Source organism: Enterococcus malodoratus ATCC 43197, from assembly GCF_000407185.1.
GTDB lineage: Bacteria > Bacillota > Bacilli > Lactobacillales > Enterococcaceae > Enterococcus_A > Enterococcus_A malodoratus.
The window spans coordinates 1,393,479-1,451,149 of record NZ_KE136481.1 but is presented as its reverse complement, the minus strand read 5'-3'; the positions used below and the strand labels follow the sequence as shown (position 1 = coordinate 1,451,149).

Annotated in this window: 53 protein-coding genes (1 of these 53 only partly in view); 38 read left to right on the top strand and 15 right to left on the bottom strand. The window is 40.9% G+C overall.

All coding sequences use genetic code 11. From position 1 onward, the window contains the following. Positions 1 to 133: 133 nt before the first annotated feature. Entirely contained in the window at positions 134 to 577 is a 444-nt protein-coding gene (locus I585_RS07220) for a MerR family transcriptional regulator (protein WP_010743044.1), read from the top strand. Positions 578 to 1,016: 439 nt separating this feature from the next. Beyond that, positions 1,017 to 2,165, top strand: coding sequence for a hypothetical protein (locus I585_RS07215; protein ID WP_010743045.1), 1,149 nt, complete (start codon positions 1,017 to 1,019; stop codon positions 2,163 to 2,165). A gap of 93 nt (positions 2,166 to 2,258) precedes the next feature. On the opposite strand, the gene I585_RS07210 is transcribed toward I585_RS07215, so the two are convergent. Then, complete coding sequence (locus I585_RS07210; RefSeq protein WP_010743046.1) at positions 2,259 to 3,608, bottom strand: PTS sugar transporter subunit IIC; 1,350 nt, start codon at positions 3,606 to 3,608, stop codon at positions 2,259 to 2,261. A 150-nt stretch (positions 3,609 to 3,758) separates the two neighbouring features. After that, the gene (locus I585_RS07205; RefSeq protein WP_010743047.1) at positions 3,759 to 4,472 is read right to left on the bottom strand and encodes a GntR family transcriptional regulator; all 714 of its coding nucleotides are present in this window, start codon (positions 4,470 to 4,472) and stop codon (positions 3,759 to 3,761) included. Positions 4,473 to 4,769: 297 nt separating this feature from the next. Between I585_RS07205 and I585_RS07200 the strand changes: the two genes are divergently transcribed. After that, positions 4,770 to 6,188, top strand: coding sequence for a glycoside hydrolase family 1 protein (locus I585_RS07200; protein ID WP_010743048.1), 1,419 nt, complete (start codon positions 4,770 to 4,772; stop codon positions 6,186 to 6,188). Between the two features lie 42 nt (positions 6,189 to 6,230). Here the strand turns inward: I585_RS07200 and I585_RS07195 are convergent, their stop codons facing one another. Then, positions 6,231 to 6,947, bottom strand: a complete 717-nt coding sequence (locus I585_RS07195; protein ID WP_010743049.1) for a GntR family transcriptional regulator — start codon at positions 6,945 to 6,947, stop codon at positions 6,231 to 6,233. 157 nt (positions 6,948 to 7,104) lie between these two features. On the opposite strand from I585_RS07195, the gene I585_RS07190 reads away from it, so the two are divergent. The 4 genes from I585_RS07190 (at position 7,105) to I585_RS07175 (ending at position 13,455) form a co-directional block, all read left to right on the top strand. Next, complete coding sequence (locus I585_RS07190) at positions 7,105 to 8,484, top strand: PTS sugar transporter subunit IIC (protein ID WP_010743050.1); 1,380 nt, start codon at positions 7,105 to 7,107, stop codon at positions 8,482 to 8,484. A gap of 36 nt (positions 8,485 to 8,520) precedes the next feature. Next, positions 8,521 to 11,169: a glycoside hydrolase family 38 N-terminal domain-containing protein gene (locus tag I585_RS07185; RefSeq protein ID WP_010743051.1), complete on the top strand. Its 2,649-nt coding sequence runs from the start codon at positions 8,521 to 8,523 to the stop codon at positions 11,167 to 11,169. Further along, on the top strand, positions 11,123 to 12,436 hold the full coding sequence (locus I585_RS07180; protein WP_010743052.1) for a glycoside hydrolase family 125 protein: 1,314 nt from the start codon (positions 11,123 to 11,125) through the stop codon (positions 12,434 to 12,436). The genes I585_RS07185 and I585_RS07180 overlap by 47 nt, the downstream gene beginning before the upstream one ends. 143 nt (positions 12,437 to 12,579) lie before the next feature. After that, positions 12,580 to 13,455: an ROK family protein gene (locus tag I585_RS07175; RefSeq protein WP_010743053.1), complete on the top strand. Its 876-nt coding sequence runs from the start codon at positions 12,580 to 12,582 to the stop codon at positions 13,453 to 13,455. A 51-nt stretch (positions 13,456 to 13,506) separates the two neighbouring features. On the opposite strand, the gene I585_RS07170 is transcribed toward I585_RS07175, so the two are convergent. Beyond that, positions 13,507 to 13,839, bottom strand: a complete 333-nt coding sequence (locus I585_RS07170) for a hypothetical protein (protein WP_010743054.1) — start codon at positions 13,837 to 13,839, stop codon at positions 13,507 to 13,509. A gap of 129 nt (positions 13,840 to 13,968) precedes the next feature. Between I585_RS07170 and I585_RS07165 the strand changes: the two genes are divergently transcribed. Further along, positions 13,969 to 14,622: an isochorismatase family protein gene (locus I585_RS07165; RefSeq protein WP_010743055.1), complete on the top strand. Its 654-nt coding sequence runs from the start codon at positions 13,969 to 13,971 to the stop codon at positions 14,620 to 14,622. Between the two features lie 40 nt (positions 14,623 to 14,662). Here I585_RS07165 and I585_RS07160 read toward each other — a convergent pair whose 3' ends face one another. Continuing rightward, positions 14,663 to 15,421, bottom strand: coding sequence for a DeoR/GlpR family DNA-binding transcription regulator (locus tag I585_RS07160; RefSeq protein WP_010743056.1), 759 nt, complete (start codon positions 15,419 to 15,421; stop codon positions 14,663 to 14,665). 144 nt (positions 15,422 to 15,565) lie between these two features. Here I585_RS07160 and I585_RS07155 point away from each other — a divergent pair, with 144 nt between their 5' ends. Genes I585_RS07155 through hxlA form a run of 3 tightly spaced genes read left to right on the top strand, consistent with a single transcriptional unit; the run spans position 15,566 to position 17,726 of the window. Beyond that, entirely contained in the window at positions 15,566 to 16,513 is a 948-nt protein-coding gene (locus I585_RS07155) for a class I mannose-6-phosphate isomerase (protein WP_010743057.1), read from the top strand. Between the two features lies 1 nt (position 16,514). Beyond that, a complete protein-coding gene (hxlB, locus tag I585_RS07150; protein WP_010743058.1) occupies positions 16,515 to 17,078 on the top strand; it encodes a 6-phospho-3-hexuloisomerase in 564 nt (187 codons plus the stop codon). Positions 17,079 to 17,099: 21 nt separating this feature from the next. Further along, positions 17,100 to 17,726 carry a 3-hexulose-6-phosphate synthase gene (gene hxlA, locus I585_RS07145; protein ID WP_010743059.1) on the top strand — a complete coding sequence of 209 codons (627 nt, stop codon included), beginning with the start codon at positions 17,100 to 17,102 and terminating at the stop codon, positions 17,724 to 17,726. A gap of 35 nt (positions 17,727 to 17,761) precedes the next feature. On the opposite strand, the gene I585_RS07140 is transcribed toward hxlA, so the two are convergent. After that, positions 17,762 to 19,696 carry a BglG family transcription antiterminator gene (locus I585_RS07140; RefSeq protein WP_010743060.1) on the bottom strand — a complete coding sequence of 645 codons (1,935 nt, stop codon included), beginning with the start codon at positions 19,694 to 19,696 and terminating at the stop codon, positions 17,762 to 17,764. A gap of 413 nt (positions 19,697 to 20,109) precedes the next feature. Here I585_RS07140 and I585_RS07135 point away from each other — a divergent pair, with 413 nt between their 5' ends. The 5 genes from I585_RS07135 to scrK all read left to right on the top strand — a co-directional run bounded on the left by I585_RS07135 (position 20,110) and on the right by scrK (position 25,681). Then, a complete protein-coding gene (locus I585_RS07135) occupies positions 20,110 to 20,571 on the top strand; it encodes a PTS sugar transporter subunit IIA (protein ID WP_010743061.1) in 462 nt (153 codons plus the stop codon). After that, positions 20,568 to 20,891 (top strand): PTS fructose transporter subunit IIB, encoded by a 324-nt coding sequence (locus I585_RS07130; protein WP_010743062.1) that lies wholly within the window; start codon positions 20,568 to 20,570, stop codon positions 20,889 to 20,891. Before I585_RS07135 ends, I585_RS07130 begins: the two co-directional genes overlap by 4 nt. 18 nt (positions 20,892 to 20,909) lie before the next feature. Next, positions 20,910 to 22,010 carry a PTS fructose transporter subunit IIC gene (locus I585_RS07125; RefSeq protein ID WP_010743063.1) on the top strand — a complete coding sequence of 367 codons (1,101 nt, stop codon included), beginning with the start codon at positions 20,910 to 20,912 and terminating at the stop codon, positions 22,008 to 22,010. Positions 22,011 to 22,100: 90 nt separating this feature from the next. Further along, the gene (gene mngB, locus I585_RS07120) at positions 22,101 to 24,782 is read left to right on the top strand and encodes a mannosylglycerate hydrolase (protein ID WP_010743064.1); all 2,682 of its coding nucleotides are present in this window, start codon (positions 22,101 to 22,103) and stop codon (positions 24,780 to 24,782) included. Between the two features lie 20 nt (positions 24,783 to 24,802). Then, positions 24,803 to 25,681, top strand: coding sequence for a fructokinase ScrK (gene scrK, locus I585_RS07115; protein ID WP_010743065.1), 879 nt, complete (start codon positions 24,803 to 24,805; stop codon positions 25,679 to 25,681). 162 nt (positions 25,682 to 25,843) lie between these two features. Here scrK and I585_RS07110 read toward each other — a convergent pair whose 3' ends face one another. Continuing rightward, entirely contained in the window at positions 25,844 to 27,616 is a 1,773-nt protein-coding gene (locus tag I585_RS07110) for a sensor histidine kinase (RefSeq protein ID WP_010743066.1), read from the bottom strand. Between the two features lie 51 nt (positions 27,617 to 27,667). Here I585_RS07110 and I585_RS07105 point away from each other — a divergent pair, with 51 nt between their 5' ends. Then, a complete protein-coding gene (locus I585_RS07105) occupies positions 27,668 to 28,378 on the top strand; it encodes a response regulator transcription factor (RefSeq protein WP_010743067.1) in 711 nt (236 codons plus the stop codon). Here the strand turns inward: I585_RS07105 and citG are convergent. The 3 genes from citG to I585_RS07090 all read right to left on the bottom strand — a co-directional run bounded on the left by citG (position 28,324) and on the right by I585_RS07090 (position 31,370). Then, positions 28,324 to 29,238, bottom strand: a complete 915-nt coding sequence (citG, locus tag I585_RS07100; RefSeq protein ID WP_010743068.1) for a triphosphoribosyl-dephospho-CoA synthase CitG — start codon at positions 29,236 to 29,238, stop codon at positions 28,324 to 28,326. The two genes, I585_RS07105 and citG, sit on opposite strands and share 55 nt — an antisense overlap. Continuing rightward, positions 29,231 to 29,926, bottom strand: a complete 696-nt coding sequence (locus I585_RS07095) for a GntR family transcriptional regulator (RefSeq protein ID WP_010743069.1) — start codon at positions 29,924 to 29,926, stop codon at positions 29,231 to 29,233. The genes citG and I585_RS07095 overlap by 8 nt, the downstream gene beginning before the upstream one ends. A 97-nt stretch (positions 29,927 to 30,023) precedes the next feature. Next, positions 30,024 to 31,370 (bottom strand): CitMHS family transporter, encoded by a 1,347-nt coding sequence (locus tag I585_RS07090; RefSeq protein WP_010743070.1) that lies wholly within the window; start codon positions 31,368 to 31,370, stop codon positions 30,024 to 30,026. Positions 31,371 to 31,809: 439 nt separating this feature from the next. Here I585_RS07090 and I585_RS07085 point away from each other — a divergent pair, with 439 nt between their 5' ends. From I585_RS07085 to I585_RS07040, 11 genes are all read left to right on the top strand, one after another. Beyond that, on the top strand, positions 31,810 to 32,091 hold the full coding sequence (locus tag I585_RS07085; RefSeq protein ID WP_111945121.1) for a hypothetical protein: 282 nt from the start codon (positions 31,810 to 31,812) through the stop codon (positions 32,089 to 32,091). Between the two features lie 14 nt (positions 32,092 to 32,105). Next, entirely contained in the window at positions 32,106 to 32,483 is a 378-nt protein-coding gene (locus I585_RS07080; RefSeq protein ID WP_010743072.1) for an acetyl-CoA carboxylase biotin carboxyl carrier protein subunit, read from the top strand. Positions 32,484 to 32,513: 30 nt separating this feature from the next. After that, complete coding sequence (locus tag I585_RS07075; protein ID WP_010743073.1) at positions 32,514 to 33,629, top strand: sodium ion-translocating decarboxylase subunit beta; 1,116 nt, start codon at positions 32,514 to 32,516, stop codon at positions 33,627 to 33,629. Between the two features lie 61 nt (positions 33,630 to 33,690). After that, positions 33,691 to 33,816 (top strand): OadG-related small transporter subunit, encoded by a 126-nt coding sequence (locus I585_RS23820; RefSeq protein WP_010743074.1) that lies wholly within the window; start codon positions 33,691 to 33,693, stop codon positions 33,814 to 33,816. Between the two features lie 16 nt (positions 33,817 to 33,832). Then, positions 33,833 to 34,876: a [citrate (pro-3S)-lyase] ligase gene (gene citC / locus I585_RS07070; protein WP_010743075.1), complete on the top strand. Its 1,044-nt coding sequence runs from the start codon at positions 33,833 to 33,835 to the stop codon at positions 34,874 to 34,876. Next, positions 34,840 to 35,148, top strand: a complete 309-nt coding sequence (citD, locus tag I585_RS07065; protein WP_010743076.1) for a citrate lyase acyl carrier protein — start codon at positions 34,840 to 34,842, stop codon at positions 35,146 to 35,148. Before citC ends, citD begins: the two co-directional genes overlap by 37 nt. Continuing rightward, a complete protein-coding gene (gene citE, locus I585_RS07060; protein WP_010743077.1) occupies positions 35,136 to 36,023 on the top strand; it encodes a citrate (pro-3S)-lyase subunit beta in 888 nt (295 codons plus the stop codon). The genes citD and citE overlap by 13 nt, the downstream gene beginning before the upstream one ends. A gap of 2 nt (positions 36,024 to 36,025) precedes the next feature. Then, positions 36,026 to 37,558: a citrate lyase subunit alpha gene (gene citF / locus I585_RS07055; protein ID WP_010743078.1), complete on the top strand. Its 1,533-nt coding sequence runs from the start codon at positions 36,026 to 36,028 to the stop codon at positions 37,556 to 37,558. After that, positions 37,551 to 38,102, top strand: a complete 552-nt coding sequence (citX, locus tag I585_RS07050; RefSeq protein WP_010743079.1) for a citrate lyase holo-[acyl-carrier protein] synthase — start codon at positions 37,551 to 37,553, stop codon at positions 38,100 to 38,102. Before citF ends, citX begins: the two co-directional genes overlap by 8 nt. Next, positions 38,095 to 39,489: an oxaloacetate decarboxylase subunit alpha gene (locus I585_RS07045; protein ID WP_010743080.1), complete on the top strand. Its 1,395-nt coding sequence runs from the start codon at positions 38,095 to 38,097 to the stop codon at positions 39,487 to 39,489. Before citX ends, I585_RS07045 begins: the two co-directional genes overlap by 8 nt. A 157-nt stretch (positions 39,490 to 39,646) precedes the next feature. After that, on the top strand, positions 39,647 to 40,060 hold the full coding sequence (locus tag I585_RS07040) for a phosphate-starvation-inducible PsiE family protein (protein WP_010743081.1): 414 nt from the start codon (positions 39,647 to 39,649) through the stop codon (positions 40,058 to 40,060). Positions 40,061 to 40,105: 45 nt separating this feature from the next. Here the strand turns inward: I585_RS07040 and I585_RS07035 are convergent, their stop codons facing one another. Both I585_RS07035 and I585_RS07030 read right to left on the bottom strand, forming a co-directional pair. Next, entirely contained in the window at positions 40,106 to 41,044 is a 939-nt protein-coding gene (locus I585_RS07035) for a sulfite exporter TauE/SafE family protein (protein ID WP_071879459.1), read from the bottom strand. Positions 41,045 to 41,102: 58 nt separating this feature from the next. Beyond that, positions 41,103 to 41,969: a LysR family transcriptional regulator gene (locus tag I585_RS07030; protein ID WP_010743083.1), complete on the bottom strand. Its 867-nt coding sequence runs from the start codon at positions 41,967 to 41,969 to the stop codon at positions 41,103 to 41,105. A gap of 152 nt (positions 41,970 to 42,121) precedes the next feature. On the opposite strand from I585_RS07030, the gene I585_RS07025 reads away from it, so the two are divergent. Further along, on the top strand, positions 42,122 to 42,661 hold the full coding sequence (locus tag I585_RS07025) for a prolyl-tRNA synthetase associated domain-containing protein (RefSeq protein WP_010743084.1): 540 nt from the start codon (positions 42,122 to 42,124) through the stop codon (positions 42,659 to 42,661). Between the two features lie 380 nt (positions 42,662 to 43,041). Next, complete coding sequence (locus I585_RS07020; protein ID WP_010743085.1) at positions 43,042 to 44,364, top strand: DUF1958 domain-containing protein; 1,323 nt, start codon at positions 43,042 to 43,044, stop codon at positions 44,362 to 44,364. A gap of 100 nt (positions 44,365 to 44,464) precedes the next feature. On the opposite strand, the gene I585_RS07015 is transcribed toward I585_RS07020, so the two are convergent. The 3 genes from I585_RS07015 to I585_RS07005 all read right to left on the bottom strand — a co-directional run bounded on the left by I585_RS07015 (position 44,465) and on the right by I585_RS07005 (position 47,301). Then, positions 44,465 to 46,027, bottom strand: coding sequence for an L-serine ammonia-lyase, iron-sulfur-dependent, subunit alpha (locus I585_RS07015; RefSeq protein ID WP_010743086.1), 1,563 nt, complete (start codon positions 46,025 to 46,027; stop codon positions 44,465 to 44,467). Positions 46,028 to 46,039: 12 nt separating this feature from the next. Further along, entirely contained in the window at positions 46,040 to 46,252 is a 213-nt protein-coding gene (locus tag I585_RS07010; RefSeq protein WP_010743087.1) for a tautomerase family protein, read from the bottom strand. 62 nt (positions 46,253 to 46,314) lie between these two features. Next, positions 46,315 to 47,301, bottom strand: a complete 987-nt coding sequence (locus tag I585_RS07005; RefSeq protein ID WP_010743088.1) for an ornithine cyclodeaminase family protein — start codon at positions 47,299 to 47,301, stop codon at positions 46,315 to 46,317. Between the two features lie 146 nt (positions 47,302 to 47,447). On the opposite strand from I585_RS07005, the gene I585_RS07000 reads away from it, so the two are divergent. From I585_RS07000 to I585_RS06965, 8 genes are all read left to right on the top strand, one after another. Next, positions 47,448 to 48,374 carry an FAD:protein FMN transferase gene (locus I585_RS07000; protein WP_010743089.1) on the top strand — a complete coding sequence of 309 codons (927 nt, stop codon included), beginning with the start codon at positions 47,448 to 47,450 and terminating at the stop codon, positions 48,372 to 48,374. 388 nt (positions 48,375 to 48,762) lie between these two features. After that, positions 48,763 to 49,242 carry a rhodanese-like domain-containing protein gene (locus I585_RS06995; protein WP_010743090.1) on the top strand — a complete coding sequence of 160 codons (480 nt, stop codon included), beginning with the start codon at positions 48,763 to 48,765 and terminating at the stop codon, positions 49,240 to 49,242. Positions 49,243 to 49,440: 198 nt separating this feature from the next. After that, the gene (locus tag I585_RS06990) at positions 49,441 to 51,273 is read left to right on the top strand and encodes a DUF4365 domain-containing protein (RefSeq protein ID WP_010743091.1); all 1,833 of its coding nucleotides are present in this window, start codon (positions 49,441 to 49,443) and stop codon (positions 51,271 to 51,273) included. Positions 51,274 to 51,492: 219 nt separating this feature from the next. After that, positions 51,493 to 54,480 carry a bifunctional metallophosphatase/5'-nucleotidase gene (locus tag I585_RS06985; RefSeq protein WP_010743092.1) on the top strand — a complete coding sequence of 996 codons (2,988 nt, stop codon included), beginning with the start codon at positions 51,493 to 51,495 and terminating at the stop codon, positions 54,478 to 54,480. A 351-nt stretch (positions 54,481 to 54,831) separates the two neighbouring features. After that, complete coding sequence (locus tag I585_RS06980) at positions 54,832 to 55,644, top strand: MetQ/NlpA family ABC transporter substrate-binding protein (protein ID WP_010743093.1); 813 nt, start codon at positions 54,832 to 54,834, stop codon at positions 55,642 to 55,644. Then, a complete protein-coding gene (locus I585_RS06975; protein ID WP_010743094.1) occupies positions 55,637 to 56,437 on the top strand; it encodes a DUF169 domain-containing protein in 801 nt (266 codons plus the stop codon). The genes I585_RS06980 and I585_RS06975 overlap by 8 nt, the downstream gene beginning before the upstream one ends. A gap of 11 nt (positions 56,438 to 56,448) precedes the next feature. Next, on the top strand, positions 56,449 to 57,423 hold the full coding sequence (locus I585_RS06970) for a methionine ABC transporter ATP-binding protein (protein ID WP_010743095.1): 975 nt from the start codon (positions 56,449 to 56,451) through the stop codon (positions 57,421 to 57,423). After that, positions 57,416 to 57,671: the 5' portion of a methionine ABC transporter permease gene (locus I585_RS06965; RefSeq protein ID WP_010743096.1), read on the top strand. 401 nt of this gene lie beyond the right edge of the window; the window shows 256 of its 657 coding nt (coding positions 1–256); it begins with the start codon at positions 57,416 to 57,418; the stop codon falls past the right edge of the window. The genes I585_RS06970 and I585_RS06965 overlap by 8 nt, the downstream gene beginning before the upstream one ends.

Genomic DNA, 57,671 nt, shown 5'->3' with positions numbered 1-57,671 from the left:
CTCCGTTTGACTATTTCTTCTTTCTGATTTACTGTAAGCATAAACCCTAAACCATGGTTTAGGCCAAAGGGCTTGTTTAGCGGTTTTTCATGTTTGCAAATCAACTTAGCTATCTGAATTAGGAGGTATAAAAATGGCTGAAACATATACAATTAAAGAAGTAGCTGAAAAATTCGATTTGACGATTTCCACGATTCGTTTTTATGATAAAAAGGGGCTATTACCATTTGTTGCAAAAAATGATTCAGGTTATCGTGAGTTCACCGAATCTGATTTAAATTTGATCCACACCGTTTGCTGCTTGAAAAATACAGGTATGCCGATCCACGATATCAAGCAATACATTGAATACTGTATGGACGGGTCTAAAACGATTCCGCAAAGAAAGGCACTGCTGCAAACCCACAAGGAAGAAGTTTTGCGGCAGCAAGCACAATTGATGGAAAATCTTAAGGAGATCGATATCAAAATCGATCGCTACAACTCTCCTAAGGCAAAAGAATTAATCGATGCCCAAGTAGCTTTCGTAAAAAAAGAAAAAGCCGAGCTGCAATTGGCTAATGGATTTCGAGTTTAGAGATTGAAACAACTCTAACAGTCCTCTTGAATGTGTCAGCTCCCACAAACTAATGTAAATGGATCACTATAGAATACAATCGTCCAGCTATTAATGACAAATAGCTGGACATTTTTGACTAGAACGAATGCCTGATAATGTGTATAATCATTATTAATAGAATTATTATTTTAAATATTATTTATTCAGCGGTAAGAATTAAATGCTCTATAAATATTTGACATCATGGATTAATAAAACATTCTTTTTATAAAATGTAGCTTCATGTCTGTAAAATAGATGATTATAGAATTTTATTTTTAAAGCGCTAACAAAAAAACGAGTACTTTTTTAGAGGAGAAATTCTCGAAAAATAAATAGCATGAAAGGAGAACGTAAAAGCCGTTATTCAAGCAATTAGTTGGTAGGAACTATTAAATATTTATAGGAGGAAATGGAGATGAAAAAGTTTTTAGCTAGTGTTTTTGTTGCAGCAGCTTTATTGATCGGCGGAACATTATTTGTTCAGGCGGAGGATGCTGATGCTGCGATGTTACTGAGGGTCTACAATCCGAATTCAGGCGAGCACCATTATACGGCAAATACGAATGAACGTAATCACTTGGTTAAAGTAGGTTGGCGCAATGAAGGAAACGCTTGGGAAACGCCGGCAAGTGGAACGGCTGTCTATCGTTTATATAATCCAAACAACGGCGGCGACCATCACTACACAATTAATGCAAATGAAAAAAATCATTTAGTCAAAGTAGGCTGGCGTTATGAAGGTGTCTCGTGGCAATCAGGCGGATCTGTTCCTGTCTATCGTTTGTATAACCCAAATGCAAAGACCGGCACGCATCATTACACATTGCACGCGTCTGAAAAAGATCACTTAGTAAAGGTAGGCTGGCGCTATGAGGGTATCGGTTTCTATTCCACTAAGGCGGCATCAAACAATAATCCAAATCCGGGAGTAACACCAAAGAAAGTTGATGTTAACATAACTGGTGTTGGCGGTGTTGAACAGGGCGTTTCAGGATCGTATCGTTTATTGTATTCAAATAAACCTTTTGATCAAGCAAATTTAAGCGGGAACGCGAGAATTGATTTTTCGGCAAATGGTACTATGACAGGAAATAAAAGTGACTATGAGATGCAATTTGTTATCGCAGGAAATGGAAAAGCATGTGGTCAAGTTGGGGTAGGTCTGCATTACCAAGCGGGATCAGACGCCAACTTCGCACAAGGGAGAATCAATACAACCAATATTAATTTTCCAGCAAATTCAGGTGTTACTGGGCAACAATACTATTCTGTTAACACAAATGCACCGCGAATCGCTAATGGCCAAACCGTTCACCTGCGCGTGAAGTATTTTGCATCGGGATATGTACAAAATTTTGTGAATAATACACTCGTTGGACAATATAAAACGAATTTGACTGCTGAAGGCGGTGCCTACATTTTACATGATACTACGAACACACCACTCAAAATCCGTAATTTGAAAGTCTTGAGAGATGGTAAAGATGTAACAAATAGTGGCAGACCTTCATTTGCTAACACGAACTATGATCACTCAAACGGCTCAGTTGCTGGAGCTTACTAAAATAAGGCATAAAGTCAAAATAATATAAAAACAAGGCAAGCAAACCTGATGATTCAACAGTTTTGCTTGCCTTTCTATTTATGGCTGGAAATTTTAGTTTAATACATTCGTATCCGCTTCAGCTTGTGCCATTTTAGCGGTGACATGTTCATCGATACGCAGGAATGGCAAGTAAATAAAGACACTTACGGCAATGATGACAATTTGCAATACAGCGGCACGCCAGTCACCGCCAGTTGCTAAGAATCCTGAGATGACGGGTGGTGTGGTCCAAGGAATCTGAACAACGACATGGTTGATTAATCCAGCGGCTGTCGCAAAATAAGCAGTGACCAATGAGAAGATTGGAGCCAAGACGAAAGGAATAATCAAACTAAGATTAAACACGATTGGCAAACCGAAGATGATCGGCTCACTGATATTGAACAGGGCAGGTGTAACAGATAACTTCGCGAAGTCTTTATAATCTTTACGGCGACTAAAAATGAAGATCGCGATCAATAAAGCAATCGTATTTCCAGAACCACCCATTACGGCGAACGTATCTTTGAAGGCCATGTTAATGATATGTGGAATTTGTTCATGATTGGCATAGGCCGCCATGTTTTCTTGCATGTTCTGTAGTAAAAAGGGATCGAGCAAAGAACCTGAAATCACGGCTTGATGAATCCCGAAACCAAAGAATAAATTCGCAATTGATGTAATCAAGACGAATCCAGGTAAACCTGTCGTCACATGACTTAGGGGGCCAGTAATTGCTTTTGTGATCAGCCCATTCACGTCCATATTGAAAAGTTGGTTCACGCCAAACCCAATGACCGCGAATAGTGTGACGGTAATCATGATCGGAATCAAAACATTAAATGATTTCAATACTGCTGGAGGAATATTTCCCGATAATTTAATTTGCAGTTTTTCATTTGTAGACAACTTGATAAATAGCTCTGTTGCTAATAAGCCGACAAAGATTCCGACGAACATACCCGAAGCACCAGTATGTGTGCCAGGAATAACCCCTGTGACTTCAATCGCTTTTTTTGCATTTTCAGGAGTGAACATCATTTTCATTGGGGTCAATACCATAAAAGTGGAGATCGAAACCAAGACCGCTGCAATATGATTGGTATAATTTCTGCTGACACACATATGATATGAAACTGCGGCCACGACTAATAATGTCGTAATACTCAATGTACCATTGGCGATTGACATACCGATTTCTTGGATTTTTGTCAGTGTTGCCGGATTGACGATCTTTCCCATGAAACCTGTTGGTTCTAAAATGACGTAATTGATTAAGGTCACGAACCCTGCCAGCATCATGAAAGGCATGAATGTGGCAAACGCGTCACGTAAAGTTCGCATGTGGATCTGATTGCCTAGCTTCGTCGCGATAATTCCAAAGCGTTCAAAGAGCTGTTCCTTTTTATTTGTTTTATCCACGTTAGATTCTCCTTATTGTTTTATTTTTTGTAAGCACTTTCCTTGGTTACATAATAAAACGTAATTCAAATAAAGTAAATACCTTTTTTGAAAAATATATACTTTTGTTGAGAGGCGACAAAAAAAGAGCTGAAATATCCAGCTCATAACTTAATTCTCCATAAAAACAGCTTCAAAAATAAAGTCTTTGTACAAGTGTCTCGTGATGGAATATTCGAAAGGTGTGCCATTCGCTAAAGAAACACTCTTTTCAATTTCGATCATAAAGTCGCCCACATCGATTCCCAAGATTTTAGCATCAAACTCTGTTGCCAGTACTCCCTTCATCCAAACGTGTGAGGCATTAATCTCTAAATGCAATTCGTCACGAATATAGGAATAAACAGATTTTTTTAAATGCTTCGGCTCCAAGCCGGGAATGATGGAGAGGGGCATGAAGGTTTGTTCTAAGGAATAGGGCTGCTGATCGACAAAACGACTGCGGACGATATTATAAATGTACTCTTTCTCGTTGAGTTGCAGTCTCTCAGCCACTTTTTTTGAAGGAAGTTCAATTGAAAAGGTATGAATCTCCGAATCAACATGATCTTCTCCAACAACGCTCATCAAGCCTTCGCTAGGGCCAAAAACCTTTGAATTGTCGATCGGTTTACGCAAGACTTCAGTCCCAAATCCGCTTCGACTATGCAAAACCCCTTCAGAAACTAACATGTCCAACCCCTTTTTAACCGTTAGTTTGCTAGTGTTGTAGTGTTTAGCCAACTCAATACCAGTAGGCAATTTATCCCCGATAGCATAGGTGCCATCTTCAACCTTTCTTTTTACATCTAAATAAATTTCCATATATTTAGCGTTCTTTCTCATTTTTACCTCCTTGAATAAGCGAATAAAGATATAAATAATTATATACTTTTGCGACGTTTTAGCAATGCTTTAAAAGGTAAAAAGATAAATTGATTTTAAAAGTATATATTTTTAATGAAAAAGCTATTTTATTTTTACGGAAGCGGTGTTATGATGAAATGGCATTCAAGAAAATGTCATTTCTCTCAGTTCACATGTTTAAGAACTGAAATTGATGACCAAATTTTTGGCTAGAGAGTATGTCTGATAGACATACAGCCTAAAAATGAAGTCTTAATTATGAAAAAGGGGGACACAATGAATAAACAGCAATTAACATTTCCAAAGGATTTTTGGTGGGGCTCCGCTTGGTCAGCGGAACAATCAGAAGGCCGGGGGGAAACAGGTAAAGCGGAAACTGTCTGGGAACGCTGGTATAAGGAACAGCCGTATCGTTTTTATCAAGGCATTAGTTCAGAGACTACGACGGATCATATCCACCGCTACAAAGAAGACGTGCAGTTGATGAAACAAACCGGTCATAATTCTTTCCGAGTTTCGATCTCATGGGCGCGGATGTTTCCAGCGGATGGTACAGGTGAAGTCAATCCAAAAGCAATCGAATTCTATCGTGATTTATTTACGGAAATGAACAAGAATAACATCAAAGTATTTGCCAACTTATATCATTTTGATATGCCGGCTGTCTTGCAGGATAAAGGTGGCTGGGAATCGCGGGAAGTGGTCGATGCTTATGTGAAATTTGCGGATACTTGCTTCAAGGAGTTTGGTGATTTGGTTTATCATTGGTTCACCTTTAACGAGCCATTAGGACCAATCTTGGGTTCATATTTAGAGGATTTCCATTATCCGAATATAATTGATTTTAAGCGTGGAGCGCAGGCAACACATTTTACGATCTTGGCCCACGCCAAAGCGATTGCGGCGCATAAGAAACGTGATTTAAATAGTAAGATCGGTGTTATTTTGAACTTAAGTCCGACCTTTCCGCGAAGTCAAAATCCAGCAGATGTGAAGGCAGCGGAGATTGCCGATTTATTTTATGTTCGCAGCTTCTTAGATCCCATGGTCAAAGGCAGGTATCCAGAAAAATTAGTCGAACTGCTGCGGGAATATGACCAACTACCAAGTGATTATACAGAAGAAGACCTTGCTTGTATTAAAGAAAATACTGCTCAAATCTTGGGTCTGAATTATTATGAACCGCGGCGGGTAAAAGCACGTCTAACGGCTGTCAATCCAGAGGGGCCGTTTTTACCAGACTGGTTTTTTGAGAACCATGTGATGCCTGGCCGTCGAATGAACGAATACCGTGGTTGGGAAATCTATGAAAAAGGCATTCATGATCTATGTATGGATATCAAAGAAAACTATGGCAACATTGAATCCTTCATTTCGGAAAATGGGATGGGCGTAGCAAATGAAGAACGTTTCATGGATGAAACAGGTCAGGTGATCGATGATTACCGTATCGAATATGTTCAGGACCATCTAGCCTATCTTTGGAAGGCAATCAATGATGGGTGCAATATCAAAGGCTACCATCTGTGGACATTCATCGATTGCTGGTCATGGATCAATGCTTATAAGAATCGCTATGGTTTAGTTTCTCTTGATCTGCCAACACAAAAACGGACGATCAAGAAAAGCGGCGAATTCTACAAACAGCTCAGCGATCAAAATGGTTTTGAGTATGATGTTGATCGATTAGTATAAATAAAAAAAGCGGCGGTGACAAAATTTGTCACCGCCGCTTTTCTATTTTCGATTCAAATGGATATCTAGTGAAAACTTGCTTTTACTGCTGATAAAGTAGGATTTTGAAAATTCAAAGGCACTGCCTTTTTGATCATAAGCGACCTGTTCAATAACCAAAACAGGAGAACCTGCTTCAATTTCTAAAGAATCGCTGACTTCTTGATCCGCGTGATCCGCATAGATAATTCGCCGCGCATCGGTCAGCTGTAATTTGGCTACATGTCCAAGATAATCATACACAGAACCTTGAAGGATTTCTTCATTCAACGGGGCAACTTGTGTAGGCATGATGACATGCTCCAAACTATAGATTTGTTCATTAATGGAACGGACACGTTTGAATTGATAGACAGGATCGCTTGCGTTGATCCCTAAATTTTGCTGTTCTTCTTTTTCTGGCAAACGTGCATCAAAAGATAAAATTTTACTGGAAATTTTTTGATCACGATGAGAGTAGGTCACACCAACCGGTAAATCTAATGGTAATAATTCACTGTCATTATTTTCGATTTGAGGGCGAATGAATGTTCCGGAACCTTGCTTACTGAAGATCAACCCATCATTTTCTAATAAATTTAATGCCTTTTTTAGAGTAATTCTCGAAACATCATATTTTTCTGCAAAAAATTCCTGTGTCGGTAGTAAAGTCCCAGCACGATAATGATTTGTTAAAATATCACGTTTAATATCTGAATAAATTTCGCGGTACTTGTACAACTTGTCAACCTCCTTTTTAGCATTTGTGTATACAATTTAACATTAAAAATAAAATTTGTAAATGTTTTTAAAAAATATTGTGTTTACAAATTTATCAATTTGTATATAATTGGATTCAGAAAACGTTTTCGACTAATTTGATAAGGGAGTACCGATGATGAAATTTGATATGCAAAAACTTCAAGAACCTTTACTTAAAGCATCTGCTTGGGTTGAAGGCAACACCATCTTACAAGCAATTAAGAACGCCTTTGTTCGAACGATTCCATTTACAGTTGTAGGTTCTTTTTCCAATTTGATCAAAATGCAGCTAGACGCACTTATTAAGAGTCAACATATTGATAATGTCATTTTAACAAATATCAGTGAATTATTTGGCTACTTAGGAAACGCAACATTAGGTATTGTCGCATTGATCGTTGTGTTTTCATCTGCATATTCATATGCGATAGAATTAAAACGTAAAGAAAATAATGAACGTTTAAATCCTATTATAGCAACATTATTGGCATTTGCGGCGTATTTTGTGATGGTCCCTAAGAATGTAAATTTCTTAGAACCAAAAGCTAAGGTGATCGAAGGATTCTCAACCTCGTTCTTCAGCTATGAAGGAATGTTTACTGGCTTGATCGTTGGGATGATCTCAGTTGCTCTATTTGCAAAATTTACTCGAAGTAAATTTACGATTAAAATGCCTGGTAATGTACCGCAAAATGTATTTGATTCTTTCTTTTCATTGATTCCGATCAGTGAAGTGTTGTTGATTTTTGGAGCAGTACGTATCTTGATTGAATCATTAGGCTACGTTTCACTGCTGCAAATGATTTCGGAAATACTGATAAAACCTTTGCTTTCAGTTGGAACGGGATTGCCGGCGATACTGATCGTTATCTTGCTGCAGCAAATTCTTTGGTTCCTTGGATTGCATGGATTTAATATTGTTTGGGGTGTCGTATCTGCTTTTTGGTTGCCATTGTTCTTAGAGAACGTCGCAAAATTCGCAGAGACCCAAAGTTTTGCTGGAATCACGATTTCGCCTAATACGATGACCAATGTTTATGCCATGATCGGTGGATCAGGTGCGACCTTTGGATTGATTATCGCAATGCTGATCTTCACAAAAAAAGGTGAGAAGGAACGAGAAGTGGCAAAATTGGCATTGATCCCCGGTTGTTTTGGGATCAATGAACCAGTCATCTTTGGTTTGCCAATCGTTTTAAATCCATTGATGTTCATTCCTTGGATTTTAGTACCGATCATTAATGCAGTGATTGCATATATTGTGACGTCAATCGGCTGGGTTGTTCCATTAGTTGTACTGAACTCCGGAAATGAACCGATCTTTTTAAGTACGTGGGTTTTAGGTGCGTTCCATATTAGTCCGGTTATATTAACAGCAGTACTAGTGGTGCTAGATGTCGTGCTGTACGCACCATTCGTTGTTTTAAATCAACGCCATGAAAGAGCGGAACAGTTAATCGAAGAACAAACAAAAGAAGAAACAACTGCTCAGTTAATGGCAGAAAATGCAGGTTAGAAACAAAGATCTTTAAGAATTGAGGAATTTTTTGTGATGAAGGATATTTACACGGTAGCTCACACCCATTGGGATTATGAATGGTATTTTACGAGACAGGAAGCCCGGGTTCAATTTATTTTCCATATGGATGAGGTTTTAGCCGCATTGGAAAACAACCAATTAGATTATTATACATTAGATGGTCAGATGTCGATCGTGGAGGATTATTTGACGATTTTTCCTGAAAAGGAAGAACAAATCAAGAAATTAGTGACAGCTGGTCGTTTATTTGTTGGTCCGTGGTTTACACAAATCGATGAGATGACGACCTCTGGGGAGTCAACGGTTCGCAATCTGCGAATTGGGATTCAAGAAGCTGAGAATTTAGGTAGCTGTATGCGAATCGGCTATTTACCTGATTCCTTTGGGCAAAGTCAAGATATGCCGAAAATCTTTAACGGTTTCGGGATTGAGCAAGCATTGTTTTGGCGAGGGATGCCTAAAGAAGCTCAGGTACGCTATTTCTATTGGACAAGTAATGATGGTTCAAAAGTTCTGACTGCTAATATCAAAAACGGGTATTATGCTGGCGTTGATTTGATTGAACAGGATAATTTTGCTGATTTATTTGATCGTATTTCAACAGAAACGGAAAGCAATGCACATGTATTACCGGTCGGAGGAGATCAGCGTGCAATTGATTTCAATTTAAAAGAGCGGATTGCTAAAGCGAATCAAGTAATTGAAAATGATAGTCAATTCATCGAAAGCAGCTATCCGGATTTTTTTAAAGCCTTAGAGAAAAACGAGGCCTCTTTTAAAGAATTATCTGGTGAGTTCATTGATCCGTCTGATTCAAAAATCCATCGAGGTATTTATTCTTCACGCTATGACTTGAAACGAGTTTATGATCAGTTGGAGCGAGTGCTTACGTACCAATTGGAACCCATGTCGGCTCTTGCAAACAATTACGGGATCGCGACAAAACAAGGACTGATCAATAGTCTTTGGAAAACTGTCGCACGCGGTCAAGCGCATGACAGCGCCGGTGGCTGTAATAGTGATGAAACGAACCAAGATATCTTGATGCGTGGAATCAACGCATTACAAGAGGCACAATCGTGTGTTGATTATTTGTTGAGAAAACTAAGCATCTCGTTGAATAACGAACAGGAAAATGACTTGTTTATTTGGAATCCATTGCCATTTACAAATGCGACAATACGTAAAATCATTGTTTCGACGAAAAACTCGTCCTTCTCCTTAATGGATCAGGCAGGGAATGTAATCGATTTTGAAATTGTTGATCAGCAAAAAGAAAATGCCGGCTGTTTGCGACGTGATCGATCTGAGATGATTGATGATTACTATTATTTGTCAACGATTATGTTGGAGTGCGACTTACCTGCGATGGGATGGCTGCAGCTGCAGCTTTTAGAAACAGAGGATTTGGCAAAGTCGCTCAACAAAGCCGAACGAATCGAAAATGAACACTTTTTACTACAATTTAAAGAAGGAAAGTTTGATCTGTTCTCAAAGAACAAGCAAACTTGGCAGATTGATTTCTTGAAAGTTGAAGACGGGGGAGACGAAGGCGACACATATGATTTTTCTCCGGCCTTTGATGATTGGGTACTGACTCTTGATTTCACGCAGACAAAAGACGTGAGGATCGAGCAAGGAAATTTACTCAGCCGAATCATCGTGGAGGGTCAATGGAAACTCCCGTATAACCTTGAGTCACGTAAAGCACAAGAATTAGATGGCAAAGTTGACTATATATTGGAATTACAACTGGCTAAAAATAGTACGGCAATCGATGTGAAATTGACGATTGACAATCACGTACTGGATCATCGTTTGCGATTAATGATCGTAACAGATGTTCAGGCGGCATACTCTTACGCGGATACACAATTTGGTGTGATCAAACGTCCAGTTGAAGATACACATTTACATGATTGGCGAGAAATCGGGTATAAGGAAGAGCCGACTAGTATGCGTCCAATGATCCATTTTGCCAATATTCATGATGAACAATCAAGTTGGAGTTTTTTGACCAGAGGAACAAAAGATTTTCAAGTGGTAGGAGAAATGTATGATACATTGGCAATCACTTTGTTTCGCGGAGTAGGATTTTTAGGTCGTCCAGATACTTTGAGAAGACCCGGTGATGCCTCTGGATTGCAAACAAAAGTAGTGCCAACACCGCAAAGTCAATTAATTGGAGAACTTGTTTTTGAAGGCAGTATCGTTTTAGAAAATCTGTACAATCCGCAAAAATTACAGATGCTCTATTTGGAAACTACTCAGGAAAACTTGTACTATCAAACGCAGACGATCAATCGGTTTACTACACCGATTCAATATTTTCCAGTAAATCCGTTGCAAAAAGAACTTGTTTTAAAATCATTCATCACGGTGGAAGATTTAGCGGTCGTTTTTAGCAGCTTCTTGCCAACGATCGATAATAGCGGATTTGAACTGCGCTTATATAATACTTTTGAGACTATTAAAACAGCTCCCGGAAAACTATCCTTTGAACAGCCTGCGAATATCGTATTACTTGATTTAGAAGGAAAATTTATCCGTTCTATTGCGTCAAATGTAACTGAATTTGAACTGGCCGACTTCAACAGCGGGGAGATTCGCACATATGGTATCTACTTCAATCGAGGAAAAGATGGGAGAAGCAATGATTGATCAGAAAAAACTAATTGAAGAAATTCAAGCTTATGCTGATACAGTAGAGCTTCCTACAGAAAAAGAAACAAAGCTTTTTCGTCAGGCCTTCGTTGATACGATCACGAATACAGTATCGGTTCGTGAAAATGGTGAAATTTTTGTAGCGACTGGAGATATTCCAGCGATGTGGTTGCGTGACTCCACATTTCAAGTGCTGCCATATTTAATGATTGCAGACAAAGTTCCGGCCGTTAAAAAATTGGTTCATGGAGTTTTGGAGCAGCAATTAACTTATTTGCTGCATGACCCATACTCGAATGCTTTTAACAAAGAAGCGGATGGCGGACACTACAGTAATGACACATCAAATGTTCCTATTTCGGCGTTAGTTTGGGAACGTAAATTTGAAATTGATTCACTATGTGCTCCGTTTTTCTTAGGGTATCAGTTGCAGCAAGCAGGTTATACTGAGCATTTGAACCCAAAATTTTGGGAAGCTGCTTCTGTTGCGATAGATACATTCATTCGCGAGCAGCATCATGAGACTTCAATGTACACCTTTGTTCGGACAGATTGTCCGCCATCTGATACAATTCCTTGTGATGGAAAAGGCCGTCCGATTGAGTATACAGGCATGGTATGGAGCGGTTTTCGTCCGAGTGATGATGCTTGTTACTATGGTTACTTTATTCCGGGGAATCAGTTCATCGTGGTTATTTTGAAACAGTTATTAGAGTTGCTGCCGAAAAAATCGAATCCGAAACTTGAAGAGAAAATGACTCGCTTGTTGGCGGAGATCACACAAGGAATTGAAAAATATGGACGTTTAGTCGATGAAAATGGCGAGTATTACTACGCCTATGAAGTCGATGGGCTAGGAAATAGTTTATTTATGGATGATGCGAATGTACCTAGTTTACTCTCGCTGCCATTTTTAGGCTTTTGCGCAGAAAATGATCCAACTTACCTCGTTACTCGAAGTAAAATCTTGAGCACTGCGAATCCTTATTATTATACTGGTGAATGTCTGAAGGGGATTGGCAGTCCGCATACACCATCCGCTTATGTATGGCCGATTTCTTTGGCGATGGAAGGCTTAACATCAGATGATTTAGCAGTGATCGAAGCAAAACTTCAACTGATTTCAAAAACAGATGCAGGTACTTTGCAATGTCATGAAGGTATCAATGTAGATGATCCTAATCAGTTTACCCGAGAATGGTTTTCCTGGGCGAATATGACTTACTGCAATTTGGCTTTGCATTATTTAAAACTAAAAAAATAAATCGACCGGCTGATTTTTTTGCTGGAATTTGTTTTTTCGATAAAGAAGAATATTGTAACGATGTTTCATATTCATTAAAATTAAAAGATAGAAATAAACGGCAAAAGAAAAAGTTCTTTTGCCGTTTTTAGGGAGGAAAAGTGTTGAGTCAAAAAATATTAGCAATCGATATCGGCGGATCGGCGATCAAAAGCGGATTATGGGGAAATGAGGCGTTAACGGAGCTGCCCAGCTATCCAACACCAAAAACATGGGATGAAATGAAAGCGTATTTAAAATTGTTGGTGGAAGAACATCAAATCACTGACGGGGTGGCAATCAGTGCGCCGGGAGCGGTCAATGTCGAAGAGGGTGTGATCTATGGCGTAAGCGCCGTGCCGTATCTTCATCGTTTTCCGATCAAGCAAGAATTGGCAGACTTTTTAAGTGTGCCGGTCTCCTTTCAAAATGACGCGAATTGTGCGGCGCTAGCTGAGATTTGGCAGGGAAATGCGAAAGGGTTAGAGTCGGCTGCACTTATGATTATCGGTACGGGAATTGGCGGCGGAATCGCGATCAATGGGAAATTACGTTCAGGGACGAATTTATTTGGCGGCGAATTCGGGTATCAGGTTATGAATGATGATACCCTGGAAACGTTGAGCGACCTGGGCAGTCCAGTGGCTATGTCTAAACGTTTTTCAAACATCAAAGCGGACGATCGAAGCTATACTAGCAAAGAAATCTTTGACTTGGCTGAAGCTGGCGATGAATTGGCTCAAGAACAGATCGACTACTTCTACAATGCCTTGAGTATCGGTATCTATAACATTTTGGTTTCATTGGACCCGGATCGAGTATTGATCGGCGGTGGAATATCAACAAGAGAAGATTTATTGTTCAATATAGAAGAACGGGTACAGCAATTATTGCTGAAAAAAGGCGCGAAGGAATTAAAGGCTTCTATTATGCCATGTAAATTTTTGAGTCAAGCGAATTTGATTGGTGCAGTCTATCAGTTTTTAGAAGAACAGGATTAAATTAAAACCACTTTCCTTTCAAAAGGAGAGTGGTTTTTTCACGAGAATGAATCACGTTAAGTAATCTTTTTTTAGGAAGTTGAATGGTGGCTTGCTTACTTTGCCGTACTCGCCAGGAGTGAGGTAATCGACTTGAACATCAGGATAAGCGTTTAATTCTTCGATATGTTCCTTCAACATGGGGACTAAAATCAGCCAATCGATTTTAAGGTCATGCATTAATTGTCTAGCCTCCGCCAAAGTAGCGGGACGCCAATCATAGTTTGGATGCATTTTAGCTATGTTTTCGATCATATCCGAAGTAGCATAATCTTTTGCGATAGAACCCCATTCATCATCTTTTTCTGGTTTATACCGATGCACGACGAGCAATGCTTTCTTCATAATACGTTCCTCCTTTGTGAGAAATATCAAACAGGCTATTCCTCTTTATTGTACCTAGCAAATTGAGGGATCACAAATATTAAATGAAACGTTTTCCTTCTTAAATTGATTAGTTTAACTGGATTTTCAATGAAAAATGGCGTAGATTACGAAAGGAACTTTTTGAGAAATAGAAAGCGAGTGTTTTATTTGAAGAATTTAGATTTAGCGAGAACGGCTTTGGTCGTCATTGATTTGCAAAAAGGGATTATGGGGACTGGTGAGTTGAAGCCTTACACTGCTTCAGAGGTATTGGAAAAGAATAATCAATTAGCCGAAGCGTTGAAAAATACAGCAGGTTGGATCACGCTGGTCAACGTTGATCCGACGACAATGCAATTTTTGAATAAGGAGCGCAGTGGTCGAGCATACACCGATTTACCTGCGGCGTTTGCTGACTATGTGATGCCGATTGCGACGGATGAAAGTACTGGAAATATCATTAAAGTAACGAAGCATAATCCCGGTGCATTCTTTGGAACGGATTTAGATTTGCAATTGCGCCGCCGTGATATCGATACGATTATCTTAACGGGCGTAGCAACAGCCAACGGTGTTTATGCAACTGCCCTTGATGCGTATCAGCATGGGTATAAGGTCATTGTAGTAGAAGATGCTTGTGCCGATCGCGATGATGAGCTGCATCAAGTTTTTTTCGAAAAATTATTTGTTAAGTTGGGACAAACGACTACAACAGAAGACATTTTAACTAGGATTGAACAAGCAAAAAAGGAAACTAAATAGTAAAAAGCTCCTGCCGAGAAATTTTTCAGCAGGAGTTTTTTTAATCTTGCGAATAAAAGAGCAGCTCATCCGGAAAGTTTTTTCGTTCGTCCTCAGTCAGTTGACGTTCTGCCAAGACCATATCAATGTCTTGAAAGTCCGCGAAAGTGTAGAGACCTTGATTGCCGATTTTTGAGCTGTCGCAGAGGATCATATTTTTTTGGCAGTGAGCAATAACGGTGCTCTTGATTTCCAATTCTTGATAGGAGCGAATTGTCGGTCCCGTTTTGGAGAAGCCATCACAGCCTAAAAAGCCTAAGTCGAGATTTAAACTTTGTAAAGCATTTAAAGTCCAAGCGCCCACGTAGGAATTACTTTTTTTACGGAATTGACCGCCAGCTAATAGGACTTGATTATCAGAGGTCGCTAGGATTTGGCTGATTTGCAGTGAATTTGTCACGATCGTTAAATCATTGCGCATCACAAGCAATTTTGCTAACTGTAAAACAGTGGTACTGGTATCTAAATAAAGCGACGCGTTTTGTGGAATAAAGGCCAAAGCTTTTTCCGCGATCGCGTTTTTTTCTTTCATTTGCTGTTTTTCTTTAACTGAAAATTCGCTTTCTAAGAAGGGTTTCGTCAATTCGACTGAACCATGTTTTTTTGCTAGTAAGTTTTTTTCTTGAAGAAAACCGACGTCTTTTCTGATGGTTTCTGTCGTTACTTGAAATTTTGCAGCTAAATCATTGATCGAGACCTCTTTTTGATTCATGACCTCATGGAGAATTTTGTTTCTTCGTTCTTCACTGGATAAACGCATACGATCCCTCCTGAGAGAATTATAGCACAAAATCTTTATATTGTTGGTAAAACAAAATTATTTTTTTGGTTTATATTGATAAAACCAATAATATATGTATAATTTGAATTGTGAAGCAAAACAAAATAGAAAGGTTGGTTTTTGATGGAAAAACAAATAGTAAAGATTTTACCTTTTTTTGAACCGCGAATTTGGGGCGGCAAACGGATACTTGAAACATTTAATTATCAGACGGATCTTTATCCAATTGGAGAAGTGTACAATGTTGTTGCTTTGCCAGGCGCAGCGGATTGTCCGGTGGCAGGGACTGATCTGACTCTTTCTCAGCTTTATACAGAATACCCGGACTGGTTTGATTGCGATACGGAGGAGCTGCCGATTCGAGTGAATTTATTGGATCCTTTATCGGATTTATCGGTTCAGCTTCATCCTGATGACGCATATGCATTGGAACATGATAACTCACGGGGGAAACCAGAAGCTTGGGTAATTTTAGATACACCTGCGGATGGCAAGATCGAATTTGGCCATCATGCGAAAAGCAAAAAGGAATTTGCCGAATGGGCGGAGACTGGTGAATGGGGAAAATTACTGAAGTATTTACCAGCTAAGAAAGATTACTTTATTGACATTCCCGCAGGCACCTTGCATGCAATAAATCGAGATGTCTTGACCTACAACATTTCTCGTAACGCGAATCTGACGTATCGCTTATATGATTATGGCAGAATCGAACCAGAAACTGGTGAAGAAAGAGAACTGCACATTGACAAGGTATTGGAAAATGTCCTGGTTCCTGATACCTCAGAAGGATTTGTTTGGATCGAACCTTATAAAAAAGCTGGCTGTGAGATTACTGATTATTGGGATGAACCGGGTTTATACAGTTTAAGCCGAATCAAAACGGAAGATCGGGGCACGTATCAGCTCGCACGTTTTGCCTTCATTACTATAGTAGAAGGTGAAGGCAAGGTGAATGATGTAACTGTCTCGAAAGGTGAAACGATCTTGGTTCCAGCCGGAGTCGATTCCTTAGAGATCGCGGGAACGTTAGATATGTTTGTCGCAAGTTATAAAAACGAGGAGGAATAGAATGGAAACCAAAGAGGTAGCTTATACAGCGGCGATGGAACTAGCAAATACGTTGAAGAACATCGATCAAGAAGAAATCGATCGTTTGGCTACAGGAATTAAGCAAGCAAAGCGAATTTTCGTATCGGGAGCGGGACGTTCATTGCTGATGTTAAAAGGATTAGCAATGCGCTTGATGCATTTAGGTTATGACGTTTATGTCGTAGGCGAAGTGACGACACCGGCATTTTTGCCAGATGATCTATTGATACTTGCCAGCGCATCAGGCGAAACGACATCCTTGATCAACACAGCAAGCAAAGCGCGAGAAATTGGCGGAGAAATCATCAGCCTGACCATTTTTCCAGAATCGACTTTAGCAAAACTATCAGCTGGAATCATCAGAATTCCAGCCTATACGGACAAACTTCCCGAGAGTGGAGAGAACCAAAAGGGGATTTTACCTGGCGGCAGTATGTTTGAAGAAGCAGTGCTATTGCTGGCGGATTCCTTGATTGTTGAGCTGGCGCTAGAACAAAAGATACCAACGGATCGTGCATTTGAAAAGCACGCGAATTTAGAATGAAGTCATAAAGGAGGAAAATAAATGAAATTACAATTAGCGATTGACGAGTTAAATCTAGCTGAGGCACTTGAGGCATTAAAAGAACTGCATCCGTATGTTGATATTGTGGAGGTAGGCACACCGTTTTTGATTGATGCAGGCCGTGAAGCGGTGCGCCAAATTAAGGCGAGTTATCCGAAGCTTGAAGTATTATGTGATGCAAAAATTATGGATGCGGGGGCGTATGAAGCGCAATTGGCTTATGATGCCGGCGCTGAATATGTAACCGTTTTAGGAATCACCGATGATTTGACGATCAAGGGGTGTGTGGAACAGGCGCAAAAACAGGATCGGCAAGTTATGGTAGACCTGATTTGTGTACAGAATTATGCTGAACGCATTCCGGTTATTGAGGCTTTAGGTGTTGATGTTATCGCGGTTCATACTGGGGCAGATCAGCAGCATGCTGGACGAACACCTTTGGAGGATTTAAAAGAATTGAAGCAATATACGAAAAAAGTAAAAGTTGCTGTAGCCGGCGGAATTAACAGTGAAACGGTTGGTGATTATGTCGCATTAGAACCAGATATCGTGATTGTCGGTAGCGGAATCTTAAATGCGGCCGATCCGCTAAAGGCTGCGAAAAGTATCAAAGCGGCATTGAGATAGATTTAAAGGAGCTGGGAAAATTTCCCGGCTCCTTTTTATAATTGTTTGATGTGCTCTAAAAAGTTTTTGTATTCACTGTTCTGCAAGATCGCTTGTTGAATGTCTTCACGTTCCATTAACTCTAGCAGCAGGCTGTAGATCTCTTCGGTATCCTCGTAGTCTTCCTTGCTGATAGCAAAGAGGAAGACGAATTTTACCAGATCGCCTTCGCCCCAATCTACACCATTCGGAATGACTGCTACCGACACGGCAGATTGTTTGGCTAATAAGGACATCGGATGCGGGATCGCCAACCATTCGTTAATATTGGTTTGGTTGATCGCTTCTCGTTTCATAATGCTGGCATGAAAATTCTCTGGGACAAAATCCTTTTGAAATAATTGCTGAGTCATTTTTTTAAGCAGTTGGTCCTTAGTATCAAAATCTTCGTGAAGAAAAAAGTCTTCGTAAAATAATGAGTAGATTTCGGCCTTCGAGCCTTTAAAATTCTCTATGAAGTGTTCGATTTTTACGATTTCTTTATCTAATTTTGCCATATTGATATAGATATGAGGAATACTTAATTGCTCCAACGGAACGGTCGTGATCACAAAATCAACAGTGGATAGATTGTGCTGCTGCAACTCCACATACGAAAGGCGATCCACTACTTCGATCGTTTCTTGATAATTTTTGTTGATCTTAGCTTCAATGATCCGGCTCATAGCGCGACCGGTCCCGCAAACTAGGATTACGCGATATTTTCGATGGGCACTGCTGGAGTTTCTTTCCATTGCGCCGGCGATGTGCAGTGCGATATATCCGACCTCATCCTGAGAAAAATACAATCCATGCTGTTTGCCCAATATTTCTAAATGAGTCAAACAGAGATCATAAGCCTGTGGAAAGGACTTTTTGATCGTTGCTAATAAGGGATTGCTGCGGCGTGCCTCCATTAAGTTCATATTGATAAAACCTTCGATATGAGAAGTTAGGTCTTCAATCAGCATCTTATCTTCGACCCAGTCAAAATTAGACGTTCGTTTAATGGCATGCAGTAAGTCATCAACGATCGCTTTGGCTGTCTCACTAGAAGAATTGCTGGTCGATGCTGTTTCAACTAACCGCGGAGCATTCAATGCTAAATAGTAGGTGAAATATTCTTTTTCTCCACTGCTCAATTGAATATCAAAGGCTTGGTCAATCTCATCTAAAAAATGACATAAGGCTTTTTGTGCATGCTGTTTTAGGATTGGTACACGCAAAGGAAATCCAGTCATTTCATGACCCGCTAAAAAGCGGCTGATCGCTAATGCAAAATGAGAAAGGATATTTTTATGATAGTAATCCGAATCCAATAATTCCAAAGGTGCGAGATAGGTGAGTTCTAAGTCCTGTAAGAGCTCTAGGTCGATATTATCAAAGAGAGCCAGCTCCATTTCAGTGAAACCAATCAAATATTCTTGCAAATCCTTTTCGATCAACAAATCGCTGATCGCCTGTCGTTTCGCAAATTCATTCCCTAAAAGCTCAAAACCAATATTCGGACGATTCACGATTTTTAATTGATAGGTCATCAAATTATCGCGCGCAGTTTTCAAATAGGAATAGAACGTGTTTTTACTAATGAACAGCTGATCTAGAAAATCGTCTAATGGTAAAGGGGTTTCATTCTTAAATAGAAGAAAGAGTAAATATGCCTGTCGTTCTTCGCTTGTCGTCAAAAAAGAATCTGCAGAAGACATGCTTTTTGTCCACCAGTCATTGAATTGTTCTTTGGAAAGAATCGTCAGCAAATAGCCCTGTCCCCGAACCAGTGTGATCGTGGCACCGACATTGCTTAATAGGTCATTCAGATTCGCAATGTCTGTCCGCACGGTTCGTTCAGAAATGGAAAAGCTCTTGGCTAATTCCTTCATCGGCAGCGGTGTGGTTTGTTTGGCTAATAATTCCAATAGGTCATCTAATCGTTGATAAGCAAGCTTCGACACTTGGTTCACCTCCGGTACTTAAAACAATCATACAGTATAGAAGAAAAGATTGAAATCTTTCAGCAGTACCGCTATTTTCCAAAAAAGTTGGCAATCCCTTTGGAAAACGTTTTACTAACAATTGCCAAATTAGTTGGAAATTGGAAGTGTTTACATAGCGTCCCAGAACTCGTAAATTAAACGTGTAAAGAAAAACGAAACACGAGTCAAAATAACTACAAAGAAAAATTACTTCCTAAATTATGAGAAAGGATGCCAGTTCCACTTTTCACAGTTTTATTATAAGAAAAAACTGATTAGTAAAGGTAACAACTAGATATGAATAATATCTTTAGTGGAATGGTATACGGCTCGAAGGTAAGAAATTTTTCTTAAAAAATTACTTCCTAAATTATGAGAAAGGAGTTTCCAATATGGACTTTAAAGAAAATAATATCCTTCTGGATGTAGCGGTCGCTTCGAAAGAAGAACTGTTTGAAGTTATAGCGAATTATGCCTATGAATCAGGTTATGTCGCGAACGCGGCCGAAACTTGTACGGCTTTTAACGAACGGGAAGCGGAGTATTCGACTGGACTGCAAGATGGCTTCGCGATTCCTCATGCGAAGGCAGAGACAGTTTTGGAGCCGACGGTTTTGTTTATTCGCTTAAAACATGAAGTTGAATGGGAAACCTTTGATGATTCTGAGGTAAAAAATGTTTTTGCCTTGATGGTTCCAAAAAAAGATGAAGGAACCGTCCATCTGGAAATGCTGAGTCGATTGGCAACGGCTTTGCTAGAAGACGAGTTTACTCAGCAGATTCAACAATCTGAGAATAAAACACAATTAGTAGAATTGATTAAAAAAGAAATGATTGGAGAGAGGATCATATGAAAATCGTAGGAATTTCCGCTTGTCCAGCAGGATTGGCACACACACCGATGGCAGCGAAGGCACTAGAAAAGGCTGGAGTAAAATTAGGTTATGATGTCAAAATTGAACAACAAGGATCACTGGGACAGGTCAATGAGATTACCCCGGAAGAAGCAAGAGCGGCAGATTTTTTACTGTTGGCGACGGATCAAAAGGTTGTTGGCTTAGAACGCTTCGATGGAAAACCGCAGCTTCGCGTGAATATCAATACATGTATTAAAGCGCCGGAAGCTGTTTTGAAGAAATGTATCGCTGCTGTTGAACAAAGACAAACTAATTAAAGAAAAGGGGCAAGAATGATGAAAAAAGTTCTAGCAGATTTCAAAGGTCATTTAATGAGTGGAATCAGTTTTGTGTTGCCGTTGATTATTGGTGCTTCTTTAGTCGTCGCGATTCCGAAAATGATTGCATTGGGTATGGGACTGACGAGTTTAGATCCTTACGCAGAAACAGAAGGTTTGAAGCATGCACTTTATTTGATTGAGCAAGTTGGGTGGACCGGGATCGGGTTGATCAATACGGTATTGGCTGGATTTATTGCTTATTCTATTGGAGACAAAGCCGCGTTGGGTGCTGGTTTTATCGGCGGTGCGGTGGCGACAAGTACCAATGCCGGGTTCCTTGGTGCTGTAATTGCCGGGTTCTTAGCGGGTTATTTAGTGAAATGGTCTAGAGAAAAAATCAAATTACCGGAATCATTCTCAGGGGTTATGCCATTAGTGATTTTACCGCTGATCGCGACATTATCGGTAGCGATCGTAATGGGTGCTCTATTGTCCGAACCGCTCGCGTGGATTAATACCAGTCTCGTTGATTGGATTCGTACGATGATCGAAAACGATGTGAACAAGATCTTGCTTGCGATGATCATGGGCGCAATGATCGGTTCTGACTTAGGCGGACCAGTCAACAAAGCCGCTTGGATGGCCGGAAATGTTCTATTGGCAGAAGGCGTTTATTTACCAGCGATTATTGTAAATGTAGCGATTTGTGCTGTGCCATTTGGCTATGCGTTAGCTACTTTGTTCCATAAAAAACGTTTCAACCAAGAATTATTGGATGCAGGACGCAACAATTTTGTGATGGGCTTTATCGGGATCACGGAAGGGGCGATTCCATTTACTTTAGTGAACCCTTTGAAATTAGTACCAATCAACATGATTGGCGGTGCGATCGCTTCTGGGTTAGGTATTGCCCTTGGAATGTACGCAAAAATGCCGCCGGTCGGAGGAATTTATGGATTCTTCACCGTTGGTAATGGCTGGGCTTACTTAGTCGGTTTATTCGTTGGGGCAGCCTTTATCGGCTTTGTCGCTCCACTATTCGTGAACTTCGACAAACAGGAAGATAAAGCTGAAGACATCGATTTGGAAGACATAGATGTCAGCTTTGAAAATTAAAAAGCGGGTTCGACAAACGAAAAAAATTAATAGGCACTGACGGTGAAAATCGTTGAGTGCCTATTTTAATCAAACGAGAGGAATTTTTGTATGAAAAAAACAGTACACGTAGTACCTCACAGTCATTGGGATCGCGAATGGTATTTTACTACCAGTCGTTCAAAAATCTATTTGATGCACGATTTGAAAAAAGTTTTGGAGCAGTTAGAAAAAGACACGCCCTATGATAGTTTCATTTTAGATGGACAAGCCTCGCTATTGGATGACTATTTGAACTGGCGTCCGCAGGATAAAGCCAGAATCAAGCAATTGGTTCAACAAGGCAAACTGATTATTGGTCCGTGGTATACCCAAACGGATCAGCTGGTAATTTCTGGTGAAAGTATTGTCCGCAATATGTTATACGGCATGAAGATTTGCGAAGAATTCGGCGACTATATGAATGTCGGCTATGTGCCCGATTCCTTTGGGCAAGCAGCCAGTATGCCGCAAATTTATCGTGAGTTTGGTATCGAGGACACGATGTTTTGGCGCGGGGTGAGTGACGACGATGTGGCCCATACAGAATACACTTGGCGCGGAGAAGATGGTTCGGTGGTCAATGTTTATCAAATTCCTAGCGGTTATTATATCGGCGGTGCGATTCCTGAACGGGAAAAAGATTTAGCAGAATTTTTACATCAAGAGCCCTTCAAAACAACATGGGGACGCAGTTCGACCGATCAAGTCTATTTCCCAAATGGTTTTGACCAAGCACCCGTGCGAGAAAATTTGCCTGAGCTAGTCGGTCAAATGAATAAACTTTATCAAGCGGAATACGAGCTGCAATTTTCAACAATCGAAAAATATATCGCAGCAGTTAAAGAACGTCAGCCGGAATTAGAAGAGGTCGCGGGTGAATTGATCAATGGCAAGCTGATGCGCATCCACAAAACGATTTTCTCTTCCCGTTCTGATTTAAAGGCGATGAACACGCAGATTCAGCATTATCTAGTGAACGTAATGGAGCCGGTACTGACGATGGCGATGCAGCTCGGTTTTGAATATCCTGTCGAAACAGTCAAAGAAATCTGGAAGCTGATGTTTGAGAATGCTGCCCATGATTCTATCGGTTCCTGTGTATCGGACACAACGAATGAAGATGTCTATATGCGCTACAAGCAGGCTCGGGATATCTCTATGAACTTAGTTGAATTAACCTTGCGCCAAATCTCGACCGCAATCGATAATCCGCAGGCACACGAAATCACATTTACGCTGTTCAATACTTATGACACAGAACGTGAAGGTGTGATTGAAGCGGAAGTTTACCTACCGCAAAAAGAATTCGCGCTTCTTGATCAAGCGGGCGATTCTTTGCCATACACGATTTTAGAACTGATCGATCAAACAGAGTATGTCTTAAATCAAGGCAACGTATTGAACTCTGTTAAGGAAATCTATTTGCCAGAAAAAGTCTACAAAGCCAAAATCGCATTCGAAGCAAGCAAAGTACCAAGCGTTGGCTATACACAATTGACCATCGATCTTAAAGGTGACAGCAGTGCACCATTGCAGACAATCTCTGATAACGTGATCGAAAATGGCTATTACCACATCACAGTCAATAAGAACGGATCTTTAGATATTTTAGATAAAGCCAATGAAGTACTCTATAAGAATCAAGGAATCATTGAAGAAAACGGGGATGATGGTGATTCCTTCAACTATTCGCCGCCAGTTAAGGATTGGGTGATTTCATCCGCTGATTTCGAACCGGAAATCACGATCAAGCAGTCGGCTATTTATCAGTCGGTGCGTTTAGAATTCATGTTGAAGGTACCAAAGGATCTAGCTGAACGGGCTGAGAAAAAGGCCTCGGCGGAATTCCCGATCGCTTTAGAATTAGCCTTAAGGAAAAACTCGCCGATCATTGATTTCACATTGACTGCCGAAAATCAAAAGGTGGATAGTCATCGCGTTTGTGTCCTATTTGATACCGGAATCGCTTCGAAATTCTCGATCGCCGATCAGCAATTTGGTACGCTGGAGCGTCCAGTTGTTTTTGAAAAGGAAATGGCGCTTTGGGAAGCCAATAAAGAGCAGTGGAATGAACAGCCGATTGCGGTTGAAACGTGTCAATCCTTCGTTAGTCTATTCGAGGAGCGTCGTGGTGTTTCCGTGATGCCAAAAGCTGTGCGAGAGTATGAGATTGTTGGTGAAGCTTTCGATACGATTCGTTTAACGATTTTCCGGACCTATGGCTTTATGGGCAAAGAGAATCTGATGTATCGTCCGGGTCGTGCATCCGGTGAGACCGTAATTGCTACTCCCGATGCACAATGCCACAAAACTATGAGCTTTGATTTTTCAGTGGCTTATTTTGCGGATGGTTTCGATCAGTCAAACGTTGCGCAACTTGCGAAACAAGTGGTTACACCGATCGAAGTTTATCAATATGCAGAGTTTTTAAATTCGCGTCTGATCTTTACTTTAGGCGATGTGGAAAAGACTTTGCCGGCGAATTTCAGCCTTTTTGAAATCGAAGGGAATTTGACTTTAAGTGTCTTGAAAAAAGCCGAAGACCGGCCAGGATATATCTTACGTCTTTATAATGGTCTGTTGAAGGAAAATGGTCGAGCAAAGATTACCTTTAATCATGCCGTCAAAGCAGCAGAAAAAGTTGACTTGAAAGAAGAAACAAAGGAACCGCTATCAATAATTAATGATACAATAGAGCTTGAAAACATCGGGCACGCGAAATTTGTGACCTTGTATGTGGAACAAATCTAAATGATTGTGAGTGAAGCTTAGTGGAAAAATTATTTGGCGGCATCGAAGCCGGCGGAACAAAATTTGTTTGCTCTGTGGGAGATAGTGAGCTGGAAATCGTAGAACGGGCCAGCTACCCAACGACCACACCTGAAGAAACGATGGCCTTGGTGATCGGCTTTTTCAAGAAATATGCGGAACAACTAGTCAGTATTGGTGTTGGTTCATTCGGTCCGATCGATATTCATCGGGATTCGAAAACCTATGGCTATATTACTTCAACGCCGAAACTTGCTTGGCAAAATTTTGATTTTGTTGGCGCGTTAAAGCAAGAATTCGATTTACCAATCGCTTGGACGACAGATGTGAACGCCGCTTGTTATGGCGAATATGTAAAAGGCCGTGGCGATGGTGTTAATAGTGTCGTCTATTACACAATCGGTACGGGTATTGGCGGCGGTGCCTTGCAAAAGGGCAATTTCATCGAAGGCTTCAGCCATCCAGAGATGGGACATGTGCTGGTGAGTCGTAATCCTAATGATGATTTTGCAGGCAGCTGTCCTTTCCATGGACATTGTTTGGAAGGTATGGCGGCAGGCCCAGCCATTGAAAAACGTTTAGGACGCAAGGGGCAAGACTTGAGTGAAGACGACCCCTATTGGGAGATCGAAGCCGATTACATCGCGCAATGCGCCTACAACACGACCTTGATGTTTTCACCAGACGTGATCATTTTTGGCGGCGGTGTGATGCAGCAAGAACACTTAGTTAAAAAAGTACGTGCTCGCTTTAAGGAACTAGTGAACGAATATGTGAAGACACCAGAATTAGAGGACTATATCGTTACTCCGAAACTTGGCAACAATGCGGGAACGATCGGTTGTCTAGCACTAGCCAAAGAAGCAAAATTACACTCATAAAAAATGAAGCCGCCGAATTTGGCGGCTTTTTCGTTGTGTATTAATTGAAAAGATTGTTCTTTCGTTGTACTTCCTGTCTAGATAAAAGAATCCTCGTTATAATTAAGTGAGAAGCGGATGATTGCATCAAAAAAACGATGCCAAAAATTCGGCATCGTTTTATTAATTTATCGGCAGAGCAATTCGAAAGAGGGTTCCATCCGTCGAGCTTTCGACTTCCAGCAGCCAATCGTTTTTCTTAATGATTGAAGAGACGATGAACAATCCTAATCCGGTTCCGCCATCGGTTGGTTTGGTCGTAAAGAACGGCGTAAAAATCTTATCACCAATTTCTTTTGGTATTCCGGGACCATGGTCTCGAACCTCAATCACAAGAATATTTTTATGCTGATAACCTAAGGAATGTTTCTCAAAACGTGCTAGTTGCTGCTTATCAGCGGAATAAGTCGTCACATGGATGACATTTCCTTTACTACGTGCTTGATAGGCATTAGTGATCAAATTGTACAAAATAATTTGTAAATCGTCTTTTTCTATATAGCAGAGACCATCTGTCTGAAGATCGCGTGTTAGGTTAGTGTATTTGGGAATCAAGATACTCATCGTATCGAGCGCTTCATTGATAACGGCATTAATAGAGAACGTTTTTTTCTGGGTATTACTGACACGGCTGAACCGGAGCACATTAGTTGATAACTGCTGACCTTTTTCAGCAGCATGGTAGACCTCGTTCAAATCAGCGATGAGCAGTTCATTGTCTTTGTGTTCGTCGATCAATAGTTGCAGGTTGCCGATCATCGGCGTCAAGAAATTATTCATGTCGTGAACGATCGAGGTGGTCAATAGGCCGATAGTCTCCAATTTAGATTCTTGCAATAGATTCTTTTCTAAGGAATGCTTTTCCTTCAAGGACGCCTGTCGTTCCTTTAATCGAATATTTTCCAAATAGATATGATTATGTCTCGCATAGTTGCGCATCGTGATTGCAAGAAGGATAATTACAATCAATAGAATAGCCAGCAAGGCCAATGTGATCAGACTTTTTTGTAAAACGGTTCCGTTGCGTTCGTTAAAATCAGAAACACTGGCCACGATCCATTTAGCATCGCCAATAGTGATCCAGCGATAAGCGGTCATTTTCAACACCTTTTTTGGTGTATTTTCTGTCCACCAATAAGAATAATAGCTCAAGGTTCCCGATTGATGAGTCAATTGATCTTTTTCTAGGCGTTTCAAATCAGAATAATCAAGGTCAGGGAATTCTCTTTTGCGATCCTTTACCACAGATAATCCGATTTGCTGAGTGGATGGATGCATAATAATTTCCATGTCCTGATCTTTCACCATGGAGTATCCATTCAATTGTTCATTCTGCTGAAAGTTGTTCTGATAGACTTTTTCAAGATCGATAGGCAGAACAATCAGCGATTGGATCTGCGAATCTTTGAAGATGGGATAATACAAATTTAAATAGGAAGTATTTTTATAAAAATAGGCTTGTCCGTTCTTCGTAATTTTTCCCTGTAAAGCGTCTAAATACAAAGGATCATTTTTGAGATAATCCGGTGCAGTCGCCGCATCAAGCATTTTATGTTTTTGAAATTGCCAGCCTTTATTGAACTGATCGTTTGGTTGGATCTGATAGATTCCTTTTGCGGCGGGCACTTCTTTCTGCAGCTGGTTTTGAACTGTGCCGTGTCCACCGTTTTGGATATCTGTAGCGCAATTTTCCAGTGCTAGGGAATAAGCCTCAAGCTCTAATTGTAAAATTTTGATCGTTGAATTATTTATGATTGCTAATTGACTTTGACCTATTTTTAATGCATGCTTTTGAGTGTTGTAATAGCTAAAAGCGGTATAAAGAATACTTAAGATAGTTAAACATAATACGGTGATAATTCCGACATAGAGCCATTTGTTCGACGGTTTTTTCATGACCTAACCCTTTCATACAAATCAGTCCAGAAACACGAGGAGGAAGCGACAATGCGAAAAGAAAAAATTCTGGTAGTTGATGATGATCCAGCGATTCGACGGTTAATTTGGAAATCATTACAATCGACGGGCATCCTTATTTATCAAAGTGATTCCGTTGAGCGAACTGTGGATATTCTTTCGAGAATCGAATTCGATCTTTTTCTGTTAGATGTTAGCCTGGAGCATGAAAATGACGGCTATCACTTAGCTCAGATTATACGTGAACAAGATCCCATCGTACCAATCTTTTTTTTAAGCGGAAAAAAAAGTGAAGAAGAAATTATCGCTGGATTGGAAGTCGGCGCCGACTATTATTTGACCAAACCATTTTCACCAAATATCCTAAAAACCCAAGTCATAACAACGCTTGACCGAGGTAAACTGATTCGTGATCAGACACGGAAAAACAGTGACAAGGAGATTGTGAAAAGCAATTTTCGCTTAGATAAATTACGCTATCAATTTTTCAAAAATGAGAAATTGATTAAGCTATCGTCAAAGGAAATCAAGCTTATGCAGTTTTTTATGGAAAATTCGGATCAAGTTTTTTCCAAAGAACAGATTTACAGCAAAGTTTGGGATGACGGCAAATTTGATGCGAATACCATTATGGTTTTCATCAATCATCTGCGAAACAAAATCGAAGATGACACTAAAAATGTCCGCTACTTGAAAACGGTTTGGGGCATTGGGTACACGTTCATTCCAGAAGGAGAGTAGAATAGCTCCTCTAAGAAACCAAAAAAAATACTTAATGCTAAAAGATCAGCGGAACCACCAGGACTTAGATTCCGTTGAATCAAGAGCCGATCATAACGTACCAATTCATCAAGAAATTCTTCTGCGGGAAGCTTCTCTTGATGAATTTTTTTGCATTCCATTTGAACGAGCTGCCACATTTGATAGCCGCCGCGATGCAAAAGGTTGCCATCTTCCACTTCGCTCATTAAATAGATCAAAGTTCGTAAGAGGCGTATTTCGGTCGCTTCTTCGCTTCTTTTTCGCAGATAAGGGAGAGAAAGCTTAGTTAACGATGGATAGCCCGCCGCGGCTTCACCGCGAATACCGGTCAGTCCATAATCTAGATATAATTTTTCGCCATAAGATAGGTTCTTTTTTGCTGGTAACTGCTGAAAGTCCTTTTCGACAAGAGCCGTGGTCATCTCACTAGCTAATTGGACTATCGTTTGACTATCCTCGGGACTGAAAATAAGAGCGGATGATTGCTGTAAATAGTAGCCGGTCGCGCCAAGCAATATGGCAAAAGAAAAATTCGCTCCCTTATGCGTGTTGATACCAGCGGTTGCTTTCAACATAGCCGCTTCTGCTTCGATTCCGATTTGGCGCAGTTGTGTGAATAATTGCGGCATTGTTCCATGATGTTTAAAGCCGGCTTGAAGGTAGCGCATGAAAAACGGACGCAGGCCAGTGATGCTGTCAATAAAAGTATCGTAATCCATGTCTTGATGCGCACCATTAGTTAAACGATCGACCAAACCAGGTTTTGGCGACAGTGAGACTTCATAAAGCAGCGCTTTTTCCGCGTAGGCAGCGATCGTTTGTAATGTTGGTTCAATCAATTTTGCGCCGCTCCATTTCAGCTAGAATAAATTTCAATGAGTGATCAAGATGCTCATGAGTAATTAATTGAATTTGATCCTCATCTTTGGTTTGCATACCGCGGAAAATCAGCCAATGTTCCTCCAATGCTCGATCCCGACGATCAGATGAACGAATGGCGATATCTCTAAAGTAGAGCAAGTAGGCTTGCAGACTTAGGACAAAGGATTTCAAACGAAACATTTGGCTTTTTTCGTAAATGAAGGCATTAAAATCAGAAAAATTCTGCAGGACACTGTCGACTTTTTCTTCCTTATTTAGTTCTTCACCACGTTCCAAAATTTTCTTCAGTTCGGCAAAATCTTCTTCGTTCATTTGTTTCATCGCGGCGATCGTAGCTAAAGTATCTAACGATTTTCGAATCTCATAAATTTCATGAGCATCCTTGATACTGATTCCTTTGACCACAATGCCGACTCGAGGAACATGTTCGACTAATTGCTCCTTCACTAGTTGCGACATGGCGAAACGAATCGGCGTTCGACTGATATTCAAGACATCGGCGAACTCGTTCTCATTGATTCTTGAGCCTGCTGGAATATCTCCCAGGACTATAGTTTTTTTGAACGCTTCATAAATCAAAATTTTTAATGTTTTGTTTTGAGTAAAATCTAAATTTTTTCGTACAGATTCGACGACTGTATTCATAAAAAGGTTCCTTTCGTAAAAAAATGAACAGTCCATACATAAAAGATATACGTCTGAAAGGGACCGGCTGCTAAGACAGCCTGATCCCTTTAATTGATTATTGTGGAATATAGATTGGCATATGGCCAAGTAAAACAATCGTACCGATGAAAATTGCGAAAACGCCTAACGCGTATTTTGCGGTTTCCTTTTGCCATTGCCCCATGTCCAAACCAGTTAGACGAAGCAATAGATAGATGAAAGCGACTAAAGGACTTAATAGATGGAACGCTTGTCCCATTAAAGAAGCCAGAGCCATTTGCATGTTGGTGAAGCCGTATTCACGACCGGCTTCGGCAAGAACCGTTAAGACACCAAAGTAAAAACCATCATTTGAAATGAAGAATGTCCCTGGAGCAGAGATCAAAGCGATGACCAGCCCCCAGAAACCAGAAAGCTGCTTCGGAACGATTTGGGTGAAACTCAAGGCCAAAGCTTCCGCCATTCCTGAACCTTGGAATAAGCCCATGAAAACGCCCGCCGCAAATACTAAGATGACTACTTGGACCGCGTCGCCGCCATTGTCGCCGATCCGTTTTGACTGATCCTTTAGAACTGGATAGTTGACCATCAATGCGATACACGTTCCGATCAAGAACAATAGCAGCGGAGGCATCGCGATAGATGGAATGAATGAGCTGGAAACCAGCCAAGCAATTAGAATAAATGTCAGTACAGCATTGAATAGGAAGTTTTTTGGCCGCCGGATCTTTAGTGTTTCGGGATCAGTAACGGTGGTCATTTCTTCGATTTCAGCATCGGTCAATTCTGTGATCCCTAAGCGTTCACGTTCCTGTTTACCCATTCGACGAGCAACAAAGAAGATGACATATAGAAGGGAAATGATCATTCCCGGAGCTAAATAAGTCAGAATATCGGCGTCTACTTCTAGAACCGCCATCGCTCGTGCAGTAGGTCCGCCCCAAGGTAGTAAGTTCATAATGGTATTCTGTAAAATTACCAAAACACCAAGGTTGATCATTTTCATATTCAACTTCTTATAGATCGGAATGAAAGCAGAACAGCAAATCAGTGTTGTTGTCGTTCCATCACCATTTAATGAAACTGCCGCAGCAACGACCGCCGTTGCAACCAAAACTTTCATTGGATCTCCTTTGGCAAAGAGGATCATTTTTTTCGTGATTGGATCGAATAGTCCGGCATCCAGCATAATTGAAAAGTAAAGAATCGCGAATAGTAACATAATTCCCGTATTTGCTGTCGTTTGAATCCCCTCTAAAACAAAATCCCCAATATTTCCTTTCTTGGCTACACCTGAAGCCATCGCCACCAGCGTAAAAACCAATGGGATGATCACTAACGAGGTAAAGGGCGACATTTTCTTTTTCATTATTACAAACATGAAGATGATGATCATTGCATAAGATAAAACAGTTAGTAACATGATATTCTCCTCTCTATTCTTTGTAAGCGTTAACAATAAATACCGATTAAAAAACGTAATAACATATAGAAGTTCTTCCATGGCAGCTGCTTGTTTTGATAGAATTGCTCCGCTTGACGACTATAGAATAATCAAAATGCAAGTATTTAGATAGCGGGAATTTCGTAAAAAACAGAAAAAGAACAATTCTCAATTGATAATTCTTAGCCATTGTTTAATAAGTTATTAACAAAATCTTAACGCTGTTAAAAACCTTTTATATCAACGTTTTTATGATTTTTAATCGATTTTTTTAAAATAAAAACAATGAAAGAACAATTCGTTTAACTAAATTATATTTCTTCTGTTTGGAATGCTTCTATAATGTGGATGAGCAAAAAAATAGTTGGAAAGGAGTAGCGTGTTGGGAATTTTTGAACGATTACTCGGAAAACGAAAAATGGCTGAGAAACAACCTAAAAATAACGAAAATAAAGATGTTGAGTCGTGCTGGAAGCCGCTGCCTGCGTTTGTTTCTTCAGATAGAAATGAGCATGAACGTGTCAGTTTGATTGCTACAGCTATTGCTGCGGGCGACCACCCGAACAGCCAGTTTGTCGTAAAAAGAATTATGAAACGCAACCCCGAAGTTCGTTTGGTTTCAGTGATTGCGGCCAGCTTAACGGCGACCACCATGAATGGAAATCAGCTGAATGTAAAAAGAGTAGCTAAGAAAAAATAGATGGAGGCATCATTATGTTAAGAAAATTCAAAATTGCCATTGATGGCAGCGAGTATTTAGTTGAAATGGAAGAAATCGGCGGCGTACCACAACCAGCTGCTGCACCGACGATGGCCGCGACTGCAACACTTGATCCGGAACCAGCAGCAGAACCGATAGTAGAAACTGCTCCAGCAGGGGCGGATGCCATCACAGCACCAATGCCGGGAACGATTTTAAAGATTTTAGTGGCGCCCGGCAGTCCGGTAAAAGAAAACCAGCCATTGATGATTTTAGAAGCAATGAAGATGGAGAATGAGATTGTTGCTGGGAAAGCCGGCACGGTTTCTGCTCTGCATGTAAAAGAAGGCGATGTCATCAATCCTGGTGAAGCGTTGATTACGATCAATTAATTATTATTTTAAAAGAGGAAGTGAAGATTTTTGGAGACGTTGATCCAAGGTGTAATAGGTATGGGCCAAGAGCCAGGTCGGATAGTGATGATGGTTATCGGCGGAATATTGATGTATTTAGGAATTAAGAAAGAGTATGAACCAACGCTGCTTGTTCCTATGGGGCTAGGAACCATCCTAGTGAATTTCCCAGCATCCGGTGTGTTGAGCGCTGGCGGAGAAGCAGGACCTTTTCAAGTTTTATTTGATTTTGGGATCAGTACTGAGCTATTCCCATTACTGTTGTTTATTGGGATCGGAGCGATGATCGACTTTGGCCCATTGCTGCAAAACCCATTTCTACTATTATTTGGTGCTGCGGCACAATTCGGTATCTTTTTTACAATCATCGTTGCCGTAGTGATCGGTTTTGACTTGAACGATGCGGTATCGATCGGGATTATCGGTGCAGCCGATGGCCCAACTTCTATTTTTGTGGCGAATACGTTGAATTCAAGATATATGGGAGCGATCATGGTCGCGGCTTATTCTTATATGGCCTTAGTACCGATCATTCAGCCAATTGCCATCAAGGCAGTTACAACGAAACATGAACGAACGATTCGCATGACTTACCGCGCGGGCGAAGTTTCGCAAACAGCTAAAATTTTATTCCCGATCGTTATTACGATCGTAGCGGGTTTGATTGCACCAGTGTCTTTACCGTTAGTCGGCTTTTTAATGTTTGGGAACTTATTGCGAGAATGTGGTGTATTGGAACGATTGTCTCTAACTGCGCAAAACGAATTAGTGAATATCATCAGTATTTTATTGGGGCTGACAATTTCAGTCAAAATGCAATATGCCGATTTTTTAAGATTAGATACATTAATGGTTATCGGTTTAGGGCTGGTTGCATTTGTTATGGACTCAGTGGGCGGCGTACTTTTTGCCAAGCTATTGAATCTATTCCGAAAAGAAAAAATCAATCCAATGATCGGTGCCGCAGGAATCTCTGCCTTTCCGATGTCTAGTCGCGTGATCCAAAAAATGGCGACGGATGAAGATCCACAAAACTTTATTCTGATGCATGCGGCGGGCGCCAATGTTTCTGGTCAGATTGCCTCGGTTATCGCCGGCGGTTTACTACTGGCGTTATTGACTTAATCAATAAACTATCAATCACCGCAAAAGTCATCCTATTAAATAGAAACAAGGAGGAAGTTTCATGTCAGAAGCATTGCAAAAATCATTGGAGTTATTGGTGCTGGGCTGGGGCGGCGTTTTTGTCGTAATCATGGTCATTTATTTGGCGTCGCTGGCATTAACGAAATTATTTCCAGTAAAACGTTAAGAAAAGAGCATGCCGTATGTACAGGATAAAACGACTTTGGTTAGAAAAAGATCCTAAAGCATATAAGGATTGGTCGTTATTATTGCGAGAGAGCAAGATCGATGTGAATGAAAAACTTGATTACAGTGCGGGGATCTATCAGGGCGACCGATTAATCGCAACGGGCTCTTATCAACGAAACATTCTCAAATGTTTGTCTGTAGCAGAAGAATTTCAATCCGAAAACTTATTAACGCGGCTGGTGATTCATTTATTAGAACGATTGAGAGAGGAAAACCAGACACATTATTTTCTATATACTAAGCCAAGCAATCAAGCTATTTTTCAATCTTTAGGGTTTCATGAAATCGTGAAGACCGATCAGATTCTTTTTATGGAGCAAGGATTGCCGACCTTTGAGGACTATCTCGAGTATTTAAGTCGGAAGAAAAAGGGTGACAGTGCTAGCGGGATCGTGATGAATGCTAATCCTTTTACTAAAGGACATCAGTATTTGGTTGAGAGGGCCGCACAGGAAAGTCCGCTCGTTTATGTTTTTGTCTTATCGGAAGATCGCTCTGAATTTTCTACGGAGGATCGGTTGGAGATGGTCAAACGAGGTGTGGCGCATCTAAAAAACGTTGAGGTCTTATTGACGGGGCACTATTTGATCTCATCGGCGACCTTTCCTACCTATTTTTTGAAAGATCGGACTGAAGCGAAAAAGGCTTCCCAACAAGCGGAGCTGGATGCTCTTTTGTTTAAAGAGAAAATTGCGCCAGTTTTAGCCATTAAACGGCGCTTTGTAGGGGATGAACCTTATTCAGAGGTCACGGAAATTTATAATGAAACGATGCAAAAAATATTTGGTGAAGAATTGACGTTATCTATTTTACCTAGGATCGCTGTTGAAGGAGAGATCGTTAGCGCTACTAAAGTACGAGCAGCTTATCAGCAAAATAATCAGGAATTACTTAGCAGATTATTACCAGCAACGACCTACGATTATTTGAAAGAACAAATTCAATCAAGAGGTGAGGAAGAGTGGAAATCAAGCAAAAAGCTGTCACTGGGACAGTAGAATCAAGTGATATCATGATCACCATTGACCGAAATTCTCAACCGGAGATCAGTATTTCTCTGGACAGCAGTGTTGAAAAGCAATTTGGTCAGCAGATTCGACAAGTGATCAAAGACACATTAAAAGAATTAGGCGTTTCATCCGCCAAAGTCATCGCGGTGGATAAGGGCGCGTTGGACTGTACGATCAAAGCACGAACGATCACGACAGTTTATCGGGCGGCCGGAGAATCCGCCTACAATTGGAAGGAGATCGACTCATGGGACGTTTAAGAAGAACGATGATGTTTGTTCCCGGAGCGAATGCGGCGATGTTGAGAGATGCCCCGCTATATGGAGCGGACTCGATTATGTTTGATTTAGAAGACGCGGTCTCTTTAAAGGAAAAAGATTCTGCCCGCGTGCTGGTTCATTTTGCCTTGAAGACTTTTGACTTTAGTCAGGTTGAGACTGTTGTGCGGATCAACAGTTTAGATACAGATGGCGCGGCCGATGTTGAGGCGATGGTTCTGGCAGGTGCAGATGTGATTCGGTTGCCGAAAACAGAAACAGCGCAAGATATCGTGGATGTTGATGAGGTGATCACCAACGTCGAAGCGGCCAACGGAATCCCGGTTGGGACAACCAAAATGATGGCCGCCATCGAGTCGGCTGAAGGCGTATTGAATGCCCGAGAAATTGCGAAGGCTTCAACTCGCTTGATTGGGATCGCTCTAGGTGCGGAAGACTATGTGACCAACATGAAAACCAAGCGCTATCCAGATGGACAAGAATTATTTTTTGCCCGCAGTATGATTTTGCATGCTGGTCGAGCAGCTGGAATCGCAGCAATCGATACGGTTTATTCCGATGTGGATAATGCGGAAGGCTTCAAAAATGAAGTGTCCTTGATCAAACAATTAGGCTTTGATGGAAAATCAGTCATTAATCCACGCCAGATTCCCTTAGTAAATGCGATTTATACGCCGACTGAAGCAGAGCTGCAAAATGCGAAAGAAGTGATTTGGGGAATTCGCGAGGCGGAGGCCAAAGGTTCGGGTGTCATTTCAGTGAATGGCAAAATGGTGGACAAGCCGATCGTTGAGCGGGCAGAGCGCGTGATCGCGATAGCTAAAGCCGCCAAACTGATTACAGAGGAGGAGATTTAAGCATGGCGATCAATCAAGTGAACAAAGAAATTCCTCAAGAATACGCAGAAAAATATCAGATTTATGCTGGTGAGCTGGCTCATATCGACGCCTATCAAGAAGCGAGCCGAAAGATTGACCCCGTTCGTCCACGAGCTTCGAAAATGGTAAACGATCTCCGCGAAGCGATTGAAAAAACTGGATTGCAAAATGGGATGACGATTTCTTTTCATCATCATTTCCGCGAAGGCGACTTTGTAATGAATAGAGTGATGCAAGAAATCGCGGATATGGGTTTCAAAAACATCTCGATCGCGCCAAGTTCGATCGCGAATGTCCACGCGCCATTGATCGACCATATCAAAAATGGGGTTGTCACGAACATCACATCTAGTGGACTAAGAGACAAAGTTGGTGCGGCGATTTCTGAAGGTATTTTAGAAAATCCTGTAGTGATTCGTTCCCACGGCGGCAGAGCACGAGCAATCGCAACGGGCGATCTGCATATTGATGTAGCTTTTCTAGGAGCACCTAGTTCTGATGCTTACGGCAATGTTAATGGAACAGTCGGAAAAGCGACTTGCGGTTCCTTAGGGTACGCAATGGTTGATGCGAAATATGCGGATAAAGTCGTGATCATCACCGATACCTTGATGCCGTTTCCGAACACGCCAATCAGTATTCCTCAAACGGATGTTGATTATGTGGTAGAAATCGACGCGATCGGTGATCCGCAAGGGATTGCTAAAGGAGCGACACGCTTCACGAAAAACCCAAAAGAATTATTGATCGCCGAATATGCAGCGAAAATAATTACCAATTCACCTTATTACAAAAACGGGTTTTCATTTCAAACAGGGACTGGCGGCGCGTCATTAGCGGTTTCTCGTTTTATTCGCGAAGCGATGATCAAAGATGATATCAAGGCAGGCTTTGCATTAGGCGGAATTACGAATGCGATGGTGGAATTAGCCGAAGAAGGCCTCGTTGAAAAAATTATCGATGTACAAGATTTTGATCATGCGTCCGCTCTTTCACTTGCAAAAAACGCGAATCATTATGAGATTGACGCGAACATGTACGCTTCTCCATTAAGCAAAGGCTCAGTCATCAATCAATTGGATATCGCGATCCTTTCTGCGTTAGAGATCGATACGGATTATAACGTCAACGTGATTACAGGTTCAGATGGTGTGATTCGCGGGGCTTCCGGCGGACATTCCGATACCAGCATGGCGTGTCAAATGAGCATGATAATTGCTCCGTTGGTTCGCGGACGTATCCCAACAGTGGTTGATACTGTGAATACAGTCGTCACACCGGGAACGAGTGTCGATGTCGTAGTAACTGAGCTTGGTGTGGCTATCAATCCTAACCGCCAAGATCTGATCGAACACTTCAAAAAAATTGATGTTCCGCAATTCAGTATTGAAGAGCTGAAAGAAAAAGCCTACAGCATTGTCGGTGAACCAATGCCGATTCAGTATGGCGATAAAGTCGTTGCCTTGATTGAATATCGTGATGGTTCCATTATCGATGTGGTAAAAAATGTCTAATTCGATTTTTTCTGGTTCAAAAATCAGCTTATCAGAAATGTTGGCAGCACGAGAACTGCGGGTAAAAACACAACGGGAGTTACTGAGCGCGGACACGGAAGAAGTTTTATTATCAGCCACGATGAATATTCCGGGTCCGGTCAAATACTCCGAAACGTTCAGTCAGGTTTTTCAGCGAGTCATGGAAGCCATTGAGGAAGCGGTGAACGATGTCACCCCTTTAGTGAATCTTTTTCGCGAGGAACCGACAGGCATTGAATACTATCTATTGGTTCCTTTAGCTAAAGAAGAGCTGAAGCATCGGATGGTTGAGATCGAAGAGAATCACGATTATGGACGATTGGTCGATCTGGATGTTCTATCCATGGATGGGGAAGAAATTCAGGCGATTGGCAGAGCGGAGTTGAATCTGTTACCGAGAAAGTGCTTTGTATGTGATGCCAACGCCAAAATTTGCGGGCGTTCCCGCCGCCATACTATAGAAGAGATTCAAACAAAAATCGTTGAAATTGTAGAAAAGGGGAAAGTGCATCAAAATGACTAAAAAAATACGTTTCATGGAAACTGTTTTACGCGATGGTCAGCAAAGCCAGATCGCGACACGGATGCCGCTCGCGGATATGCTTCCGATTTTGAAAACAATGGACAAAGCGGGTTATCATTCGTTAGAGATGTGGGGCGGTGCAACATTTGATTCCTGCATTCGTTTCTTGAATGAAGATCCGTGGGAAAGGCTGCGTACCATTCGCCAAGAAGTTAAAAACACAAAATTACAAATGCTTTTGCGGGGACAAAACTTATTAGGCTATAAAAACTATGCGGATGATGTAGTGCGGGATTTTGTAGAGAAATCCATTCAAAACGGCATCGATATTATTCGTGTGTTTGATGCTTTGAATGATGTTCGCAATTTGCAGACAGCTATCCAAGCGACTAAAGAAGCGGGCGGACATTGTCAAACAGCGGTTTCTTATACGACAAGTGATTTTCATACTGTCGATTACTATGTAGCGTTGGCGCAGGAAATGGCTGCTATCGGAGCAGATTCTATCTGTATCAAAGACATGGCGGGAGTTTTGACACCTAAAACAGGGTTCGAATTGGTTAGCCGGATCAAAAAAAAGGTCGATCTGCCGTTGGAAGTTCATACCCATGCGACGAGTGGAATCGCGGAAATGACTTATTTAAAAGTTGCGGAAGCAGGAGCCGACATCATCGATACAAGCATCTCCTCTTTTGCTGGCGGCACGAGTCAACCGGCGACCGAGTCGATGGTTATGGCATTAGAGGAATTGGGTTTTGAAACTGGGATAAAAATGACCGAAGTTTCAAAAATTGCCGAGCACTTCAATCCAATTCGCGACCGTTTTAGAGAAGAAGGACTACTGAATCCAAAAGTTAAAGACGTTGAACCGAAAACGTTGACCTATCAAGTCCCTGGCGGAATGCTGTCCAATTTATTGAGCCAGTTAAAAGAACAAAATCTTGAAGATAAATATGAAGAGGTATTGAAAGAAATTCCAAAAGTGCGGGCAGATCTAGGGTACCCGCCGTTAGTGACTCCTTTATCTCAGATGGTGGGAACTCAAGCGCTGATGAATATTATTTCGCAAGAACGCTATAAATTGGTCCCAAGTGAGATCAAGGATTATGTTCGCGGTCTGTACGGCCGGCCGCCTGTAGCGATCGCAGAAGAGATCAAACAAAAAATTATTGGGGATGAACCAGTAATCACAGAACGGCCAGCCGATTTGATTGCTCCGCAACTAGCAGCCTTTGCGGCAGAGATCGATGGTTATGCGAAAACAGCAGAGGATGTTTTATCCTATGCTTTGTTCCCGCAGCAAGCCAAAGATTTCTTAGGCCGCCGTGAAGATCCTTTTTACGATGTACCGATTCAAACAGTGGATGTCACGATTGATGTAGTATAAATGAAACGTTCCTCGTCCCGCAAAAGAGACGAGGCGTTTTTTCGCTAAGAGGTTTCGAATTTTTATCATTAAGTCAGTTATGGTCGGCGCATATCTTTTTTTGTTTAAGAAAAGAATTGCTATAATTTAGATGAAAATGGAACAAGGGGGACGCACGATGAAAGAAAATTATTTTTTGAAATTTGAAAAAGCAATCAGTACGATCGTTGATATCTTATTGGCTTTGCTGATCATCGTTGTGGTGATCGTTATGGGAGAGGGAATTTTTAATATTATTCTACATGTGATTCCGTTAAATAATGTCTCTGAATTGACCCTGTTGATCGAAGAAATCGCGACGCTCTTCATTTTGCTGGAGGTCATTTTGATGCTGCTGCGCTACATCAAAGAAGGACACCATATTCCTGTACGTTATTTGATTTTGATCAGTATTACCGCTATCTTGCGAGAACTTTTATTGGCCCATGGAAATGGTGCTAATTCCTTATTGCTGTCGATCTCTATTTTGGTTTTAGTGGCCGTCTTGTTTCTATTGGAAAAAGTCAAAGCTTTTCATAAAGGAGAAAAATAGCGATGTACCAGAAATGGCACATCGCTATTTTTGTTATGTGGCATGTCAAGCTAATGAAGCAGTTTTACGCGATTTCAAAATGTACTGGATTCCTGTATAGAAAATAATGACAATTACTAAATAGGTAACCATTGAAATGTCTAAGTTCATTAAGAATTGTGAGGCGATGATTACACCGGGGATACCACCGATCGTAATCGCCAAAGCAATCTTTCTAGAGTAAGCTTTCTCACGAATGAAGTTGATACTAGCGACTGGCTGAAGTCCCGCACATGAACACATCATGATCGGAAAGGCTGCAAGTGGCGTCATTCCCAACATGTAGACCATCGCCATACATGGTGCGTATAAACCAACGCCGACTGTCATCAAAGCTCCAAATAAGAAGTTTCCGATGATTCCGATGATCAATTTTGCTCCGGTCAATCCCATCGCGGTGTTCCCTTTTCCTAATAACGCAATGACTTCTGTCTGACGCAACAGCATCAAAATAGCCGTAATCAATAGTGCCCAGCCGATCCATTTTTGAACGGCTGTTTCCGATAATTTTGTTACAAATTTTGAACCGAACCAAGATCCAACGATTGCCGCGAGGATCAAGGCAACTAGTGTTAACGCATCTACTTTGATAACTGTGACGAAAATCACAGCTTCAGTCAATACAGGGATCGCATGTCCAACGTTTAAAATCCCTGGTAATTTTCTATCGTCATTGTTTTGTTTCGTAATGTTTAACATCATGGTGGTGAGTGCAAAACTCCCAATTCCGATCGTGTCCGCAAAGTCCGCGATAAAACCAATAATACCGCTAATCAACCAATTTCCCGGTCCTAAATCATCACGATGAGCCAATACATCGCGTACAAGCATGAATGCTTGAAAGATCATCAGACCAATCAATACATAAAAAATAATCTGTGCCATAAGTCCTCCCATAGCTCCTTTTTCTATAATTATAACAATAAACAAAATGAAAAAACACAAAATCCGAAAATTTTGTGATTCGTTGAACTATTGGTATGGAAAATAAGTCCTTTTTAGCTCAAAATTCAAGAAACAATTTTAGAAATTCTCGGCTGGCTAAAGAGAGTAATGACGGGTTGCGATAGAGGATGCCGACTTTACGAAATACCGGTTTTTCTAACGGTCTCGTCTCAATTTGGTAAGCGATTCGCTGCAAAATTAATTTTGGCAAAATACTGATGCCTAAATTTTTCTCCACCATTGCTAAGATAGAATAATCATCCCATGTCCGAAATTTGATCTGCGGCTGGACCTTAGCATCCGTCAATAATTCGGTGATATCGGAATTGCCTTCACGTTCCAGTAAAATAAACGGCTGATGCTCTAAATCCGTTACAGGAATCTTTTCTTTATTCAAAAAAGGATGTCCCTGTGGCAGAACGACCAGTTGTTCATCATCATGCAGAAACTTTTGTTCCAAATCATGAGCAGCAGGCAAGCGTGAAAAACCAAAGTCAACCCGACCTTCTAATATCCATTGCTCGATCTCTTCGTAGTCGCCCAACAATAATTCAAAATCGATCTTAGGATAGTCAGCTTGAAAAGTTTTGATCGCCTCCGGCAGCCAGTGAGTTGCGACACTAGAAAAAGTCCCGATACGGATCAGGCCCGTGTCTAAATGCCCAAGCTCGGCTAGTTGATTTTGCAGCGTTTGATATTTCTCTGCTAACTCTTTAGCATAAGGCAGGACATTCATACCGTCGGAAGTCAGGCGCAGGCCAGCACGATTTCGTTCTAATAAGGTAATGCCCCACTCTTGTTCAAGATCACTGATCATGCGGCTGATCCCGGATTGAGAATAGTTCAAAATTTTAGCGGCCTTAGTAAAGCTACCTAGTTCGACCGTTTTGACAAAAGCGATGTATTTTTGAATGTTCATATCCATGGTTGTTCCTCCTTGTTTGTATTTCTGAGAAAAGTTGAACTGATATCTTTGCATCTGTTTTCGTCATGCTAAATATGATTAAAATTCGTTTTTGTAATCTTAGATTCTATGATAGATTACTACTATTAACTATTCAAGAAGGAATGAGTAAAATGGTCTTTGTAAGTGAAGTGTATACGGCGGTGCCCGCAGCATGCGACACGCCTTTGCAAGAAAAGGTCTACCAAGTCTTGCAAGAATTAGAAATAGATTTCCAACGGGTGGAAACTGAGGAAGTCATCACGATGGAGGATTGCCAGCAGATCAATGAACGGCTGGATATGGATATGGTGAAGACGCTGTTCTTATGTAATCGTCAAAAAACTAATTTCTATCTATTCGTGACTAGTGGTGATAAGCCGTTTAAATCAAAAGAATTTAGTCAGGCCTTAGAAATTGCCCGCGTTTCTTTTGCGTCAGCCGAGCGGATGGATTCGATGCTGGGGACAAAAATTGGTGCAGCGACAATTTTCAGTACGTTATTGAAGGAAGCCGGAAAGGTCCAGCTTGTTCTGGACAAGGATGTTTGCGACCAAGAATATTACGGTTGCAGTGATGGAACTACGACTGGTTACTTGAAATTGAAAACGGAGGATGTCCTGAAGAAATTTTTGCCTTATGTAAAACGGCAGCCGAAGATTATTGAAGTATAAACGATGAGCATGAGCTCGTAGAGAACGACTTTGAAGGAATCAAGCAAAAAATAGCTGAGGCTTAAGAGGATTCGGTAGAAAATTATTTTTTAATTTGACGTGAATAAATTTTAAAGTGTTCAAAAGGTGGAATCAATCTTTTGAACACTTTTTATTTGCGCAAATTTAAATAAACAAGTTTTGGACTATTTATTTCTCAGTTTTTCTTAGCTATAAAATTTATTATTTAAAAAATTCTAAACTATTTTTATTAGATATGCTAAAATTTTAAGTATGATTTGACGAAATAAGGGGGACTTGCAATCAAAAAAATTGTCTTTTTATTAGTTACTCTATGCTTAATTTCTTTAGAAACACCTGCCTTTGCGGTTGAAGATATTATGGAAATAACTAAAGCAGCAGGGTATACAGATGTTTTAGAGGTGAATAAGCCAAAAGCTTCTATCGTAATCGATGGAGCGAATGGTCAGATATTATGGGAAGAGAATTCCGAAGTAGTGAGGGAACCGGCGAGTATATCCAAAATGATGACCGTCTTTTTAGTATTTGATGCCATAAAAGAAGGCAAAATGAATTTGGATACTAAAATCACAGCGACTGAGAAAGACCAAGAAATCAGCCAATTGTATGCGATCAGCAATAATAAAATTGTGGCGGGTGTCGAGTATCCGGTAAGAGAATTGCTAAAAATGGTCATTGTTCCGTCATCGAATGTGGCGACAGTGATGTTAGCAAACACCGTTTCAAAGAATGATTCTGGTGAGTTTATCCGAAAAATGAATGAAAAAGCCAAAACAATCGGAATGAATAAAACGGCTTTTTACAACTGTAGTGGTGCATCCGCGGTAAGTTTTGAGGGACTTTATAATCCAGCCGGTTTTGATCCGAATGGAAGCAACACGTCTACCGCCCGTGACTTGGCCACGATGGTCTTCTTTTTACTCAATGATCATCCCGAGGTATTAGAGTTTACGAGTCAAGCAAAGGTTACTGCCATGGAGGGCACACCTTATGAAGAAACCTTTGAGACATACAACTATTCATTGCCTGGCGCAAAATACGGGTTTGAAGGAGTCGATGGTCTGAAGACCGGTTCTGGGCCTAGCAGTGCCTTCAATTATATTGCTACAGCCAAGCGGGGAAATACGCGATTGATCGAAGTAATACTAGGTGTTGGAGACTGGTCGGATCAAGATGGCGAATATTATCGACATCCTTTTGGAAATGCATTGCTGAAAAAAACCTTTGATGAATACGAACATCGTCTGCTTTTACCCAAAGGAGAACACGGCATAGAGGATAAAACGATTAAACTAGATCAAGACTTCTATGGTGTAGTGAAAAAGAATGAGAAACCAAAACTGACTATCCAAGACAATCAGGTGATGTTAGCGAATAAAAACGAGCAGTTAACCGAGAAGATGCCTAAATTGTCACTAAATTATCAAGAAGCGAAGACGGATAAGGCAAAAAAAGAACAGCTGCCGGCTACAAGTAACTCATCTTCGGATCAAAAAAAGAATTATCTATTACCGGGTGTCCTTGCTGTTTTGGGATTACTGCTCTTACTTTTTCCAATAAAACGGAAATCCGTAGGCAGAACGACAAGAAGTTCACGGAAAAAAGGACCGGCAGTCTTTAAACTTGCAGGTGCCGTGTGTATTTTCATATCGCTCATTCTTTTAGCGATGACGTTTCTATAGCAACTCAGTTACTGCAATAAGACTCAATTTTTTTAGACAACAAAACCAGAGTAACAGGTTAGACTGCTGCTCTGGTTTTATTTTTTTCAGCAAATTTAGCTTAACAACAATCCAGCGGACAGCCTAAATGTTCGGCGATCGCTAGACCTGATTTTGTTTGAGCCAAGCCGGCATGACCGGTACAGCGTAATTCAGGTGGGATCATTCGACCCACTTTATTAAAGCTGTCGATCGTTTCATCCAATGGAATGACGACCGCGTAGCCCGCCAAGGACATATTGGCAGCGCCTAGCGCATTCATACCGCACATCATATTTTTCCCAAGGCAAGGGACTTCCACGCGCACGCCGATCGGATCGCAGACCATTCCGAAAACATTTTGCAGAGCCATCGATGCAGCATCCACGGCTTCTTCGATCGTACCGCCCATCAATTGAACAAGGGCACCCGCGGTCATACCCGAACCTGCCCCGCACTCCGCCTGACAACCAGCGACTTCGGCGGCAAAAGTCGCGTATTCGGCAATGAAAACACCAATCATTCCGGCCGCTAATAACCCACGTACCAAATCATCGTGAGATTTTTTCTGATAATCACCGACCGCGATCAATGTTCCCGGTAAAGCACCGCATGAACCCGCGGTGGGTGCAGCGACAAAGACCTGCATCGAACTTTTGACTTCCATTAAAGCAGAAATGTTTTCGATGATTTTTGCCGGTAAATCATCGCCGATCAATTTGTCTCGATTTGCTCGAATCTTCGGTGCTTGCGAACCTAACATTCGATCTTCGTAAGAGGTTCCCGCTAATCCGACGTTGATTCCATTAGACATGATCTCAAGAATCGCCTCAGCCTTTTGATACACTTCTTCTTCTGAAATACTGCCACGATGACTTTCGTAGCGCAGCGCCATATCAGCTAAATCTTCTTTTTTTGCCAAAGCAATCATTTCCTCAGCCGTTGAAAAGAGCATCTTTGGTTCCTTTTGCGACATGATCGGTAAGACAGGATCAAAAGCGATGAAACGATCGACCGTCATTTGCTGATTCAGCCAAGCGATTTCATTTTCAGGAATAATCTGCTGCGTTTTGAGGTGCAGCAGCGTTTTTTCAGACTGTTCCTTGATAACAACGGAGCAGAATTTACTGATCTTTTCTGCAAAATCAGCCTCCGTTAAATTCAACGCCTCCCCAAAGAGCAGCGTTTCATAAAAGCCGCCAGTAACTTCAACTGCAAAATGATTGATCTCAGTGATCTCGATCATTCCGCCGCCGACAGAAAGAGCGACTACAGCTAATTCTTCCCCTAAATCCGTTTTAATCGTCATTTTATAGGTGTTGGGGTGCTCATTTTCATAAGGGATGATCCGGAAAATAATCTCCATACCACCGTCTTCGGCAATTTCAATCGCGTTGGTGAGCCGACTATCCGTGGGGTCCATGCCTAGTAATCCGCCGACTAAGCCAATATCGGAACATTGCGTGATATAACTTGCCGCTAAAGAACCCGATGGATCGAAATCCGCTTGAAAATATGTGATTTTCCCGGCGACCATTTGACGTAAGGCGCGACCGATTCGGACAGAAGCAGCAGTATGGGAACTAGAAGGACCGATCATCACCGGTCCTAAAACATCATTAAAAATACTCGCGTGTTCTTTCATTCACGGCCTCCTTTAGAAATCCGCTTCGATATAAATATCTTCACCCGCGATTTCAACATCGATCACGTCATCCCATTTTTCTTTTTCGATTTCTTTAAAAGAAACAGACACGACATTTGGTTCGCAGCCTAATTCCTTCACGACTAGATCCTGCAATTTTTCGGCGAAATCCTGTTTCACCTCTTTCGTGCGACCTGGATACAATCTAACTGATAAATGTGGCATGGTTTATTCCTCCTATATATATTATTTTTTGAAGTCTTTTGCTGTAAAGAATCGGAATTTGTTTAAGACCATTCTGTTCCGATTTTTTCTTCAAGGGCGCGCTCATAGATTTTTTGAGCAGTGACTAAATCTTGTGCCCCGATTCCGACGGTCTTGAAGACGATGATCTCTTCGTCATTTTCTCTGCCGCCGATTTTTCCCATTAATACCTCACCAATGTCACCAGTGAAATCGTCTTTGGTGATGGTGCCGTCTTCCAATGGAATCAAGATATCGCCTGCTTCGGAAAGAACGGCTTCTTCTGAATCAAAATAGATTTTGCTTGCTCGTTCCAAGACAACCGGGTCCATTTCTTGCATGTGCGGCTGATATGAGCCAACACAGCTGACCGTCGCACCAGCTTTAACTTTACTGCCGTCAAAAACAGGGGAGGTAGCCGGAGTCACAGTAACGATCAAGTCGGCATCTCCGATGGCTTCATCAGAAGTTGCGGCTGGTAAAATTTCTGTCCCGTAAGCCTTCAATTCTTCATTCATTTGCTCCGAAAATTCTTTCGTCCGTTCTGGATTTTGATCGAAAACATAAACGGTCTCCAAATCGCGTGCGCAAATCATCGCTTCTAATTGCGTCGCGGCTTGTCCGCCTGTTCCGATCAAAGCGCCTTTCTTAGCGTCTTTTCGACCTAAGACATCAAAGGCAACTCCGGAAGCAGCTCCTGTTCGGAATTGTGTAACGGTCACGCCGTCTAATAAAGCGTTGACGTAACCGGTCTTGCCATCAACTAATAGCACTTGTGCCGGAGCAGATGACAAGCCCTTATCAATATTGTCAGGAAAAATATTGATGATTTTTAATGACGCCGCATCCAAATCAGGTACATAAGAAGGCATGAATAGAAATGTCCCATTTTGTTTTTCTGATACGATTTGCGTGCGCAAAGGCACATCTGTTTTGTCCTCACTGAATAATTGGAAGGCAACCTTGTCTGCCTCGATGGCGTCCTTCATAGTAAAAACTTGTTTGATATTTTCTCGAGATAAAAGTAGCATAAAATCCCCCTTTATAAATTTTCTTTCACACCTAGAAGTATAAGCGATTACATTGCTGGTTTCAAAACAATTCCAGAAATTCTTCTTTTGTTCTGTCCACGATTCCATTAAGCTAGATAATAGAAGAATAAGGAAGGAACACGAGTATGAATGAGAAGACACTGCATTTGATGGGAACGGTCATCAAGCTTTGGATTGAACATCCAGAATCAGAAGAATTATTGATCAGTGCGGAAGACCATTTACGCGATTTTGAGCAGCGCTTCAGCGCCAACGCGGATGACTCTGACTTAATGAAGATCAATCAGCAAGCAGGGCAGGCGCCGGTTAAGGTAGACGAAGAGCTGTTTGAGCTGATCAAAATTGGAAAGGAACAAAGTCTGGTTTCAGATAGCGCGTTGAATATTGCCATCGGTCCCTTGATTCAAAAGTGGCGGGTTGGCTTCAAAGACGCGAAATATCCCTCACCAGAAAAAATCTGTGAACTGCTTGCTTTGATCAATCCAGCTTTGATCCAATTAAATGAAGCGAAACAGACGGTTTATTTGGAGCGAGCAGGTATGGCGATAGACTTGGGAGCATTAGCCAAGGGCTACTTTGCTGATAAAATCATTGCTGAATTTATAACTGCTGGAGCAGCCGCGGCGTTTATTGACCTTGGCGGAAATGTGCTGACTTATGGATCAGCACCGCAACGAGCCGAAGGACGCTGGCGAATCGGAATTCAAAATCCTTTCTTGCCACGAGGGAATTATGTCGCTGTCGTAAAGGCGCAAAATGAATCGGTAGTAACATCAGGCATCTATGAACGCAAATTCGAGTGGCAAGGGCAAAGCTATCATCACATTTTTGATAGTCAGACCGGCTATCCGATCCAAAACGACTTGGCCAGCCTAACGATCGTGTCTAAAAAATCATTAGACGGCGAGATTTGGACCACACATTTATTTGGGAAAAATGCCCATGAGGTTCTGGCTGAATTGAATCAGCATGAAGGCATCGATGGGATCGTCATTACGACGGATCAGCAGATGGCGTATAGCGATGGACTAAAGAATCGAATCGAACTCTAAGCAGCAAGACATAAAAGTGATTTTATGTCTTTTTTTAAAATAAATATTGTTATTTCATTCAATTTTTTTACTTGATATTAAAGATTTTGCAACAACGAAAAATCTTCCCTTTTGTTATTGAAAAAGCAATTTCCTTTCTATATACTTTGATTTGAGAGAGCCCTTACATTCTGACGCGGAGGTGAAAGATTTGTCAAAACGACTATGACTATGAGGTGAAAGTATACTTAGAGTCTCTAAGCGAGTGTATTTAACAATCTTTCCCTCGAAATATATGTGATTAAAAACACAAATAGATGCTTTTTTGCAGGGAATTTTTTGACGGATGGAGAGTTAAAGCTCATCAAGTGATCCCAACAAAAAATTGAATGAAAGAAGGATTTAAGAAATGAAAAAAAGAGTAAGCGGATTATTAATTATCGCTTTAGCGGTGTTTGCGGTAGTATTGACAGGGTGCCAAAAAGAGGATGCTAAAGAAGACCGTGCAGAGGCCGATATCGATTGGCAGATGATCAAGCCGGCAGATATGAAAAAGGTTCTTGAAACCGATGATTCAACGGACTATCAAATCATCGATATCCAACCAGAAGCTGAGTTTGACAAAGGCCATATGCCAAATTCAATCAGTGTGCCAGCTTATCCGGTCGACACTGAAAAATTAGAAAAACTAGTCGTTGATAATGTTGATCAATTCAAAGAGGGCGACAAACCCATCTATGTTGTTTGTCCTGGCGGCGGTGGCGGTGCCAAACGCACCATCTCGCTAATGATCGACGAAGGTGTGGATGAATCTCGTTTGTTCATCGTTGAAAATGGCGCGAAGAAATGGCCGTATAAAGATGATAATAAACTTTGGGTAACAGGATAAATATAAAAATAATGCGAATCTCCTCTTAACCAAGAGGAGGTTTTTCGTTTATTATCTATTATTAATGTAGTTATATTTATTTTTAACAACTATAAAATGTACTATTTTATCGTTATAAAAAGTCCTGGGCCATTTACTTAAGTTGTGAAAAATGTTATTTTTGTTAATGGAAATGATTAAATGAGAGGTGGGACATCGTTGGTTGTAGAAATGGAAACGATACAAGAAATGGAAAATAAAACGGAATCGTTATTAAACACATTTTTATCAAGGAACTGTACTGTAAACAAAATGCACGATGATTTTGGGATCGATCTTTCGTGTACGGTTACTTCGGGGGAAGTAGCTAATGGAAGAGAATTTTTTGTTCAATACAAAGGAGTAGAAAAAATTGCTGAGGACGATGATTATGTCTCCCTGCAAATGAATCCAGCGATGGTTCGGCTTTGGTTCAAAAAAAGATATGTAACTTTTCTATTTTACGTTGATCCGGAAGAGGAAGATATTTATTGGGTAGATCCTTTTGAGCAGCTTTTTGAGAAGATCAAAGAAATTTCTGAAGATAAAGAATCGATCGTGATCAAACTGCCTAAAACGAACCTGTTACATGAAAAATCAGAAGACCTGCCGACAGACTTTATGGAGCATATGAAACGCTTTGATAACCATTTATTTAATGGTGCCTTAGATCGAATCAGCCAAGATATCGCTACTTTTTCTGAAGTTGAGTATTTTTCAGAGGAGCTGCTGATTGAAGAAGCGGAAAAATCAATCACCATCAACTACAAAAATGTTCGTCTAACCGCATCCTATCCAATGGATAATCTGGCTTCGCGTGAGACGAGCTGTTTGATCCAATTCAGCAGATATGCAAAGAAACCGGATGCGGAGATACGTTTAACGCATAAAGAACTATTGGATTTATTTTATTTTGGCAAAGAAACCGACGCAAAGCTGGGAATGCGGAAGTTTATCAAATTGTACTTAGAAGAAATCGATCAATACTTTGCGGATTTCGGCAATAGTATCGCTTATTTGTATCAAGATGAAGTGGATGAGCTGTGTGTGGTTATCGATACATTCATCAAAAATTATGTAGGAAAAATCACTCGCTTCATGAAAGAGCTGGAGTCATTTGCCTTTGAACCTTATCGCGGAAGTCATAGCCGTTTTAAATTGATGCAGCTTGAGGTAGAACTTTGGGAGACGATTCGCGAGCACGTCCAGAAGTATCAGCTGAGCAACGGCTCTTTTGAAGAGGGGTATATTTTTATTCCTTTTGAGGACAATAACCGAATCGGTATCGAGGATGAGCAGGGGAAAGAGCTTTTCAATGTGTACGGCAGTTACGAGCAGTCAAGTTATGACTCGGAGAAATTAGTCGTAGATGTCATCTGGGAATATCTCGATGATTGTGAAAATAAACCAGAACAGCCGTATAGTGTTGTGGATACGTATTCCTTCTTTATCAATGATCTGCTGCCTAAATTCCTCACGAATGAATTTACAGTCAGGAAAAAAAGACTTTTTGGAACGAAGCTGATAAAAGTGTATAAAACGTTGACCAAAGAAGAAATCGAGAAAAAAATCTTTGTACCGAAATATAAACTTACGCAATATCCCAATAGCAACAGTGAACTAGCCAGTACCTTTTATTATTTGGCTGAATATATGAAAGAAAAAGATTTCTATTTGGTCAACTATGCTTCATTTGAACAGTTGCTGCTGAATTTCGATCGGTTAGTTCAAGCCGAACTGTCGATCGGCGGTAATTCCGCAAAAGCCTGGTACCAAAACAAGAAAAATATTTTACTTGAGGATTTAGCACAAATGAAACAAGAACAGAAAAATGAAACGCTCAGTGAAGGCTATTTTCTAGCCAATATATTTAGCAGACTCCAATCGATCGTCCAACAATACAAAGGCTCCTTCGATGGAAAAAGGATTCGTGAAAGTGATCTGCTCAAAGATTTTTCTGACTTAATCGCTGATTATAACGAAGAACGGTTGATTAAGTTATTGGTTAGTTAACATGACAATACTTATGAATGGCCCAACTTTAAGAAACGGATTTTTCGTTGTATTTAAAATAAATCTAAGAAATTATCAATCTACTTAGGTTTATTTTTTTGCTCATTTTTATTGTATCGACAAGAAATAATAAGAAAATTCGAAAAAAGTTTGAATATTCCGTGAAGAATTGTTAACATCTCTATTGTAAGCGTTTTAATATTGAAGGAGATGAATTCTTTGAGGAAGCCGAATCTAATTAGAAGTGCTGTAACATTACTTACCGTTTTAGGTTTTACTTTGCCGTCTGGGTTAGCGGCAGCAGAAACGATTAATAGCGAAATAAATAGTACGATAAGCAGTCAAGTTAGTGATACAACAGATAGTACCGCCACTAGTGAGATGAATAGTGAGGTCGATAGTCAGTCATCAGATTCTGCTTTATCGACTGAATCGACGGCTGAAAGGCGTTCATCTCCAGAAAAAGCAGCGAAAAGTTCAACGACTGTTCCAATTCAGATGTTGGGAATCAATGATTTTCATGGTGCGTTGAGTACGACAGGCAGCTATTATGGTGCGAATGGAGCAAAAGTGTCTGGCGCTGGAACGGCAGCATTATTGGCTGGATATTTTAGCCAGGCCGAATCAACTTTCAAACAAAAGAACAGTACTGGAAAAACGTTGCGAGTACAAGCAGGTGATATGGTTGGGGCAAGTCCGGCAAATTCTGGCTTGTTGCAAGATCAACCGACGATGCGAATTTTGAATCAAATGAAGTTTGATGTTGGAACTTTAGGAAATCATGAGTTTGATGAGGGATTAGGAGAATTCAATCGGATATTGACCGGAACTAAACCAGATCCAACTTCTGATTTTTATCAGATCGTGAAGGATTACAATAATGATTATACTCAAGATCAATTAAAGGGCGGATTCGATTTAGTCATCGCCAATGTTCGTGATAAGAATACGGGAGATATCCCATATGGTTGGAAACCATATACTATTAAAAATGTGGGCACGACTTCTGAGCCAATCAAGATTGGCTATATTGGAGTAGTTACTACTGAAATCCCAAATCTGGTTTTAGCTAAATACCATGAGGATTATAATTTTACTGATCCAGCTGATGAAATTGTAAAATATTCAAAAGAGTTAGTTAATCAAGGTGTTAATGCGATCGTTGTACTTGGTCATACACCATCAGTGCAGGGAGCTGGCGAAAGTGTAAGTGGTGAAACAGCTGATATTATGACCAAGGTAAATCAAGTAGATCCTAATAATAGCGTGGATGCCTTTTTTGCAGGACATAATCATGTGTACACGAATGGTGTGGTCGGTAATACGCGGATCGTACAATCCACTTCACAAGGAAAAGGATACATTGATTTGCAGGGAGAATACGACACAGCAACCAATGATTTTGTCTCGACACCGAAAGCAACAGTTAATCCAGTTGATCCAAATGGCGGTGTTACTCTTGATGCGACAGTAAAAGAGATTGTTGACGATGCTGATACTCGTGTTAAGGATGTAACGGATGAAAAAATCGGAACAGCGGATAAAGCGGAAGATATCACACGTACAGTCAATGAACTGGGTGAGTCGCCAGTCGGAAATCTTGTGACAGATGCACAAGTCTACATGGCGAAGAAAAATGGCGAAGACGTTGATTTTGCTATGACGAATAATGGTGGCATTCGTGATGATTTGAAGGTGAAGGCAGATTCGTCGATCACGTGGGGAGCGGCTCAAGCCGTTCAACCGTTTGGAAATATCATGCAGATTGTAGAAATGACCGGACAACAAATCGAGAATGTTTTGAATCAGCAAAGTGATAAGTATTTCCTTCAGGTTTCTGGATTGAAATATACGGTTGAGAAAAATGGTACTTCTTCTGTAGTCAAAGAAATTGAAAAGGCTGATGGCACACCAATCGAAGCGAATAAAACGTACAAGTTGATCATCAATGATTTCTTGTACGGCGGAGGAGACGGTTTCTCTGAATTTACTCAAGCGGAATTGAAAGGTGCTATGGATCCTGATACTGAAACATTTATTGGCTACATTAAAGATTTAGAGGCGAATGGCAAGAAAGTGTCGGCAAAAATTGAAGGCCGTAAAACCTTGGCCCCAGTTGATCCGGCGGCAGAAGAAACAGAGAAAATTAAGAATGATACCAAATTGAATGAACTTCATGAAGGTGATACGCATTTGACCGGGACGACAATTCCGAATGCGACGGTATCAGTCGCGGCTAAGGAAACAAAATCACGCGCATTGCCTCAAGGGATCACGTCAGACAAAGATGGGAATTTCTCGATTGCTTTAGACCAACTAGAGATCAAAGAAGGTAAAGAACTTACTGTGACAATCACTGGTCCAAATAATGGCAAATCTAGCTTTACGGTGAAAGTATTAGCAAAAACACCGGTAGTTGATCCAAAAGAAGAAGAAACTAAGAAAATCAAGGACAGTACAAAACTAGATAAAATTTTCGAAGGTGACCAATCTCTGACTGGAGTAACGATCCCAAATGCGACAATCGAGGTTGCTGTTCCAGAAGTGAAATCGGCTGAAGCTGCGGCACCTGCACCAATGGCGAAAGTTGCTGCGCAGGCTGCTGAGGAGCCGAATACATCTGATGCAGATGGTAAGTTCAAAATTGATGTTCAAAACTTGAAGCTGCAGGCAGGTCAAGAAGTTGTTGTCAGCGTTACGGGACCAAATGGCGGAAGTGCTAGTTTCCGGACGCCAGTTTTAGCGAAAGAAGGAACCAATCCAGCCGCTGATGAAGAAACCGCGCGCATCAAAAAAGAAACAACACTAAACGATCTACACGAGGGCGACACGTCATTCACGGGTAAGACGATCGCAAACGCAACGATCGATTTATCAGTTGTTCAGAGCGAAAAATTTGCACTTGGTAAATCGGATGAAAAAGGCAATATCATTCTTGATATAACTGAATTGGCTTTGAAGAAGGATCAAAAAGTTACGATTACGATCACCGGAGTAAATGGCGGTGCGTACGTATTTGAGAAAACAGTTTTAGAAAGGAAAATTATCTCCAGTGTAAACAATGGAATACCAGATAATAGCAATTGGATTGAAAGCACGATTGGAAAGATTTATCCGAATACTGGTGAAGGGAAACAGCCGATTTTTGTTGTATTGGGAATGGTCGTTCTAAGCGCCAGCGGTTTGATTTACTTTAAGAGGAAATAAGTGAGAGTTTGCCGAGTCCGTTTTTGGATTCGGCTTTTTTAGTATTTATTCTTTTTTTGTGAGAATTATTGTGAAGCGTTTCTCTTTTCGCTATACTCTTAATGATAACGCTTTTAATATTTAGGGGGGTGGCAAGTTTGTTTATTTATCGACGGTGAGTTTGAGTGAAGTGTGGGCTTAGAGTTACTAAGTCAATGAGTAAGCAAAATTTCCCTCCTTTCTTTGTTACGTGATTCTTTACGTTTATTTTTGCTGGATCGGAGGAGCATACAGTTTTGTATGTTTCTTTTTTGTGCGCTCGAACACATACGATTTATTAGTACAAAAATTTATGTAAAAGGGAGAATGAAGATGAAGAAATTAAAAGTTGGATTTGCAGTATTAGCGGCGGTTTTAGTATTAGGAGCTTGTGGCTCGAAGAAAGAAGACGCGTCTGCTAAAGATGAGAAGAAAGAAATCAAGATTGCCTGTAATCAAGTGTCGGAGAATTCACTTAAAGCGGCAAAAGCATCGATGGAAGCAGAAGGCTATAAACCAGAATTTGTGGTCTTTTCAAATAATATCGAAGCGTTACAAGCCGTTCAAGATGGCAATGTCGATGCATCATTTGCACAACATGAGCCCTTCGTAAAATCTTTCAATGAGCAAAAGGGCGGCGATCTAGCAATGATGAAGCCGCATGTTTATTACACAGGAATTGGTTTGTATTCGACAAAACATGACAAAATCGATCAATTACCTGATGGCGCGCAAATTGCTATTATGAATGATGCGATGAACCGGGATAATTCTTTATTGATGATGCAGGATGCCGGTTTAATCAAATTGAGCGATGAGAAGAAATCTGGTTTTACAGCATTGGATATCGTTGAGAATCCGAAAAACTTCAAATTTGTTGAGATCGAACAAGCACAAACGGTTCGCAGTTTGGAAGATCTAGATGCAGCGACTTGCTTCTTTACATTTATGTTTAACTCTGGTGAAAACTACAAGGATTATTTGATTCGTGATCAGCACGCCAAAGATTTCCCAATCAGCCTGATCGTGAAGGATAAAAACAAGGATACGGACTGGGCGAAAGCAATCAACAGCTCATTCACTACGAAAGAGAGCAAAAAAGGAATCAACGATCACTTCAAAGGGGTGTTCACTTTCTATGAGTAATTTTCAAGAGCTAGATCGGCGATTGAATTATTTATTGGAATTAAAACGCAAGGTCGTGGGAATTAGTTTTTTACGAAGCAAAGAGGATTTTGAAGCCTACGATGCACCAGAGACCGAAAAATTGGTTCCTTATTGCCGTTCGGTTCAGCAAGCAACAGAAGGTGTCAGTGTGAAATTATCGATCGATAACTTTGGTTGTCCGGCGTCTGCGGTGGCTTTGGGCTTGATCGAAAACGACGAATACAGTGCTAGCGGACAAAAGCATGCCAAGATGGGTGTCTATAAAGACATCGAAGTGAGTAAAGCGATCGCGGATGACATGGTTTACTGTCGTGAATCTTCTTATGGGATCGCTGTTGAGCCGATCGAAGCGTGGCAAAGTGCGCCCGATGTCATTTTGATCATCACGACTCCTTTTAATGCGATGCGTATTTTGCAGGGGAATGCCTATTTCAATGGGCAGGCGAAAAATATCAAGATGACCGGAATGCAGGCGATCTGTCAGGAAGGAACGTCTTATCCTTATGAGACTGGCTTGATCAACATTTCGATGATGTGTTCTGGAACGCGGTATGTCGCGCGCTGGAAGGACGAAGAATTATGTGTCGGTGTTCCTTATGAAAAGTTCGAGACAATGATCGAAGGCTTAGAAGAAACCTTGAACCCGATGGAATTATTAGAAAAGAAACGCAAAATCATCAAAAAAACCGCAGAAGACGATGCACCGGATTTTTATGATGTGCGTAAGCGAGAAAATTATTTTAGAGGCGCATATCAAGGCGTCAAACGTTAGGTGTTGAGTAGATGGAAATAGTCATCGATCAAGTCAATAAAAGTTACGGTGAACAAATTATTTTAGAAGATATTTCTCTGACGATCCCCGCCGGTTCTATCATGGGGATCTTAGGAGTCAGCGGTGCTGGAAAATCAACCTTGCTGCGCTGTATCAACGGCTTAGAAAAAGGGCAATCGGGCAGTATCAAAATCGGTACACAAGCTTTGGAAGAATTATCAGAAAAACAGTTGCGTGAAGTAAAGAAAAAGATCGGAATGATCTTTCAGGGAAATTCCTTGATCGAACAAAAAACGATATTTAAGAATGTGGCACTACCGCTAGAATGCAGCGGGTATTCTAAAGAAGACATTAAAGCACGAGTGGACGAACTGCTGAAAGAAGTTGGGATCGCGGATAAAGCACAGATGAAGCCGCGGCAATTATCTGGTGGACAGAAACAGCGGGCAGCGATCGCGCGGGCATTGACCATGAGTCCCGAGATTTTATTGTGTGATGAAGCGACTTCGGCACTAGACCCAAATATAACGAACGGCATTTTGGATTTGCTGCTGAAATTGAATCAAAAAATGGGATTAACGATCGTAGTCGTGACTCATCAGATGGAAGTGGTGAAAAAGATTTGTGATCGCGTCGCCATTCTACAGAGTGGAAAAATCGTAGAAGAAAATACCGTTCAGCAAGTCTTCTTCAATGATTCTGAAGTGCTGAAAACAATTACCGGTGAGCAGCAGACAGGCTTTGGCAAACTAAAGGCAGATCATCGTTTGGTGAAACTATTTACGCAACTGGATAAAGATGTCTTGGCTTTGTTGCGGCAAGCAAGTATAGAAACACCGCATCTATTGAAAGCAGCAACAGAACAATTTAAAAATGAAACAATTTCTACTTTGCTCTTGTCGATCCCAGACGAGGATGTCGAGAAATTGACGCAACTCGCCGATCAGGGTCACTTTATTTGCCAGGAGGTGAAGGTTGGTGAGTAATTCAGTTTTGATCACGCAAGTGCTGCTGCCGAACTTAGTCAGCACATTGATCATGGTACTGGTCTCTTCATTGATTGCGACGATCATTGGTTTTACTTTGGCGGTCGTATTAGTGATCACCAATAAAAAGGGTTTGGCACCTAATTTGAACATTTATCGCTTGCTGGATTTTGTCGTGAACATCATTCGTTCCTTTCCCTTTATTATTTTAATGGTAGCGTTGATGCCCATTACTCGTTCAATAGTAG

Excerpts from the sequence above, each read along its gene's own strand:
- I585_RS07085 (WP_111945121.1), top strand. The coding sequence starts at position 31,810 with ATGGCTGAGAAACAACCTAAAAATAACGAAAATAAAGATGTTGAGTCG.
- I585_RS06995 (WP_010743090.1), top strand. The coding sequence starts at position 48,763 with ATGAAAAAAAGAGTAAGCGGATTATTAATTATCGCTTTAGCGGTGTTT.
- I585_RS07015 (WP_010743086.1), bottom strand. The coding sequence starts at position 46,027 with ATGAAAGAACACGCGAGTATTTTTAATGATGTTTTAGGACCGGTGATG.
- citE (WP_010743077.1), top strand. The coding sequence starts at position 35,136 with ATGGGACGTTTAAGAAGAACGATGATGTTTGTTCCCGGAGCGAATGCG.
- I585_RS07095 (WP_010743069.1), bottom strand. The coding sequence starts at position 29,926 with ATGAATACAGTCGTCGAATCTGTACGAAAAAATTTAGATTTTACTCAA.
- I585_RS07105 (WP_010743067.1), top strand. The coding sequence starts at position 27,668 with ATGCGAAAAGAAAAAATTCTGGTAGTTGATGATGATCCAGCGATTCGA.
- I585_RS07180 (WP_010743052.1), top strand. The coding sequence starts at position 11,123 with ATGGTATCTACTTCAATCGAGGAAAAGATGGGAGAAGCAATGATTGAT.
- I585_RS07135 (WP_010743061.1), top strand. The coding sequence starts at position 20,110 with ATGGACTTTAAAGAAAATAATATCCTTCTGGATGTAGCGGTCGCTTCG.
- I585_RS07220 (WP_010743044.1), top strand. The coding sequence starts at position 134 with ATGGCTGAAACATATACAATTAAAGAAGTAGCTGAAAAATTCGATTTG.
- I585_RS07190 (WP_010743050.1), top strand. The coding sequence starts at position 7,105 with ATGAAATTTGATATGCAAAAACTTCAAGAACCTTTACTTAAAGCATCT.
- I585_RS07170 (WP_010743054.1), bottom strand. The coding sequence starts at position 13,839 with ATGAAGAAAGCATTGCTCGTCGTGCATCGGTATAAACCAGAAAAAGAT.
- I585_RS07030 (WP_010743083.1), bottom strand. The coding sequence starts at position 41,969 with ATGGATATGAACATTCAAAAATACATCGCTTTTGTCAAAACGGTCGAA.
- hxlA (WP_010743059.1), top strand. The coding sequence starts at position 17,100 with ATGAAATTACAATTAGCGATTGACGAGTTAAATCTAGCTGAGGCACTT.
- I585_RS07110 (WP_010743066.1), bottom strand. The coding sequence starts at position 27,616 with ATGAAAAAACCGTCGAACAAATGGCTCTATGTCGGAATTATCACCGTA.
- citF (WP_010743078.1), top strand. The coding sequence starts at position 36,026 with ATGGCGATCAATCAAGTGAACAAAGAAATTCCTCAAGAATACGCAGAA.
- I585_RS07080 (WP_010743072.1), top strand. The coding sequence starts at position 32,106 with ATGTTAAGAAAATTCAAAATTGCCATTGATGGCAGCGAGTATTTAGTT.
- hxlB (WP_010743058.1), top strand. The coding sequence starts at position 16,515 with ATGGAAACCAAAGAGGTAGCTTATACAGCGGCGATGGAACTAGCAAAT.
- I585_RS06980 (WP_010743093.1), top strand. The coding sequence starts at position 54,832 with ATGAAGAAATTAAAAGTTGGATTTGCAGTATTAGCGGCGGTTTTAGTA.
- I585_RS07000 (WP_010743089.1), top strand. The coding sequence starts at position 47,448 with ATGAATGAGAAGACACTGCATTTGATGGGAACGGTCATCAAGCTTTGG.
- I585_RS07005 (WP_010743088.1), bottom strand. The coding sequence starts at position 47,301 with ATGCTACTTTTATCTCGAGAAAATATCAAACAAGTTTTTACTATGAAG.
- I585_RS07125 (WP_010743063.1), top strand. The coding sequence starts at position 20,910 with ATGAAAAAAGTTCTAGCAGATTTCAAAGGTCATTTAATGAGTGGAATC.
- I585_RS07200 (WP_010743048.1), top strand. The coding sequence starts at position 4,770 with ATGAATAAACAGCAATTAACATTTCCAAAGGATTTTTGGTGGGGCTCC.
- I585_RS07160 (WP_010743056.1), bottom strand. The coding sequence starts at position 15,421 with ATGCGTTTATCCAGTGAAGAACGAAGAAACAAAATTCTCCATGAGGTC.
- I585_RS06975 (WP_010743094.1), top strand. The coding sequence starts at position 55,637 with ATGAGTAATTTTCAAGAGCTAGATCGGCGATTGAATTATTTATTGGAA.
- I585_RS07040 (WP_010743081.1), top strand. The coding sequence starts at position 39,647 with ATGAAAGAAAATTATTTTTTGAAATTTGAAAAAGCAATCAGTACGATC.
- I585_RS07130 (WP_010743062.1), top strand. The coding sequence starts at position 20,568 with ATGAAAATCGTAGGAATTTCCGCTTGTCCAGCAGGATTGGCACACACA.
- I585_RS07090 (WP_010743070.1), bottom strand. The coding sequence starts at position 31,370 with ATGTTACTAACTGTTTTATCTTATGCAATGATCATCATCTTCATGTTT.
- I585_RS07205 (WP_010743047.1), bottom strand. The coding sequence starts at position 4,472 with ATGAGAAAGAACGCTAAATATATGGAAATTTATTTAGATGTAAAAAGA.
- I585_RS07010 (WP_010743087.1), bottom strand. The coding sequence starts at position 46,252 with ATGCCACATTTATCAGTTAGATTGTATCCAGGTCGCACGAAAGAGGTG.
- citC (WP_010743075.1), top strand. The coding sequence starts at position 33,833 with ATGTACAGGATAAAACGACTTTGGTTAGAAAAAGATCCTAAAGCATAT.
- I585_RS07045 (WP_010743080.1), top strand. The coding sequence starts at position 38,095 with ATGACTAAAAAAATACGTTTCATGGAAACTGTTTTACGCGATGGTCAG.
- I585_RS07020 (WP_010743085.1), top strand. The coding sequence starts at position 43,042 with ATGGAAATAACTAAAGCAGCAGGGTATACAGATGTTTTAGAGGTGAAT.
- I585_RS23820 (WP_010743074.1), top strand. The coding sequence starts at position 33,691 with ATGTCAGAAGCATTGCAAAAATCATTGGAGTTATTGGTGCTGGGCTGG.
- citX (WP_010743079.1), top strand. The coding sequence starts at position 37,551 with ATGTCTAATTCGATTTTTTCTGGTTCAAAAATCAGCTTATCAGAAATG.
- I585_RS07215 (WP_010743045.1), top strand. The coding sequence starts at position 1,017 with ATGAAAAAGTTTTTAGCTAGTGTTTTTGTTGCAGCAGCTTTATTGATC.
- I585_RS07025 (WP_010743084.1), top strand. The coding sequence starts at position 42,122 with ATGGTCTTTGTAAGTGAAGTGTATACGGCGGTGCCCGCAGCATGCGAC.
- I585_RS07155 (WP_010743057.1), top strand. The coding sequence starts at position 15,566 with ATGGAAAAACAAATAGTAAAGATTTTACCTTTTTTTGAACCGCGAATT.
- mngB (WP_010743064.1), top strand. The coding sequence starts at position 22,101 with ATGAAAAAAACAGTACACGTAGTACCTCACAGTCATTGGGATCGCGAA.
- I585_RS06970 (WP_010743095.1), top strand. The coding sequence starts at position 56,449 with ATGGAAATAGTCATCGATCAAGTCAATAAAAGTTACGGTGAACAAATT.
- I585_RS07185 (WP_010743051.1), top strand. The coding sequence starts at position 8,521 with ATGAAGGATATTTACACGGTAGCTCACACCCATTGGGATTATGAATGG.
- I585_RS07165 (WP_010743055.1), top strand. The coding sequence starts at position 13,969 with ATGAAAAATGGCGTAGATTACGAAAGGAACTTTTTGAGAAATAGAAAG.